General features: G+C 68.0%; 41 protein-coding genes and 2 pseudogenes (2 of these 43 cut by a window edge). 16 read left to right on the top strand and 27 right to left on the bottom strand.

Annotated features, from left to right (window positions below; genetic code table 11):
* The 10 genes and pseudogenes from gyrA to ACORQU_RS16690 form a co-directional block, all read right to left on the bottom strand.
* Positions 1-2,675, bottom strand: partial view of a DNA gyrase subunit A gene (gyrA, locus tag ACORQU_RS16735; RefSeq protein ID WP_491642191.1) — the 5' portion only. Its footprint begins 13 nt before the window's first position; the window shows 2,675 of its 2,688 coding nt (coding positions 1-2,675); the start codon lies at positions 2,673-2,675; its stop codon lies off the left edge, out of view.
* Between the two features lie 269 nt (positions 2,676-2,944).
* The gene (mtnA, locus tag ACORQU_RS16730; RefSeq protein ID WP_491642190.1) at positions 2,945-4,000 is read right to left on the bottom strand and encodes an S-methyl-5-thioribose-1-phosphate isomerase; all 1,056 of its coding nucleotides are present in this window, start codon (positions 3,998-4,000) and stop codon (positions 2,945-2,947) included.
* A 31-nt stretch (positions 4,001-4,031) separates the two neighbouring features.
* Entirely contained in the window at positions 4,032-4,550 is a 519-nt protein-coding gene (locus ACORQU_RS16725) for a DUF3011 domain-containing protein (protein ID WP_271646055.1), read from the bottom strand.
* A 104-nt stretch (positions 4,551-4,654) separates the two neighbouring features.
* Positions 4,655-5,659: an EF-P lysine aminoacylase EpmA gene (gene epmA / locus ACORQU_RS16720; RefSeq protein ID WP_491645158.1), complete on the bottom strand. Its 1,005-nt coding sequence runs from the start codon at positions 5,657-5,659 to the stop codon at positions 4,655-4,657.
* Between the two features lie 141 nt (positions 5,660-5,800).
* Positions 5,801-6,100 (bottom strand): annotated as a pseudogene (locus tag ACORQU_RS16715) (endonuclease domain-containing protein); the annotation flags it as partial.
* Positions 6,101-6,195: 95 nt separating this feature from the next.
* Entirely contained in the window at positions 6,196-8,682 is a 2,487-nt protein-coding gene (ligA, locus tag ACORQU_RS16710) for an NAD-dependent DNA ligase LigA (RefSeq protein WP_491642189.1), read from the bottom strand.
* Positions 8,683-8,732: 50 nt separating this feature from the next.
* Positions 8,733-9,446, bottom strand: coding sequence for a DUF4396 domain-containing protein (locus ACORQU_RS16705; protein ID WP_491642188.1), 714 nt, complete (start codon positions 9,444-9,446; stop codon positions 8,733-8,735).
* Positions 9,447-9,642: 196 nt separating this feature from the next.
* A complete protein-coding gene (zipA, locus tag ACORQU_RS16700) occupies positions 9,643-10,353 on the bottom strand; it encodes a cell division protein ZipA (protein WP_271646058.1) in 711 nt (236 codons plus the stop codon).
* Between the two features lie 40 nt (positions 10,354-10,393).
* The gene (gene smc, locus ACORQU_RS16695; RefSeq protein ID WP_491642187.1) at positions 10,394-13,897 is read right to left on the bottom strand and encodes a chromosome segregation protein SMC; all 3,504 of its coding nucleotides are present in this window, start codon (positions 13,895-13,897) and stop codon (positions 10,394-10,396) included.
* 209 nt (positions 13,898-14,106) lie between these two features.
* Positions 14,107-15,198, bottom strand: a complete 1,092-nt coding sequence (locus ACORQU_RS16690) for an ABC transporter ATP-binding protein (protein WP_491642186.1) — start codon at positions 15,196-15,198, stop codon at positions 14,107-14,109.
* A 308-nt stretch (positions 15,199-15,506) separates the two neighbouring features.
* On the opposite strand from ACORQU_RS16690, the gene glk reads away from it, so the two are divergent.
* The 5 genes from glk (at position 15,507) to ACORQU_RS16665 (ending at position 21,249) form a co-directional block, all read left to right on the top strand.
* Positions 15,507-16,535, top strand: coding sequence for a glucokinase (glk, locus tag ACORQU_RS16685; protein WP_271646061.1), 1,029 nt, complete (start codon positions 15,507-15,509; stop codon positions 16,533-16,535).
* A 166-nt stretch (positions 16,536-16,701) separates the two neighbouring features.
* Positions 16,702-18,615, top strand: a complete 1,914-nt coding sequence (gene edd, locus ACORQU_RS16680) for a phosphogluconate dehydratase (RefSeq protein ID WP_491642185.1) — start codon at positions 16,702-16,704, stop codon at positions 18,613-18,615.
* A 33-nt stretch (positions 18,616-18,648) separates the two neighbouring features.
* Entirely contained in the window at positions 18,649-19,308 is a 660-nt protein-coding gene (gene eda / locus ACORQU_RS16675; RefSeq protein ID WP_491642184.1) for a bifunctional 4-hydroxy-2-oxoglutarate aldolase/2-dehydro-3-deoxy-phosphogluconate aldolase, read from the top strand.
* A gap of 176 nt (positions 19,309-19,484) precedes the next feature.
* Positions 19,485-19,928, top strand: coding sequence for a DUF2231 domain-containing protein (locus ACORQU_RS16670; protein WP_491642183.1), 444 nt, complete (start codon positions 19,485-19,487; stop codon positions 19,926-19,928).
* Positions 19,921-21,249 carry a PQQ-dependent sugar dehydrogenase gene (locus tag ACORQU_RS16665; RefSeq protein WP_491642182.1) on the top strand — a complete coding sequence of 443 codons (1,329 nt, stop codon included), beginning with the start codon at positions 19,921-19,923 and terminating at the stop codon, positions 21,247-21,249. Before ACORQU_RS16670 ends, ACORQU_RS16665 begins: the two co-directional genes overlap by 8 nt.
* A gap of 545 nt (positions 21,250-21,794) precedes the next feature.
* Here ACORQU_RS16665 and ACORQU_RS16660 read toward each other — a convergent pair.
* From ACORQU_RS16660 to ACORQU_RS16620, 9 genes are all read right to left on the bottom strand, one after another.
* A complete protein-coding gene (locus ACORQU_RS16660; RefSeq protein ID WP_491642181.1) occupies positions 21,795-24,971 on the bottom strand; it encodes a discoidin domain-containing protein in 3,177 nt (1,058 codons plus the stop codon).
* A gap of 804 nt (positions 24,972-25,775) precedes the next feature.
* Positions 25,776-26,612, bottom strand: coding sequence for a carbohydrate ABC transporter permease (locus ACORQU_RS16655; RefSeq protein ID WP_491642180.1), 837 nt, complete (start codon positions 26,610-26,612; stop codon positions 25,776-25,778).
* 46 nt (positions 26,613-26,658) lie between these two features.
* Positions 26,659-27,540, bottom strand: a complete 882-nt coding sequence (locus ACORQU_RS16650) for a carbohydrate ABC transporter permease (protein ID WP_491642179.1) — start codon at positions 27,538-27,540, stop codon at positions 26,659-26,661.
* Positions 27,537-28,880 carry a sugar ABC transporter substrate-binding protein gene (locus ACORQU_RS16645; RefSeq protein ID WP_491642178.1) on the bottom strand — a complete coding sequence of 448 codons (1,344 nt, stop codon included), beginning with the start codon at positions 28,878-28,880 and terminating at the stop codon, positions 27,537-27,539. The genes ACORQU_RS16650 and ACORQU_RS16645 overlap by 4 nt, the downstream gene beginning before the upstream one ends.
* 24 nt (positions 28,881-28,904) lie before the next feature.
* Entirely contained in the window at positions 28,905-30,527 is a 1,623-nt protein-coding gene (locus ACORQU_RS16640) for a glucoamylase family protein (RefSeq protein ID WP_491642177.1), read from the bottom strand.
* 108 nt (positions 30,528-30,635) lie between these two features.
* Entirely contained in the window at positions 30,636-33,632 is a 2,997-nt protein-coding gene (locus tag ACORQU_RS16635) for a TonB-dependent receptor (RefSeq protein ID WP_491642176.1), read from the bottom strand.
* Positions 33,633-33,715: 83 nt separating this feature from the next.
* Positions 33,716-34,747, bottom strand: a complete 1,032-nt coding sequence (locus ACORQU_RS16630; protein ID WP_271646071.1) for a LacI family DNA-binding transcriptional regulator — start codon at positions 34,745-34,747, stop codon at positions 33,716-33,718.
* Positions 34,748-34,925: 178 nt separating this feature from the next.
* Positions 34,926-35,204: a BolA family protein gene (locus ACORQU_RS16625; RefSeq protein WP_491642175.1), complete on the bottom strand. Its 279-nt coding sequence runs from the start codon at positions 35,202-35,204 to the stop codon at positions 34,926-34,928.
* On the bottom strand, positions 35,201-35,500 hold the full coding sequence (locus ACORQU_RS16620) for a YciI family protein (RefSeq protein WP_491642174.1): 300 nt from the start codon (positions 35,498-35,500) through the stop codon (positions 35,201-35,203). Before ACORQU_RS16620 ends, ACORQU_RS16625 begins: the two co-directional genes overlap by 4 nt.
* Positions 35,501-35,908: 408 nt before the next feature.
* Between ACORQU_RS16620 and ACORQU_RS16615 the strand changes: the two genes are divergently transcribed.
* The 5 genes and pseudogenes from ACORQU_RS16615 to ACORQU_RS16595 all read left to right on the top strand — a co-directional run bounded on the left by ACORQU_RS16615 (position 35,909) and on the right by ACORQU_RS16595 (position 40,991).
* On the top strand, positions 35,909-36,814 hold the full coding sequence (locus ACORQU_RS16615; RefSeq protein ID WP_271646074.1) for a segregation and condensation protein A: 906 nt from the start codon (positions 35,909-35,911) through the stop codon (positions 36,812-36,814).
* Positions 36,815-36,905: 91 nt separating this feature from the next.
* Positions 36,906-37,715: pseudogene (gene scpB / locus ACORQU_RS16610) on the top strand (SMC-Scp complex subunit ScpB); the annotation flags it as partial.
* Between the two features lie 92 nt (positions 37,716-37,807).
* Positions 37,808-39,259, top strand: a complete 1,452-nt coding sequence (locus ACORQU_RS16605; RefSeq protein WP_491642173.1) for a pseudouridine synthase — start codon at positions 37,808-37,810, stop codon at positions 39,257-39,259.
* Between the two features lie 106 nt (positions 39,260-39,365).
* Positions 39,366-40,145 carry a ferredoxin--NADP reductase gene (locus ACORQU_RS16600; protein WP_491642171.1) on the top strand — a complete coding sequence of 260 codons (780 nt, stop codon included), beginning with the start codon at positions 39,366-39,368 and terminating at the stop codon, positions 40,143-40,145.
* A 99-nt stretch (positions 40,146-40,244) separates the two neighbouring features.
* The gene (locus ACORQU_RS16595) at positions 40,245-40,991 is read left to right on the top strand and encodes an EAL domain-containing protein (RefSeq protein ID WP_271646078.1); all 747 of its coding nucleotides are present in this window, start codon (positions 40,245-40,247) and stop codon (positions 40,989-40,991) included.
* 158 nt (positions 40,992-41,149) lie between these two features.
* Here ACORQU_RS16595 and ACORQU_RS16590 read toward each other — a convergent pair whose 3' ends face one another.
* Complete coding sequence (locus ACORQU_RS16590; protein ID WP_271646079.1) at positions 41,150-41,632, bottom strand: glutathione peroxidase; 483 nt, start codon at positions 41,630-41,632, stop codon at positions 41,150-41,152.
* Positions 41,633-41,797: 165 nt separating this feature from the next.
* Between ACORQU_RS16590 and ACORQU_RS16585 the strand changes: the two genes are divergently transcribed.
* Entirely contained in the window at positions 41,798-43,954 is a 2,157-nt protein-coding gene (locus ACORQU_RS16585; protein ID WP_491642170.1) for a M3 family metallopeptidase, read from the top strand.
* A 76-nt stretch (positions 43,955-44,030) separates the two neighbouring features.
* Here ACORQU_RS16585 and ACORQU_RS16580 read toward each other — a convergent pair whose 3' ends face one another.
* From ACORQU_RS16580 to ACORQU_RS16570, 3 genes are all read right to left on the bottom strand, one after another.
* Positions 44,031-44,483: a hypothetical protein gene (locus tag ACORQU_RS16580; RefSeq protein ID WP_491642169.1), complete on the bottom strand. Its 453-nt coding sequence runs from the start codon at positions 44,481-44,483 to the stop codon at positions 44,031-44,033.
* A gap of 90 nt (positions 44,484-44,573) precedes the next feature.
* Entirely contained in the window at positions 44,574-45,704 is a 1,131-nt protein-coding gene (locus ACORQU_RS16575; RefSeq protein WP_491642168.1) for a fatty acid desaturase family protein, read from the bottom strand.
* On the bottom strand, positions 45,704-46,795 hold the full coding sequence (locus tag ACORQU_RS16570) for a ferredoxin reductase (protein ID WP_491642167.1): 1,092 nt from the start codon (positions 46,793-46,795) through the stop codon (positions 45,704-45,706). The genes ACORQU_RS16575 and ACORQU_RS16570 overlap by 1 nt, the downstream gene beginning before the upstream one ends.
* A 100-nt stretch (positions 46,796-46,895) precedes the next feature.
* Here ACORQU_RS16570 and fabR point away from each other — a divergent pair, with 100 nt between their 5' ends.
* Positions 46,896-47,564: an HTH-type transcriptional repressor FabR gene (gene fabR / locus ACORQU_RS16565; protein WP_491642166.1), complete on the top strand. Its 669-nt coding sequence runs from the start codon at positions 46,896-46,898 to the stop codon at positions 47,562-47,564.
* Between the two features lie 7 nt (positions 47,565-47,571).
* Here the strand turns inward: fabR and ACORQU_RS16560 are convergent, their stop codons facing one another.
* Both ACORQU_RS16560 and ACORQU_RS16555 read right to left on the bottom strand, forming a co-directional pair.
* Positions 47,572-49,209: an acyl-CoA dehydrogenase family protein gene (locus ACORQU_RS16560; RefSeq protein ID WP_491642165.1), complete on the bottom strand. Its 1,638-nt coding sequence runs from the start codon at positions 49,207-49,209 to the stop codon at positions 47,572-47,574.
* 47 nt (positions 49,210-49,256) lie between these two features.
* The gene (locus ACORQU_RS16555) at positions 49,257-49,805 is read right to left on the bottom strand and encodes a hypothetical protein (protein ID WP_491642164.1); all 549 of its coding nucleotides are present in this window, start codon (positions 49,803-49,805) and stop codon (positions 49,257-49,259) included.
* A gap of 184 nt (positions 49,806-49,989) precedes the next feature.
* On the opposite strand from ACORQU_RS16555, the gene ACORQU_RS16550 reads away from it, so the two are divergent.
* The 4 genes from ACORQU_RS16550 (at position 49,990) to pdeM (ending at position 55,769) form a co-directional block, all read left to right on the top strand.
* Positions 49,990-50,991 carry a ligase-associated DNA damage response exonuclease gene (locus tag ACORQU_RS16550; RefSeq protein WP_491642163.1) on the top strand — a complete coding sequence of 334 codons (1,002 nt, stop codon included), beginning with the start codon at positions 49,990-49,992 and terminating at the stop codon, positions 50,989-50,991.
* Positions 50,988-52,592, top strand: a complete 1,605-nt coding sequence (locus tag ACORQU_RS16545; protein ID WP_491642162.1) for an ATP-dependent DNA ligase — start codon at positions 50,988-50,990, stop codon at positions 52,590-52,592. The genes ACORQU_RS16550 and ACORQU_RS16545 overlap by 4 nt, the downstream gene beginning before the upstream one ends.
* An 83-nt stretch (positions 52,593-52,675) precedes the next feature.
* Positions 52,676-55,135, top strand: a complete 2,460-nt coding sequence (locus tag ACORQU_RS16540) for a ligase-associated DNA damage response DEXH box helicase (RefSeq protein ID WP_491645157.1) — start codon at positions 52,676-52,678, stop codon at positions 55,133-55,135.
* Entirely contained in the window at positions 55,125-55,769 is a 645-nt protein-coding gene (pdeM, locus tag ACORQU_RS16535; protein WP_491642161.1) for a ligase-associated DNA damage response endonuclease PdeM, read from the top strand. Before ACORQU_RS16540 ends, pdeM begins: the two co-directional genes overlap by 11 nt.
* Before the next feature lie 10 nt (positions 55,770-55,779).
* On the opposite strand, the gene ACORQU_RS16530 is transcribed toward pdeM, so the two are convergent.
* Both ACORQU_RS16530 and ACORQU_RS16525 read right to left on the bottom strand, forming a co-directional pair.
* Positions 55,780-57,060 (bottom strand): FAD-dependent oxidoreductase, encoded by a 1,281-nt coding sequence (locus tag ACORQU_RS16530; protein WP_491642160.1) that lies wholly within the window; start codon positions 57,058-57,060, stop codon positions 55,780-55,782.
* 133 nt (positions 57,061-57,193) lie between these two features.
* Positions 57,194-57,671 carry the 3' portion of an NAD-dependent succinate-semialdehyde dehydrogenase gene (locus ACORQU_RS16525; RefSeq protein WP_491642159.1) on the bottom strand. The gene runs 884 nt beyond the window's last position, so only the last 478 of its 1,362 coding nucleotides appear in the window; the start codon falls outside the window, past its right edge; its stop codon occupies positions 57,194-57,196.

Here is a 57,671-nt window from a genome sequence, read left to right as displayed (position 1 = left end):
TGGACGGCCTCGCTGGCGCCAGTGCCCTCTTCGTCGATCGCGTCCAGCACGTCCTCTTCGATCGAGGCATCCAGGCGCTCGATGGCCTGCAGCTTCTCGTTCTTGCCCAGGCGGATGAGAGTGACGCCCTGGGTATTGCGACCCACGCGCGAGATCTCGGTCGAACGGGTCCGCACCAGGGTGCCGCCGTCGGAGATCAGCATCACCTCGTCGCTGTTGCCCAGCAGCAACGCGCCGACCAGCTTGCCGTTGCGGGCATTGGTCTGGATGCCGATCACGCCCTGGGTGCCGCGGCCCTTGCGCGGATACTCGGCCAGCGGGGTGCGCTTGCCGTAGCCGTTCTCGGTGGCGGTGAGGATGTAGCAGCCGGCCTCGTCCTGGGTGGTTTCCAGCACGGTCTCGTCGCTGGCGACCTCTTCAGCGGTGTCATCCTCGGCCTCGTCGGCGCTGGCCGCGCGCTCGGCCACGATCAGGCTGACCACGTCCTCACCCTTGGCCAGCTTGATGCCACGCACGCCGGTGGCGGTGCGGCCCATGGAGCGTACCGTCTCTTCGCCGAAGCGTACGGTCTTGCCGTTGGAGGCGAACAACATCACATCGCGCTCGCCGTCGGTCAGGGCCACGCCGACCAGCGCGTCGCCCTCGTCCAGGTTAATGGCGATCTTGCCGCGCGCCAGGCGGAAGGCGAACTCGGTCAGCGGGGTCTTCTTGACCGTGCCGTTGCGGGTGGCGAAGAACACGTAATGGCCCTCGCTGTACTCGCGGATCGGCAGCACCGCCTGGACCTGCTCGCCGGCTTCCAGCGGGATCCAGTTGATGATCGGTCGGCCGCGCGCGTTCGGCCCGGCTTCGGGCAGCTGGTGCACGGCCAGCCAGAACACCCGGCCCTTGCTGGTGAAGGTCAGCAAGGTGTCATGGGTGTTGACCAGCCACAGCTGGTCGATGAAATCCTCGTCCTTCATCGAGGCCGCGTTGCGCCCGCGCCCACCGCGCTTCTGCGCGCGGTAGCTGCTGGCCGGCTGGCGCTTGGCGTAACCGGAGTGCGAGAGGGTGACCACCATGTCTTCCGGCGCGATCAGGTCCAGGATGTCCAGGTCCTCTTCGCTCTGGCGGATCTCGCTGCGGCGCGCGTCGCCGAACTCGGCCTTGACGTTGAGCAGTTCCTCGCGGATCACTTCCTTGAGCACGTCCGGGTTTTCCAGGATGCGGATCAGGCCGGTGATGGACTCCAGCAGTTGCTTGTATTCCTCGGTGAGCTTTTCCTGCTCCAGCCCGGTCAGGCGATGCAGGCGCATCTCCAGGATCTGCTGGGCCTGGACCTCGGTCAGCTGGTAGCGGCCATCGATGAAGCCCACGCCCTTGGGCAGGTCCTCAGGGCGCGAGGCCTCGGCACCGGCGGCGCCGAGCAGCGCGCCGACCATGCCCGGTTCCCAGGACTTGGCCAGCATGCGTTCGCGGGCCTCGTTGGGATTGGCCGAGGTCTTGATCAGCTCGATCATCTCGTCGATGTTGGCCAGCGCGACGGTCAGGCCTTCGAGGATGTGGGCGCGGCCACGGGCCTTGCGCAGCTCGAAGATGGTCCGTCGGGTGACCACCTCGCGGCGGTGGCGCACGAAGGCCTCCAGCATCTGCTTGAGGTTGAGCAGCTGCGGGCGGCCGTCGACCAGGGCCACCATGTTGATGCCGAACACCGACTCCATCGGCGTCTGCGAATACAGGTTGTTGAGGACCACCTCGGCCGACTCGCCGCGCTTGACCTCGATGTAGATGCGCATGCCGTCCTTGTCGGACTCGTCGCGCAGCTCGCTGATACCTTCGAGCTTCTTTTCCTTGACCAGCTCGGCGATCTTTTCGATCAGCCGTGCCTTGTTCACCTGGTAGGGAATCTCGGTGACGATGATCGCCTCGCGACCGGTGCGGTCATCGACCTCCACGTCGGCCTTGGCGCGCATGCGCACGCGGCCGCGGCCGGTGCGGTAGCCGGCGATGATGCCGGCGGTGCCGTTGATGATGCCGGCGGTCGGGAAGTCCGGGCCGGGGATGTATTCCATCAGCGCATCGATGTCGATCAGCGGGTTGTCGATCAGCGCGATCAGCCCGTCGATCACCTCGGTGAGGTTGTGCGGCGGGATGTTGGTGGCCATGCCCACCGCGATGCCGGCCGAGCCGTTGACCAGCAGGTTGGGGATGCGCGTGGGCATCACCGACGGCTCGAATTCCTTCTCGTCGTAGTTGGGCACGAAATCGACGGTTTCCTTGTCGATGTCGGCCATGATCTCGTGGCTGAAGCGCGACATGCGCGCCTCGGTGTAGCGCATGGCCGCCGCGCTGTCGCCGTCGACCGAACCGAAGTTGCCCTGCCCGTCGATCTGCAGGTAGCGCAGCGAGAACGGCTGGGCCATGCGCACCAGCGTGTCGTAGACCGCGCTGTCGCCGTGCGGGTGGTACTTACCGATCACGTCACCGACGATACGGGCCGACTTGTAGTACGGCTTGTTGGCGTGCGCGCCAAGTTCGTTCATCGCGTACAACACGCGGCGATGCACCGGCTTGAGGCCGTCCCGGACGTCCGGGAGGGCGCGGCCCACGATCACGCTCATGGCGTAATCGAGGTAGCTCCTGCGCATCTCGTCTTCGAGGTTGACGGGGATGATTTCCTTGGCGAGATCAGCCATTCGAGGTCCGTGCTTGTGTTCGGTACGTCGGGCCAAAACCCGGGCCGCCACGGAGCCCGCGGCAGATGGATTTTGGAGGGGTTTTCAACCTCGGAATTGTAGCACGCGGCCGCCTCCCGATGCCGGGTCGGAAGCTGTCTGAATCAAGCACTTGCGCGTGGAACACCACAGCGCGCGCCCACTTTCGACGAAGGTTCCACCCTGCTGCGGGCGCGCTTGGCGCATGCGGTGTTGTCAAGGCGCTGCGCAGCAGCGTTGAAAGCCCGCCGTCAGCCGAAAGCCGCGCGCATCTTCTCGGTCGTGGGCTGCTCGACCACGCCCTTCTCGGTCACGATCGCGTCGATCAGGCTGCCCGGGGTGACATCGAAGACCGGGTTCCAGGCCTTGATGCCCTCGGCCACCGTGCGCACGCCACCGATGCCGTGCAGTTCGCCCGGGTCGCGCTCCTCGATCTCGATCGCCTCGCCACTCGCGGTGTCCATGTCCACGGTCGAGGACGGCGCCACGACCATGAACTTCAGCCCGTGGTGGCGCGCGGCGATGGCCAGCTGGTAGGTGCCGATCTTGTTGGCGGTGTCGCCATTGGCGCAGATGCGGTCGGCGCCGACGATGACCCATTGCACCGCGCCGGTCTTCATCAGGTGCGAGGCCGCCGAATCGGCAATCAGGGTGGCGTCGATGCCGTCCTGCTGCAGCTCCCAGACCGTCAGGCGCGCGCCCTGCTGCCACGGGCGGGTCTCATCGGCGAACACCTGGGTCACGCGCCCCTGGGCCACGCCGGCGCGGATCACGCCCAGCGCGGTGCCGAAGCCGGCGGTGGCCAGCGAACCGGTGTTGCAGTGGGTCAGCACGCCGCTGCCTTCGGCGATCAGCGCCGCGCCCAATTCGCCCATGTGGCGGTTGGCGGCCAGGTCCTCGGTGGCGATGGCCTCGGCCTCACGTTCGAGCACCGCCTGCCAGTCGGCGCCGGCGGCCTGCAGCACACGGCGCATGCGCGCCAGCGCCCAGGCCAGGTTGACCGCGGTGGGCCGGGCGGCGTTGAGGCGCTGCAGGGCCGGCTCGAGCTTCTGCGCGGCCTGCGCGCCGTCGGCGGCCTCAATGTCCCGGCCAGCCAGGACCGTGCCCCATGCCGCGGCAATGCCGATGGCCGGCGCGCCGCGCACGGCCAGGGCATGGATCGCCGCGGCGACCTCGTCGCTGGTGGCGCACACCACGTGTTCGACCTGGAAAGGCAGCTTGCGCTGGTCGAGCAGTTGCAGGGCATCGCCCGTCCACAGCAGGGGACGGATGCGGTCGTAGCGGGCGTAGTCGAAGGTCTCGTTCATCGGCGCATTTTACCTGCGCCGGCCCGGCAACTCAGCGGACCCGGAACAGCCCTCGGCAGCCGCCATCCACCCACACGCCCTGCGCGTCCCAGCCCCAGGTGCTGCCCTCGACGCACTTGGTGTCCGAGATCTGGCGCAGCAGCGTGGCCGGCGGGCTGCTGACCTCGATCGGGCAACGTCGCCGCGCCTGGTCTTCCGACTCGCAGCGCACGACCTTGTGCCGTGTATCGAACATCCCCCCATCGTCGTCGCCGGCGCCGCTGATGAACTCGCCGCGGCATCCATGGTCCACCCACACCCCGAAGCGCCCGTAATCCCAGGTGCGCCCCTTGATGCAGGGCATGTTGGACAACTGCTTGGTCAGCCGGACACCGGCCGACGCATCCACGTCGCAGTACTTGAGATCCTGGCTCTTGGACTCGCACTTGAAGTGCACCACCGGCACATCGTCCAGCGTGCGCTCGTGGCCGCCAAGCAGGTTTCCGACCGTCGCACATCCAGACAGGACCATCAGCAAGCCGCCCAGCGCGCCCCACCCCAGCTGTCGCATCGGTCCTTTCACATTCCCCTGCACGATACGCAAACTCGAAACTCCGGGCCGGACAGCATGCCAACACAATCAGGTGTTTACGGTCCGTGTATTCCCGGCGTGTGTCAGGCCCGCGCGAAGTCGAACGCCAACACCTCGGCGATGCTGGAAGTTTCCAGCATCGCCATCAGCAGCCGATCCATCCCGACCGCTACGCCCGCGCAGTGTGGCATGCCCGGCAGGGCGTCGAGCAAGTGCCGGTCCTGCGGTGGCTGAACGAGCCCACGGGCCGCGCGGCGCGCGTTGTCGTGGGCAAAGCGTGTGCCCTGTTCCACCGCGTCTTGCAGCTCGTGATAGCCATTGGCGAGCTCCACCTGGCCCAGATACAGCTCGAAGCGCTCGGCCACCGGCGGGTCGTCCGCGCGGATGCGCGCCAGCGCCGCTTGCGACGCGGGCCAGTCATGGACGATGGTCAGCGTGTCGGCGGCAAAGGCCGGCTGCAGGTGGTGGGTGATCAGCAGGTCCAGCCAATCGTCGCGGCCCAGGCCATCGGGATCGATCCGACTGGCGGCCAAGGGCGCCTGCAGTTGCTCCAGCGTGGCGCTGAACGGGTCCAGCCCCAGCCCGCGCAGGAACAGTTCACGATAGCTCAGCGTTTCCACGCCAGCGCTGCGCCCCACCAGGGCCAGCGCCTGCTGCACCAGTTCCACGGTCTCCTCAGCCAGGCGCAGGTGATCCCACTCGACGCGATACCACTCGAGCATGGTGAACTCGGGATTGTGACGCCCGCCGGCCTCGCCATTGCGGAACACGCGGCCCAGTTCATAGCAGTCGCCAAGACCGGCGGCCAGCAGCCGCTTGAGCGGATACTCCGGCGAGGTCCGCAGCCAGCGCGTAAGCGCCCCGGCGCTGACGTGGCCCGTGAATTCGGTCGTGAAGCTCTCGATGTTCGGCTCGGTGTTGCCGGCCTGCGAGAGCACCGGCGTTTCGACCTCCAGCACCTCGCGCCGGGCGAAGAAGTCGCGCACCAGCGCGTTGAGCCGCGCGCGCAGGCGCAGCACCTCCAGGGTCGCGCTGGGCTGCCAGTCGGCAAGCGACCAGGCCGGTTCAGGAGCGACGACATCCGATATTCCTTCCACCACGACAAGACCGCCTGAATCGTTGTTGTTGTTGCTATTGTTGCTGTCGCCCCCTCTGCCCCGCCTGCGGGGGAGAGGGCTGGGGTGAGGGGGCTGCTTCTCCGGCCGCTGCTCCATATTCACGGCATGCCAAATCGCCTCAAGCACCGCCTCGGTCCGGCCCAGCACGTCGTCATTCCAGAACCGCAGCACCCTGAAGCCGCGTGCCTCCATCGCAGCCGTGCGCTGTGCGTCCGGTGCAGTCTGTTCAAGATGCTGGCTGCCATCCAGCTCCACGACCAGACCAACCTCGATACAGGCGAAATCCGCGATATAAGCGCCGATGCGATGCTGGCGACGGAACTTCACGCCCAACTGGTGGTTGCGCAGGCGCTGCCAGAGCCGGTGCTCGGCTTCGGTCTGCGCGCGACGCAGGCGCTTGCTGTGATCCATGCAAGCCCCCCCTCACCCCAACCCTCTCCCCCGCATGCGGGGGAGAGGGGGCGGAAACAGCCGGACCCGAAAAGCCCGAGGCGCCAGCGACACGCTCATGCGTGCTGGTCCAGAAACGCCAGCAGCGCCGCCTCGTCCCAGATCTCGATGCCCAGGTCCTGTGCCTTGGTGAGCTTGGAGCCGGCCTCGCTGCCGGCCACGACCAGGGAGGTCTTCTTGGACACGCTGCCGGTGACCTTGGCCCCCAGCGCTTCGAGCCTGGCCCCGGCCTCGTCGCGGGTCATGGCTTCCAGGCTTCCGGTCAGCACCACGGTCCTGCCGGTCAGCGGGCCGGTCTGCTCGACCGCCTGTTGCGGGGTGATGGCGTCGAGCCGCTGCAGCGCAGCGCCCGTCTCCAGCAGCAGTTGGGCGTGGTCGTCCGCCTCCAGCCAGGCGACCAGGGCCGCGGCAGTCTCCTTGGGCAGGCCGGCGGTGACCAGGGCCTCGGGTGCGGCGTCAACGATGTCGGCCACTGCGGGCATGGCCGTGGCCAGGGCGTCGGCGCGCAGCTTGGTCAGCTTGGGAATTTCCAGATCGGCCAGCAGCGTGGCCAGGGTCAGGCCCTCGCGCAGCAGGCCGCTGGGCGGATGCACGTCGGTGATCTCCACGCCGCGCGAAAGCAGGTCATCGATGGCCTGCTGGTTACCGGCCTGCTGGAAGAACTTGCCCAGCGAGCGCGCCACCCCGCCGCCGATGTCCGGCACGCGCTTGAACACGGGCCACGGCAGGCGGCGCACGATCTCCAGATCGCCAAACCACGCGGCCAGCGCCTTGGCCGTGCTTTCGCCCACATGCTCGATGCCCAACGCGAACAGGAAGCGCTCCAGCGTGGTGTGCTTGCTCTTTTCCAGCGCGGCGATCAGGTTCTCGGCCCACTTGGTCGCGATCTTCTTGCGGTTCCAGTCGAAGTCCGGCAACCCGGTACGCAGCAGGTCGGCCTGCCAACCCGCTGGCGCCTGTTCGGCTTCGCCCCGCACGGTGGCCAAGGTCGCTTCGAGCCTGGCGTAGGCGCCGCTGGCCAGATGCTCGCGCGCGTCACGGAGGAAACCTTCCGGCGTCTCGGCGCCGGTGACCACACGTAGCTGCAGCAGCAGGTCCAGATCGAGCGAATACAGATCGGCCACGCCCTGCACCACGCCGGCGTCGACCAGCAGCTCGATGAACTTGTCCCCCAAGCCATCCACGTCCATCGCCCTGCGCGAGACGAAGTGCGCGATGGCCTCCTTGCGCTGGGCCGGGCAGCTCAGTTCGCCCGAGCAGCGCCACACCGCCGCGCCTTCCTCGCGCACGATCTCCGAACCGCAGACGGGGCACTGGGTCGGCATCTGCCAGGCCTGGGTGCCCTCGGGCCGGCGTTCGACGATGACGCTGACCACTTCTGGAATCACGTCGCCGGCGCGTCGCACGATGACCGCGTCGCCCACGCGCACATCCAGCCGCGCGATCTGGTCGGCGTTGTGCAGCGTGGCGTTGGTGACCGTCACCCCGGCCACCTGCACCGGCGCCAGGCGTGCCACCGGCGTGGCCGCGCCGGTGCGGCCGATCTGGATCTCGATCGCCTCCACCGTGGTGGACTGCTCCTGCGCGGCGTATTTGCGCGCGATCGCCCAGCGCGGCGCGCGCGAGACGAAGCCCATTTCGCGCTGGCCTTCGGCATCGTCGAGCTTGTAGACCACGCCGTCGATGTCGAACGGCAGCCCGTCGCGCCGTTCCCCGATCTCGCGCGCATAGGCCAGCAGGCCGTCCACGCCCTCGACGAGCCGGGTCAGGTCGCTGACTGGAAAGCCCCACTCCCGCAACTGCTTCAGCACGCCCGAATGGCTGTCCGGCAGCGCCCCGCCTTCGACCGCGCCAGTGCCATAGGCGAAGAACGCCAGCGGACGCTGGGCGGTTATGCGCGCGTCCAGCTGGCGCAGCGAACCGGCCGCGCCGTTGCGCGGGTTCGCCAGGACCTTGCCGCCATGCAGGCGCGCCTGTTCGTTGTAAGCCTCGAAAGCCGCGCGCGGCATGTAGACCTCGCCGCGCACTTCCAGCACCTGCGGCCAGCCGCTGCCGCGCAGCTTGAGCGGGATCGCCTTGACCGTGCGCAGGTTGGCGGTGACATCCTCGCCCGTCGCCCCGTCGCCGCGCGTGGCGCCCTGCACGAACACCCCACCCTCGTAGCGCAGGCTGATAGCCAGGCCATCGAGCTTGGGCTCGGCGGAAAACACCAGCGTGTCGCGGCCCAGGCGATCGGAGATGCGGCGCACGAACTCGCGCACCTCGTCCTCGTCGAAGGCATTGCCCAGCGACAGCATCGGCATCGCGTGGCGGACCTCGGCGAATCGGCCCGAAGCCACCGCGCCCACGCGCTGGGTCGGCGAATCGGGCGTCACCAGCTCGGGATGCGCGGCCTCCAGTTCGTCGAGCTCGCGCAGCAGGCGGTCGTACTCCGCATCGGGAATGTTGGGCTCGTCCAGCACGTGATAGCGGTAGCTGGCGTCGTCGAGCTGCTGGCGCAGCGCGGCCGCGCGGGCGGCGGGGTCTTGGGCGGCGTGGGTCATCGGCCGATTTTACGCAAGCTACCCGGCTGTCGCCCGGTGCCTTAAAGAGGTCACATCGCCTCCTTGATGCCGGCGCGGATCAGCCAGGCGTTGACCGGGTAGGCCACCATGAAGCCCGCGCACATGGCGAACTGCATCATCCACCAGAACACCGCGCCGTCCTTGGGCAGCGCCTCGGGCGACCACCAGACGAACAAGGCCAGGGCCATGAAGCCGTACATGCCGACCTGCCAGGCCAGCAGCGAGGCGGTATCGGCCTTGATCGCGGCCACCAGTCCGCCCTTGAGGCCGAGCCCGCGCATCGGCGCGATGGCGAAGTACTGGAAGACGATGCCGATGACGTAGGCCAGCAGCAGCGCCACCAGCCAGCCGCCGAAGACCTCGTTGCCCCACAGCACCAGCGGCCAGCGCGCGGTGGCGCTTTCGGCAATCACATCGGCGAGCACGCAGCCGGCGCCACAGTGGCTGGCGCCCAGCGCGATCGACTGCCAGCGCGGTCGCTGGGGGTGATGCATGGGCGAGTGTCCCCCTGCTTGCCCGTCATCGTGCGGCTTGGCCCCGCGCTTCATCCCCCGCCCGAAGGCGAAATACGCTAGCAGGCCCACCGGACCGGCCCACAGCATGGTCAGCGGCCAGACCGCCTCCATGATCGCCATGTGCTGTCGATAGCCCGCCACGAAGATGTCCACGACCACCACGAGCACGCACGCGGCGGCCAGCAGCAACGAGGCTAGGCCCCAGGGCGAAAGTGCTTGGACAGACACGGCAGGCTCCCAGACAAACAAGCCCCATGCTGGGGCCCGCCACGCCAACGCAGTGTCGATGTCCTCAGTTGCGGCTCACACCGCACGGACGGCGAACTTCGGAACGCAGCGCAAGCCATGTCTGGTGCGACGTCAAAACGATCCGACACCCCGGCACGCGCAAGCCTGCCAGCCCGCGCGCCCTCCCTGCGCCCGCTTACCAGCGCGGCGCCTTGCTCAGCGGTGGCGCCTCGTGCTGCCGATCGTAGCCGCGCAGTTCCTCGCGGATGTGCTGGATGCGCTGCCGGCCCAGCGCATTGCGGCTGTCGTCCAGGACCACGCCATCGAGCAGCTCGGCCATGCGCTGCACATTGGGCAGCATCATTTCCCAGGCCTCCAGCGCGGTCATCGGCGCCGGCAGGGTCAGGAAGAAGGCGATCGCCGGGGTCTCCAGCTCACGGATCGCGCCCATGTCGAAGCTGCCCGGCTGCATGATGTTGGCCATGCTGAACACCGGCCCGCGCTCGGGATGATGTTCGATCAGCCGGTGGAAGACGTTCATGTGGCCGAAGGTCAGGCCGGTCTTCTCGGCGGCCACGACGATGTCTTCGCCACGCAGCATCTGTCCGGCCTTGGCCGCGACGTAGAGCGAGATGATCTTGTCGAAGTCCTGGCCCGGCCGGCGACCGAGATCTTCACCGGCGGCGGGATCGCGCAGGCCCAGGTCCTGCTGCACGCCCGTTTCGCCAACGGCCTCCGCGGCGGCCTCGTCCCCGAGGCTGGGTTCGACCCGGGGCTGCTCGCGATCGCCTCGCTCCAGGCGCCGTCCCTGCGAGGGCTTCTTGGGCTTGCCGAACAGCAGCATCGCGCCGATCAGCAAGGCACCGACGACGGCAATGCCGATCCGCAGCATCCAGACATCGGACATCAGGCGCTCCTTCCTTCAAACAGGCGCGATGGTGACATGCTCAGGCGGCGCCGGCCAGACGCGAGGCTTCGGCCAGGTCCACCGAGACCAGGCGCGAGACGCCCGGCTCGCGCATGGTCACGCCAGAGAGCTGATTGGCCGCCTCCATCGTCGCCTTGTTGTGGCTAACAAACAGGAACTGCACCTTCTCGCTCATCTCCTTGACCATCGCGGCCAGGCGGCCGACGTTGGCTTCGTCCAGCGGCGCGTCCACCTCGTCGAGCAGGCAGAACGGCGCGGGGTTGAGCTGGAAGATCGCAAACACCAGCGCCACCGCGGTCATCGCCTTCTCGCCACCGGACAGCAGGGTGATGCTGGACACGCGCTTGCCGGGCGGGCGGGCCATGATGGCCACGCCGGTGTCGAGCAGATCCTCGCCGGTCAGTTCCAGATAGGCATGGCCGCCGCCGAACAGACGCGGGTACAGCGCCTGCACGCCGGAATTGACCCGGTCGAAGGTCTCCTTGAAGCGGCCACGGGTCTCGCGGTCGATCTTGCGAATGGCTTCTTCCAGCGTCTCCAGTGCCGCGGTCAGGTCGGCGTTCTGCGACTCCAGGTATTCGCTGCGGGTACTGGCCTCGCCGTACTCGTGGATGGCGGCCAGGTTGACCGGCTCCAGCCGACGCATGCGGGTGTCGATCTGGGCCACGGCCGCTTCCCACTCGGCCGGATCGGCCACCTCGGGCAGGGTCTCGATCACCGCCTGGAGGACGAAGCCGGCCTGCTCCACCGCGGTGGACAGCTGCTCGGCCTTGAGGACCAGTGCCTGCTGGTCCAGGCGCCGCTGGGCGATGGCCTCGCGCTGGGCCAGGGCCTGCTCGTCGCGCTGCTGGCGGGTCTGCTCGTATTGGCGCAAGCCGTTGTCGATGCCATCCAGCGCGGTGCGCGCCTCGGTCAGCACGCGCTCGGTACGCACGCGCTCGGCCAGCGCGTTCTCGCGCTCGGCCTCCAGCGAGACGATCGGATCGTCGTCGCCGCTGAGCTGGGCGGTGATCTCGCCCAGGCGCGAATCCAGCTGCCCGCGCTGCCCGCCCATGCGATCCAGGCTCTGGGTCAGCGAAGCGATCTGGGTGCGCTGGGATTCCAGGGTCAGGGCCAAGGCGTGGGTGGCCTCACGCGTGGTCCGCGCCGCCTCGCGCGCGCTGTCGCGAGCACTGGTCAGCGCCTGGCGCTCGGCATCGAGCTGGCGGCGTGCGTCCTCCTGGTCGGCCATGCGGGTGACCGCGTCCTCCAGGCGCAGGCGCGCCTCGGCGGCCTGGTCGCGGGCTTCCTCCAGCGCACCCGACAGCTGCGCCAGTTCGCCGTCGATACGATCGATGCGGTTGCGCGCGGCATCCACCTTGCCCTGCTGGCCCTGCAGCTGGCCGGCCAGCTCGGACACGGCGCGATGCGCCTGGTAGAGCACACGCTGGGCTTCCTCGCGCGCCTGTTCGGCGGCCAGTGCGGCTTCGCGCAGGCTGCCCACCTCATCCTCGGCCTGCGCCTCGCGGGCCTGCAGATCATCGATCTCCGCACGCAGGGACTGGATCTCGCGTTCGCGCAACAGCGCGCCCTGGCGGGACGCACCGGAGCGCTGGACATGCACCCAGCCTTCGCCCAGGCGCTCGCCGGCGCGGGTGATGACCGCATCGCCCGCCGGCAGCGAAGCCAGCAGCGCGCGCGCGGCGGCCAGGTCCTCGGCCGCGTGCAGGCGCGACAGCAGCCGGCGCACGGCCAACGGCCCCTGCACCTTGGCCGCCAACGAAGTCGGCGCGAAGGTCTCGCTTCCCTGTTCCGGCGAGACCAGGGCAATGCGGCCCTCGCCCAGGTCGGCCAGGGCTTCGACAAGCGACTCCGGCGATTCGACCAGCACGCCCTCGATCAGTCGGCCCAGGGCGCCTTCCACGGCGTTTTCCCAGCCGGCCTCGACAGTCAGCGACTCGCCGACGCGGCTGGCCGAATCCAGCCCACGCGCCTTCAGCCACGCCACCGCCGCACCCTGCTCCTGGCCGAGGGCGGCTTGTTGCAAGGCCTCCAGCGAGGACAGTCGGCCGCGCGCGCCCTGGGCCTGCTTGCGCACCTCGGCCAGTTCGGCCTGCAGCGCGCGCTGGCGTTCGCTCACCCCATCGACGGTCTGCTTGCGCTGGTCCACCGCCTCGGTGAGTTCGTCCAGCGACGCCTTCTTGACCTCGTGCTGCTCGTACAGCGCCTCGTAGGCCTCGGCCAGGGATTCCAGGTCCAGCCCGGCGCGCTCGGCGGTCAGCGATTCGCGGCGACGGTCGGCTTCCAACGACTGGCGGTCCAGGTAATCCACGCGGGTGCGCTCGACCTCGCCAGCGCGCGAGGATTCGGCGGTGGCGCGGTTGTGCGCCTCCCAGCGCTGCTGCCAGTCGGCCAGCTTCGCTTCGGCCTCGCGCAGCGCGTCCTGGCGCATGACATCGTCCTCGCGCAGCTGTTCGAGCTGCGGCTCGGCTTCCTCCACCGACGCGCGCAGCACGGCCAGGCGGGCGCTGTCGCTGTCCATGTGCGTGCCCAGCTCGGCCAGCTGCGCCTGGGCCTCGGCCTGGGCCTTGACTAGGCGGCTGGAGAGGTCGCGCTGGTGCTGGATCTGCTGTTCGATGCGGGCCAGGTTGCTGGCGACCTGGTAGACGTCGGCCTGCGCCTTGTTGAGGACCTCCACGGCTTCCTCGCGGCGCACGCGGTCGCCTTCGATCTGGGCCTCGGCCTCGCGCTGCTCGGCGATCAGTTGCTGCAGGCGGGTCTCCTCCACCGACAGGCCTTCGCGCAGCCCGGACAGTTCGCCGTCGAGGCCGCGGTATTCCAGCGCCTTCCACTGCGCATCCTTGACCCGGCGTTCTTCCTGATAGGTCTGGTACTGCTCGGCCTGGCGCGCCTGGCGCTTGAGATGCTCGAGCTGCTTGTCCACTTCCTCGCGCAGGTCGGTCAGGCGCTCGAGGTTCTCGCGGGTGTGGCGGATGCGGGTCTCGGTCTCCTTGCGGCGCTCCTTGTACTTGGAGATGCCGGCGGCTTCTTCCAGGTACACGCGCAGGTCCTCGGGACGAGCCTCGATGATCTGGCTGATCATGCCCTGCTCGATGATCGAGTAGCTGCGCGGCCCCAGGCCGGTGCCCAGGAACAGGTCGGTGATGTCGCGCCGACGACACTTGGTGCCGTTGAGGTAGTAGTTGCTCTGGCCGTCGCGACTGACCGTGCGCTTGACCGAGATCTCGTTGAAGGCGGCGAATTCGCCGGAGATCGTGTGGTCGGAATTGTCGAAGATCAGCTCGACGGTGGCCTGGGACACCGGCTTGCGTGCCGAGGAGCCGGAGAAGATCACGTCGGTCAGCGAGTCACCGCGCAGCCGGCTGGCCGAGCTTTCGCCCATCACCCAGCGCACCGCATCGATGATGTTGGACTTGCCGCACCCGTTGGGACCGACCACGCCGGTCATGTTGGTGGGCAGGTGCAGCGTGGTGGGATCGACGAAGGACTTGAAGCCGGCGAGCTTGATCGTGGACAGGCGCATGCGACGTTGGATTCCGGGGGCAGCGGCGACGCACTCCATCGCGCGCGGCCTGAGTGAGGATCAGGATGACATCTGGCGCGCAACCCGTTGAATAATTTTACGAATATGGCACGCGCGCCAGTCGCCAGCGACCAGTATAACGGGCGCCACGGACGTGGGCCGACCCGATGTCGGGCCTCCTCCGCCGCGCTCGTCGGCGCGCGGCCAGATCAGCGCACGGCCAGGCTCAGCCCGGTCTCGGGATCGAAGGCGTGGAGGCGATCCATCGGCAGTGCCAGGGCCACCCGCTCCCCCACTTCCGGGGTGCCCTGCGGCGGGACGCGCGAGATCAGCAGATCCTCGCCGAAGCGCAGATGCAGGAACGCCTCGTTGCCCACGAACTCGATGCTTTCCACATCGGCCTGGAACGCGGTCTCCCCGTCGCGCGCCGGTTGCAGGTCCTCCGGGCGCACGCCCAGCACCAGATCGCGCCCGGCATAGCCGGCCAGCGCCGGCGTCAGCGCGCCCAACTGGACCTGGCGCCCGTCGGCCTGGACGAGCTGCGGCGCTTGTCCCACCTCGAGACGGCCATGCAGGAAGTTCATCGCCGGGCTGCCCAGGAAGCCGGCGACGAACAGGTTCGCCGGCCGGTCGTACAGCGCCTTGGGCGTGTCGATCTGCTGGATCTGTCCATCCTTGAGCACCACGATGCGCTGGCCCAGGGTCATGGCTTCGACCTGGTCGTGGGTGACGTAGATCATGGTGGTGCACAGCTGCCGGTGCAGCTTGGAAATCTCGGTGCGTACCGAGTTGCGCAGCTTGGCGTCCAGGTTGGACAGCGGCTCGTCCAGCAGAAACACCGCCGGCTCGCGCACCAGGGCCCGGCCCAGGGCCACGCGCTGGCGCTGGCCACCGGACATGGCCTTGGGCAGCTTGTCCAGCATCGAGGTCAGGCCCAGGGTCTCGGCCGCGGCCTTGATGCGTGTGTCGATGGTGGCCTTGTCGTGCTTGCGCAGCTTCAGGCCGAAGGCCAGGTTCTCGGCCACGGTCATGTGCGGGTACAGGGCGTAGGACTGGAACACCATGGCGATGTCACGGTCCTTGGGCGCCACGTCGTTGACCACCCGGTCGCCGATCTTCAGCGTGCCGCCACTGATCTCTTCCAGCCCGGCGATCATCCGCAACAGCGTGGACTTGCCGCAGCCGGAGGGTCCGACCAGCACCATCAACTCGCCGTCGGCAACCTCGAAGCTGGCCCCGTGCACGGCCACCTGGCCGTTGTCGTAGACCTTGCGGACCTGATCCAGCTGCACACTCGACATCGTTGCTCCCGTGGCGTCAAAAGATTGCTGCATTGCGACATCGGCAAGGCCGCCCCAGCCTGGCTTTGCAAGGCTACGCTGGCCCCCGTGACGGCAGCCGGCGAGCCGCGCTATTCTGCCATGTAAGCGTTTTCAACACGCAACCTGACACCATCGACACGCCGGAGGGGGCCATGTCGCAAGAGGGTCCGCATTCGTATGCGGGACATCGCCTGAACGGGGCACGCGCTAACATCCGGCGCGCCTTGCAGCCGGCCCGTGCTTCCGCGCGTGGCGGCCTTTCCCATTCAAGAACCCAGGATTCCCGCATGACCTCACCCGACCCCGCGCAGTGCGTCTTGCTGGCCGACATCGGCGGCACCAACGCGCGCTTCGCGCTGGCCGACACCGGCAACGATGTCCCGCTGATCAAGGACAGCTACCGCGACTACACCGTGGCCGAGTTTCCGTCACTGGCCGATGCGGCGCGGCATTACCTGGACGAAACCGGCGCCAAGGCCAGCAATGGCGTGTTCGCGGTCGCCGGCCGGGTCGACGGCGACGAGGCCCGCATCACCAACCACCCCTGGGTGATCAAGGTGCCGCGCCTGCGCAGCATGCTGGGTTTCGAGGGGGTCAAGCTGATCAATGATTTCGCGGCCCAGGCCATGGCGGTCTCGCTGCTGGGACCCGAGGACGTGGCCCAGGTCGGTGGACCGCGCTGGACTCCTGCACCGATCACCAAGCAGCGCACCTACGCGGTGATCGGCCCGGGCACCGGCCTGGGTGCCGGCGGCCTGCTGATCCGCGACGGGCGCCGCTTCGCGCTGGAGGCCGAGGGCGGGCACGTGAGTTTTCCGCCGGGCACGCCGGAGGAGATCGAGATCCTGCAGCGTCTGTCGCGTCAGTTCGGCCGGGTCTCCAACGAGCGCCTGATCTGCGGCCCGGGCCTGGTCAATATCCACCGCGCCCTGAGCGAGATGGCCGGCGAGGATCCCGGTCCGATGAAGCCGGCAGACGTGACCGCGCGCGCGGCCGAGGGCGATGCGCGCTGCCTGCATACGCTGGATGTGTTCTTCGCGGTGTTCGGCGCGATCGCCGGTGACCTGGTGCTGACCCTGGGAGCCTGGGACGGGGTGTTCCTGTGCGGTGGACTGGTCCCGCGCCTGCTCAACCAGCTGCAGCGGTCGGGCTTTCGGCAGCGCTTCGAACACAAGGGCCGCTTCTCGCCGGCGATGGGCAATATCCCGGTGTTGGCGAACCTGCACCCGCAACCGGGCCTGCTGGGCGCGGCGGCCACCGCAGTGGAAGTGTTCGGCGGGACGCGTGACACGACCACGGCAGTCGCCAAGGCCTGACTGGCATCTTATTGGTCCCATCGATTTCCAGCGCGACCTGACGGGATCGCGCTAGAATCGGGACAGATGCGTCGCCTGACGATCAGGGCCGAGAAACTGGTATTACCAGTGGTCTTCTCCAGGCAGGTGCCGCGCCGCCCTTTGCCTCCGTCAGAGCCCAACGCCCATGACCCTGCATCCGCGCATCGAAGCCGTCACCGACCGCATCCGCCGCCGTAGCGCGCGGCCCCGCCAGGCCTACTTGGACGGGATCGACGCCGTCCTCAAGGAAGGCCCGCTGCGCACCCGCCTGAGCTGCGGCAACCTGGCCCACGGCTTCGCGGCCTGCGGTCCCACCGACAAGGGCCGGCTGCGCGCCGATGTGACCGCCAACCTGGCCATCGTCACCGCCTACAACGACATGCTCTCGGCGCACCAGCCTTTCGAGCGCTACCCCGAGCTGGTGCGTCAGGCGGCCCGCGAGATGGGCGCCACCGCCCAGGTCGCCGGCGGCGTGCCGGCCATGTGCGATGGCGTCACCCAGGGTCGCCCGGGCATGGAGCTGTCGCTGTTCTCGCGCGATGTGATCGCCCAGTCCACGGCCATTTCGCTCAGTCACGACATGTTCGATGCGGCGCTGTATCTGGGCGTGTGCGACAAGATCGTGCCGGGCCTGTTGATCGGTGCGCTGGCCTTCGGGCATCTGCCCGCGGTGTTCGTACCCGCCGGGCCGATGACCCCGGGCATTCCGAACAAGGAAAAGGCCGCGGTCCGCGAGCGCTACGCGGCCGGTGAAGCCACCCGCGAGGAACTGCTGGAAGCCGAAGCGGCCAGCTACCACGGCGTGGGCACCTGCACCTTCTACGGCACCGCCAACTCCAACCAGACCCTGTTGGAGGCCATGGGCCTGCAGCTGCCGGGCACCTCGTTCGTCAACCCGGACACGCCGCTGCGTGACGCACTGACCCGCGCCTCGACCGAACGCGCCCTTCAGATGAGCGCGCTGGGCGACGACTACCGCCCGATCGGTCACCTCATCGACGAACGTGCCATCGTCAACGCGATCGCCGCGCTGATGGCCACCGGCGGCTCGACCAACCACACCATCCATTGGGTCGCCGTCGCCCGCGCAGCCGGCATCCTGCTGACCTGGGACGACATCGACGAGATCTCCCAGACCGTCCCGCTGCTGGCCCACGTCTATCCCAATGGCGAAGCGGACGTGAACCGTTTCGCCGCGGCCGGCGGCACCCAGTTCGTGTTCCGCGAACTGCTCGACGCCGGCCTGATGCACGACATCCCGACCATCGCCGAAGGCGGCATGCGCGCCTATTGCCAGGAGCCGCGCCTGATCGACGGGCAGCTGTCCTATGCGCCCGGTACGGCGACCAGTGGCGATGACAAGGTCGTGCGCCCGGTCGCGGCGCCGTTCGAAGCCCAGGGCGGCCTGCGCCTGCTGCGCGGCAACCTGGGGCGTGCGCTGATCAAGACCTCCGCGGTCAAGCCCGAATACCGTCGCATCCACGCGCCGGCCGTGGTGGTCGACGACCCGCGCAGCCTCAACAAGCTGCACGCAGCCGGCGTGCTGCCGCAGGACTTCGTGGCCGTGGTCCGCTACCAGGGCCCCAAGGCCAACGGCATGCCCGAGCTGCACTCGCTCGCCCCGCTGCTGGGTCTGTTGCAGAACCAGGGACGGCGCGTGGCGCTGGTCACCGATGGCCGCCTGTCCGGGGCCTCGGGCAAGATCCCCGCCGCCATCCACATCACCCCCGAAGCCGCCGCCGGTGGCCCGCTGGCGCGCCTGCGCGAGGGCGACATGATCCTGCTCGACGCCGAGGCCGGCATTCTGGAGGCGCAGGTCGATGCCGAGGAATGGAAGCTGCGCACCATCGCACCGGACACCGCCCGGCCTTCGCACGATCTGGGTCGCAACCTGTTCGCGCTGAACCGCCAGCAGGTCAGCCCCGCCGACCAGGGCGCGCTGTCGATCTCCTGCGGCCCGCCCTCGCCCGAGCACGGCTGGGAGGAAGAAGATGCGGAGTACGAACTCGGCCACGTCCCCGCCGCCGCCCAGGCCCCCCACGAAGCCAAGGACGCCTGACCGGCGCCCCTTCTCCCAACACAGGATTCCGACATGATCGCTTCCAAACGCCAGCAGCAGACCGAAGCCCTGCTGTCCTCCGCCGGCATCCTGCCGGTCGTTGCCGTGGACACCCTGGACCAGGCCCGCGGCGTTGCCAACGCGCTGCTCGAAGGCGGCCTGCCGGTGGTCGAGCTGACCCTGCGCACGCCGGTGGCGATGGAGGCCCTGGCCACACTGAAGAAGGAACTGCCCGGCTTCGCCATCGGCGCCGGCACGGTGCTGACCATCGACCAGATCGGCCAGTGCGTCGGCGCGGGCGCCGACTTCCTGGTGACCCCGGGCACGCCGGCGCATATGGCCGAGGCGCTGGTGGCCGCCCCGATCCCGGTGGTGCCCGGCGCCGCTTCGCCGACCGAACTGCTAACCCTGCTCAACCTGGGGTTTCATGTCTGCAAGCTGTTCCCGGCCAACGCGGTGGGCGGCCTGCAGATGATCAAGGGCCTCCACGGCCCGGTCCCGCAGCTGAAGCTCTGCCCGACCGGTGGCATCACCGAAGCCACCGCGGCCGAGTACCTGGCCCAGCCCAACGTGGTGTGCATCGGGGGGTCGTGGATGGTGCCCAAGCAGTGGATCACCGCCGGCGACTGGACCTCGATTCGCGACACGGCTGCGCGCGCGGCGCAGATCGTCAAGGACGTGCGCGCCGCCTGACCCGCGGTGCCAGCCCTGCTTCGCCGTGTGCCCACGGCGTGGCAGGTACAGGTCGCCATGACAACGGCGACACCTTGTGCACACGCCTGCGCGGAGACTGCGAAGCCTCGCGGGCACCCGTCGGTACGGCAAGGCCGGATCATCGGCACCTGCGCGTTCTTTCGCAGGAGACTTCCATGTCCGTCCACGCCGTCCCCCGCCGCTCCGCCGCGGCCAATGCCCTCTACGGGCTGCTCAACCCGATTCCATTCGGGTTTTTCGTCGCAGCACTGATCTTCGACATCGTCTACTTCCGCACTGCGGAAATGCTGTGGATGAAGGGCGCGGCCTGGCTCATCGCCATCGGCCTGCTATTCGCGATCATTCCGCGTGTGGTCAACCTGGTCCAGGTGTGGATCACCTCGCGCCGGATCGCCACCGGGACCGACAGGCTCGACTTCTGGCTCAACCTGGCGGCCATCGTGGCGGCGACCTTCAACGCCTTCGTGCATAGCCGTGATGCCTATGCGGTGATGCCCGCGGGGATGTGGCTGTCGCTGCTGACCGTGCTCCTGCTAGCGATCGGCCATGTGCTGATCGCGGTGCAGGCCAGCCGCAATGGAGGGCTTGTCCATGAATAAGTCTCCACTGCTGCGCACGGGCCTGGCCATGGCCGCCGCGATCGCCCTGCTGGGCGGCTGCGCCGACAAGGCCAAGCTGAAACCCACCGAACAGGCCGGCGCCACGCCGCCACTGCCCGAAGCCCAGCACTATCTGGTTCCGCCGATGCAGGTCCCCGACGGGGTCGGCTGGAAGGAAGGCCAGGCACCGAAAGTGGCCGCAGGCCTGAAGATCGAAAAGATCGCCAGTGGCCTGATGCATCCGCGCCAGTTGCTGGTGCTGCCCAATGGCGACGTGCTGGTGGCCGAGGCCAACAGCCCCGGCACCGAAGCGGTGACCACACCCAAGCAGTTAATCGCCAACAAGATCAAGGGCCTGTCGGGCAAGGGTGGGAAGGGCGGCAACCGCATCACCCTGCTGCGTCACGGCAATGCGGCCGGCGGCGAGTGGGAACAGCATGTGCTGGTGGATCACCTCAATTCGCCGTTCGGCATGCAGTTGATCGGCGACACGCTCTACGTGGCCGACACCGACGCGATCATGGCCTTCCCCTACACCGTGGGGCAGACCCGGATCACCGTGGCCGGGCGTGAATTCGCCGACCTGCCCGACACCATCAACCACCACTGGACCAAGGCGCTGCTGGCCAGTCCGGATGGCAGCAAGCTGTATGTCGGCGTGGGCTCCAACAGCAATATCGGCGAGAACGGCCTGGAAGTGGAATACCGCCGCGCCGCGGTCCTGCAGGTGGACGTGGCCTCGGCCAGCAGCCGCATCTACGCCTCGGGTATCCGCAACCCCACCGGGCTGCAATGGGAGCCGCAGAGCGGGCAACTGTGGGCCATCGCCAACGAGCGTGACGAGATCGGCGCCGACCTGGTCCCGGACTACCTCACCTCGGTCCAGGAAGGCGGCTTCTACGGCTGGCCCTACAGCTACTACGGCCAGCACGTGGACACCCGGGTCAAGCACCAGCGCCCGGACCTGGTGGCCAAGGCCCTCAAGCCCGATTACGCGCTGGGATCGCACGTGGCCGCGCTGGGACTGTGGTTCTCGCAGGGCGACGGATTGCCGGCCCAATACCGGAATGGCGCCTTCGTGGCCGAACACGGCAGCTGGGACCGCTCTCCGCTCAGCGGCTATCAGGTCGTGTTCGTCCCGTTCCAGAACGGCAAGCCGACGGGCAAGCCGCAGCCGGTGGTCACGGGGTTCCATTCGGACGACGAAGAGTCGCTCTACGGGGCGCCGGTGGGACTGGCCCAGGACGCCGACGGCGCGCTGCTGGTCGCCGACGACGTGGGCAACACGATCTGGCGGGTCAGCCCGGCCAGCACGCCTTAGGCGTTCGGCACATCTTCCTCACCCACACAACGCCGCCCGCTTGGGCGGCGTTGTGCTTGGGCGCTGGACAATAAACGTTTTGTGGATGCCGGCGGCGCCAGGCTGGACCCGACGCCACCGCCATCACCTTCGCACGCGCAGGGACCGACGTGGCGATCGGCGACCTTGCCCTTGTAGAGCGGAGCTAGCTCCGCTGAAGCTTTCTCGCAATCCGCGAGAAGCGCAGCCGAGCAAGCTCGGCGCTACAAAGCGCAAGCGGCGTCGCATCCGGCTAAGCCGCGCGCCCCCTGTAGAGCGGAGCTTGCTCCGCTGGGGGCTTTCCTCGCGATCCGCGAGAAGAGCAGCCGAGCGAGCTCGGCTCTACAAAGCACAACCGGCGATGCATACGGCCAGACCGCACGCTCCTTGTAGAGCGGAGCTAGCTCCGCTGAGGCTTTCCTCGCGATCCGCGAGAAGCGCAGCCGAGCGAGCTCGGCTCTACAAAAAGCGGTTCGACGCGAGACGCAAATTGCGTCTTCATGCATTGCCGAACGCGCGGCCGATCCTCAGGGCACCACGACCTTCACCTTGGCGGGCAATGCGTTGAGACGCAATTCGTTGCCGTCCCATTTGGCCGCCTTGCCGTTCACCAGTGTCTTGCCCGGCACGCTGGGATATGGCCACTGCAGCACCAGCCCGCCCTTGGGCAGCGTCATCCCGGCCGGGACATCGAGCTGCAGCTGTCCGTCCACGCGCTTGAGCGCATAGGACAACTGGCCCTGTGGGGTGCGCAGCCCCTCGATGGCGATGCCCTGCCCGTCCAGCCACGCCGCCGGGATGCCCGCGGCCAGGACGAAGCTCTGGTCCTGCTCGCGGCTGTAGGCAAACATGTCCAGCGCGGTGCGCACGAAGTCCGAGCCCACCCAGGCATGCGGCAGATCGCCCAGGAAGAACGGCTTGCGCGGGGTATGGGAGACCACCTCGGCCCACTGGTTCCACGCCTGCGGGGTGCGATGGCCGAAGAAGAACTTCACCGCCGCGTCGGCCCGCGCGCGCCAGCCCAGTCGCACGAAGGCCGACACATTGCGCCACTCGTAGGGCGTGTAGTCCTTCCAATCCCGGGTGCCGTTGGCGCGCGCTTCGAATTCGCGCCAGTAACGCTGGAAGGTATTGTCCAGCTGCGGCTGCGGCAGGTTGGCCTGCTCCCCGGCTGGCGCCAGGGCGATGGTGGTCGAGGTGGAATCGAAGTCGCCCAGCTCCACAGATCCCGGAATGTAGTCGATCTTACGCTCGCGCATGGTCGCCTGCAGCGAGGCCATCAGATCGCCATGAAACTGGTCGCGCGAGGCGGCCATGCGTTTGGCGTCCTCCGTCTTGCCCAGCGCGGTGGCGATCTGCACCGCGTCCTTGTAGCCACGCAGCGCCCAGAAATCATCCCAGTACGAGTGCACCGGCTTGGCCGAATAGCCCTCGTGGCTGATCGACACCGGCATCATCCCGTAGAAGCCTGGGTCCCTGGCCTTGTTGGCCTCGGTGCGCTCGGACAGGCGCAGTTTCTCCATGTAGCGGTAGGCGCCTTCCACATGCGGCCACATGCGGCGCAGGAACGCGGTGTCCCCGGTGTAACGCCAGTAGTCGGCGATGGCGAAGATCAGCTCGCCATGGCTGTCGTTCTCGGGCACCGGATCGCTGCCGCGACGGTCCACGCAGCACGGCACCATGCCGTCCTTGAACTGGTAGGGCGCATACCAATCGACGAACTGGCGCGCGACTTCCGGGCGCCCCATGCGCAGCAGCCCCTCGGAGATCATCGCCCCGTCGCGGATCCAGCTGCGCCCGTAGGAACGCGTCCCCGGCTGCAGGCGCGGGCCCACGCGCGAGATCAACATGTGCGCGGTCGCGGTGCGCAAGGTATTCACCAGCGCCTGGCCTGCCGCCGGCACGGTGAACCGCACTTGGTCAAGCTTGCCGCGCCATGCCGCAGCCACCGCGTCCTGACGGGCCTGCGCGCCACATGCCGGGTCCGAAGAGGCCTGCGCACAGGCCGGCAGACCGGTCAGCGGGATGCGCAGGTCGAACTCGCGCGCCTCGCCCGGCGCCAGATGCACCTCGTAGACAAAGGCGCCGGACGCCAGCCCGGTCTCGTCCACCACCTCGGTGCGGTCCGGCAGCGCGCCACGGGCCAGGTGCTCGGCAGCCATGCCACCGTCAAAGGTGCTGGCGAAAACAGCCGAGGGCACCTGCGAGGCGAACACGCGGGGACTGCCGTTCACCTCGGCGGTCCGCCCGGTGATGGACAACGTGTCGATACGGCTGATGCCGCCCTGGGTATTGAGGAACTGCGAAGGCGGATTGACCTGGAACGGACGCACCGCCAAGGCCAGCCGATAGTCGTGCGCCGTCTTGCCGGGGTTGTGTAGCCGATAGCGCACCACCAGCTGCGAGTCGGCCGGCGTTCCGTCCGCGAAGGCCGTCGTCTCCAGCCCCAGTTCCGGCGTGGTCCACTGCACGCTGGGGATGGGCAGGTCTCCATCCTGCAGCGACTGCGCCTCCTGCACGTCGGCCCAGGTCTTCATGCGCCCGTCCACCGAGACGAACGGCTCCACGCTGAAACCGCCACGCGCGACCTCCACGGCACCGTCCTCGCTGATCAGCCCCTGCTCGGTCCCGCCGTCCAGGCCGACGATCGTCCAGTACGGCTGTTCGTTGCGGAACCCGCGCGGAAACCAGCCCCGCGGTGCCGCGGCGGCGACTGCCTTGACCACATCGTTGGGCGTGGCCGAAAACGCCAGTGGCAGGACCTGGAGCTGGGCCAAGCCAAACGAGTCGGCCGGGCCCTGCGCGGGCATCAGCCGCACGTAGCGCGCCTCGGACTCCGGCAGGGCGACCCAGTCGGTTCCGCCATCCCCTCCCACGACCGCACGCGCATCGCGCCAGTGCAGACCATCGTCAGACAGCTGGATCAGGTAGTCGGAGGCGTACTCGTCCGGTTTCCACACCAGCTTGAGCCCGCCGAATTCCCGCGGCTTGTGCAGGTCCAGGGTCAGCTGGGGGGCGGTGGCCGCGTCGAAGTCCGCATACCACGCCGTGTCGGAATTGCCATCGATCGCCATGGGCGCGCCGCTGCCCGCGTTGGACACCGAGGCGCTGGCCGAACCGGTCAGCGGCGAGGTGTCTTCTGGCGGCAGCTGGGTGAAGGTCAGCGCATCGAAACACACCGAGCCCTTGCCACCGGCATTGTTGTAGACCGTGAATTCCAGCCTGGCGCTGTGCCGCAGCACCGGGTCCTTGCCCGGCCCCCAGGCCTTGTCGATGTGACGCTTGCGGTAGGTCACCTCGGTCCAGGTCTTCGGAAACTCGTAGCGCGTGCGGTTGACCCACCACACGTTGTCGCCAGAAGCGTCGGTCAACTTGAACTGCAGGTCGTTGGCCGGCGAGTCGCCACGCAGTTTGAAATCGAAACGGTAGTTCTGCGGATAGTCCAGCTCCAGCGTGCGCTGCAGTCCGGCGTACCCGGACACGCCGTTGTAGTCGTAATCCAGGCACAGCGCCTTGCCGCCATCCGGACCCGTCACCGTGCGCAGCGAGGCGCTCACCTGGTTGGAGGTCACCACCTTCCAAGCCGACGGATCGTCGAAGCCGTCCAGCACCCGCGTCTGCGCCAACGCCGGGATCGCCGCCCCTGTCAGCAGGCCGAGTGCGAGAACGGAGCAAGACACGGAAATGGAACGTTTGTCAGTCATGGAAACTCGCCGGATAACGTCGGGAATGCGGAACTAGGCTGGTACAGGTGATGCGGTCACGACGTGACAGTGTGGTCACGCGGCAGCGCGCAAGCGGTTGGCTTCGGTCGCGTCACGCCGCCTTCCATGGCGCGACGCATCGGCCTCGGAGCGTCCGGCCCGGCCATCCATGGCCGGGCGTTCGGGCGTCCGCGCGCCAGTGCCGCGCAAGCGGCTGGCTTCGGTCGCACCACACTGTCCTCCATGGCGCGACGCATCGGCTTCGGAACGTCCGGCCCGGCCATCCATGGCCGGGCGTTCGGGCGTCCGCGCGGCAGTGCCGCGCAAGCGGTTGGCTTCGGTCGCACCACGCTGCCCTCCATGGCGCGACGCACCAGCTTCGGAACGTCCGGCCCGGCCATCCATGGCCGGGCGTTCGGGCGTCCGCGCGCCAGTGGCGCGCAAGCGGCTGGCTTTGATCGCACCACACTGCCTTCCATGGCGCGACATACCGGCTCCGGAACGTCCGGCCCGGCCATCCATGGCCGGGCGTTCGGGCGTCCGCGCGGCAGTGCCGCGCAAGCGGCTGGCTTCGATCGCACCACACTGCCTTCCATGGCGCGACGCATCGGCTTCGGAACGTCCGGCCCGGCCATCCATGGCCGGGCGTTCGGGCAGCGCGCGCCAGTGGCGCGCAAGCGGCTGGCTTCGGTCGCACCACGCTGCCCTCCATGTCGCGACGCACCGGCTTCGGAACGTCCGGCCCGGCCATCCATGGCCGGGCGTTCGCGGCAGCGCGCGCCAGTGGCGCGCAAGCGCTGCCGCTCACCCCTTCACGCTGCCGAGCAGGAGGCCTTGGATGTAGTAGCGCTGCAGCAGCAGAAACAGCGCCAGCACCGGGACCACGGTGACCACCGCGCCGGCCATCATCATCTCCACGTCCATGATGTGTTCGCGCGAGAGCGAGGCCAGGGCCACCGGCAAGGTGTAGTGACTCTGGTCGGTCAGCACGATCAGCGGCCACATGAAGTCGTTCCACGCCGCCATGAAGGTGAAGATCGACAGCGTCACCAACACCGGCTTGAGCATCGGCAGCACGATCTGGAAGAAGATGCGCATCTCCCCTGCCCCGTCGATGCGCGCGGCTTCGAGCAGCTCGTCGGGGATGCTGCGCGCGTACTGGCGCACCAGGAAGATGCCGAACACCGTCGCCAGCGCCGGCACGATCACCCCGCCATAGCTGTTGACCAAGTGCAGCTGCTTCATCAGCAAGAACAGCGGCAGCATGGTCACCTGCGCGGGAATCACCAACGCGGCCAGCAGGATCTGGAAGATCCGCTCACGCCCGACGAAGCGCAGCTTGGCGAACGCGTAGCCGGCCATGGTGTTGAACAGCAGCGAGCCCAGGGTGATGGCGATCGAGACGATCAGGCTGTTGACGAAGTTGCGCGCCATGCCGGTGCGCTCGAACAGCGCATGGTAGTTGGCCAGCGTCGAGGCGCTGGGCAGCAGCGGTGGCGGAAACCGACTGGCCTCGCCGGCCGGCATGAACGAGACCGACACCATCCACGCCAGTGGCGCCAGCGCGATCAACGCGATCAGCAGCAGCGCACCGTTGACCAGCAGCGCGTTCCAGCGGCTGCCTCCGACTTCGTGGCTCATGGCGCCTCCTCGGCGGACATCCACACGCGCGGTAACGCTCGTGGGCTCATACCAGGTCCTTCCTGCGCCCCAGGCGCAACATCACGGTGGTCACGGCCAGAATGATCAGGAACAGCAGGAACGCCACCGCCGAGGCCAGGCCCAGGTTCCACCACTTGAAGCCTTGTTCGAACATGAAGTACAGGACGCTGACCGTGCTCTGCAGCGGGTCGCCGCGGGTCATGATGTAGGGCTCGGCGAACAGCTGGAAATACCCGGAGATGGTGATCACCCCGACCACCAGCAGCACCGGTCCCAGCATCGGCAGGGTGATGTGCCAGAACTGCCGCCAGCGGTTGGCCCCGTCGATGCGCGCGGCCTCGTAGAGGTCCTGCGGGATGGCCTGCAGGCCGGCCAGGAAGATCACCATGTTGTAGCCGAAGTTCTTCCACACCGCGAACAGCATGATCATCGGCATCGCCCAGTGGGGATCGCCCAGCCAGTCGATCGGCGAGATGCCCAGATGCGCCAGGACGTAGTTGACCAGCCCGTACTGGGTGTTGAACAGATAGCGCCAGATCACCGCCACAGCCACCAGCGTGGTCACCACCGGGGCGAACAACGCTGTGCGGAACAGCGCCTTGAAGCGCGCGGCCGGCGCATTGAGCAGCAGCGCCGCGCCCAGCGAGGCGGCAATGGACAGCGGCACACCGACGATCACGAAGTACGTCGTGTTCCACAGCGCCTTCCAGAACATCGGCGTGCGCAGCAGGTCGATGTAGTTGCCCAGCCCGACGAAGCGCAGGTTATGCACGTCGGCCAGTGCGTAGAGGTCGAAATCGGTGACGCTCAGCAGCAGCGCCGAGATCACCGGCAGCCCGAAGAACAGGCCCAGGACGATCAGCGAAGGCCCAGCGAAGATCCAGCCGGCCAGCGAGGGACGCTTCATGGCTGGGCCTCCGTGTTGCCGTTGGCGCGATCGGCCTTGTGGTCGCGCTCGTACATCCAGCGGCGCTTGGCCAGGATGTCATCGACCTGCTGGTCCAGTTCAACCACCGCATCGTCCTGGGACAGGCCGCCGCGCACCACCCGCTCGGTCACCAGGCGCATGTTCTGCACGATGCGCTCCCATTCGAGCACCTTGGGCGTGGGCCTGACCCGCTCGAGCTGGTCGCGGAACGCCGCGGCCAACGGGTCGCCCTCCAGCTGCGGGGCATGCCAGGTGGAGCGACGCGGCGGCAGGTCGCCGATCAGCGCATGAAAGCGCTGCTGCACCGACGGCTGGGAGAGGAACTCGACCAGCTTCCACGCCGCTTCTTTATTTTTCGACTGCTGGAAGATCACCAGGCTGGTGCCGCCGGCGATCCCGGCACCCGGGCCGTCGGGGCCCGGCAGCGGCATGGTGCCCCATTGATCCTTGAGCGCCTCGGGCGCCAACCGACGGAACTCGCGGATATTCCACGGACCGGACAGGTAAAAGGCGTAAAACCCGTTGAAGAACTCTTCCCAGACGTTGGAGATCTGGGTTTCGGACATCTTCGGCGCCCAGTTCTGCTCGAACATCTGCGCATAGAACCCCAGTGCCTTGCGGAAGCCCGGGCTTTCGAAGTTGCCGCGATTGTCATGGTCCCTGAGCAGCGGATCGTCGGTCTGCAGCGCCAGCGACAGCTGCTGCTCGAACTCGTTGAGCGGCATGAGGATGGCGTAGCGGTCCGGCCCGACATGCGCCTTGACCTTGGCCATGGCGTCCTTCCACTGCGCCCAGGTCACGATCGGCAGCTCGACCCCGGAAGCGCGCAGGATGTCCTTGCGGTAGAACAGCAGGCGCGTGTCGACATACCACGGCACACCCACAAGCTTGCCGTCGATGATGTTGGTGTCCCAGATGCCGGGGAAGTAGTCGTCCTGCTCCACCACTGGCGAATGATCCACGTAGGCCTGCAGTGGGGTCAGCGTGCCCAGGTCGGCGAATTCGGGGATCCAGGTATTGCCCAACTGGCAGATGTCCGGGAGGCTGTCGGCGGCGAAGGCGGTCAGCAGCTTCTCGTGCGCGGCCGTCCAGGGGATCTGCTGGATATCGACGTGGATGTCCGGATGGGCCTTTTCGAAATCCGGGATCAGCGTCCCGACCACCTCGGCCTCGCGCCCCATCGCCCAGAAGGTCACAGTGGTGCGGCCATCGTCCTGGTCCGCGCAGCCCGCCAGGCCGGCCAGCGCCAGCCCGGCCATGAGCAGCCACGCGCCCCAGCGCGGCAGGCGCCTGCCTGGCCTGAGAGATCGAACACGCATGGCGAGGCGCCTCACGAAACGACCTTACTGCGGCTGCTGGGGCTTGGCATCGGACGGGGTCGTCGTGTTGGCCGGCACGCGCGACTCGGCCAAGCCCAACGCGCGCGCGTTGGCCTTCTCCGGATCCCCCTTTTCGGCCGGCGCGGGCTTTTCCCCGTCCTTGGCCGCCAGCCAGCCACCCTTGAATCCAGCCCGTTCCAGCCCCTGGCGGATGTGCGGGTTCTTCTTCATCACGTTCCAGACGAAGTCGTCGCGGTAATTGGCGATCATCGCCAGGATCGGGCCCTGGTCGATACCGATGTAGTCGCTGCCCACCCAACCGTTATCCGGCACGATGCGGCCGGTCTTGATCGGGATGTCATAGGTGAAGCTGCGGTTGAACGCGTCCAGGAACCCGTAGCTGGAATACAGATAGTCGCCGAAGCGCTTGTGCATCTCCTCGGTGGCCGGGATCACGATCTCCGGGGCGAACGGCAGCGAGGCGATGGCCGCGGTCGGCGCGATGGTGCCGTCGTCGAAGGCATCGCGCAGCCCCGCCCCACGGGCCGAGTAATGGCGGAACTCGCGCTGCTCGCCGCGGTATTCCTGCTGAGTCTGCTGCGGACCGTCCGACGCGGTCAGGCCCCAGACGTTCTCGCCGTAATCCTTCCACTTCATCGGATTGGAGATGGCGTACTGGCGCTGGGCGTAGGCGGCGCGGCGGCTGTTCTCGAAGTAATCCATGCCGTGTTCGCGCATGAAGTCGTCCTGGATGCCGCGGAAGTCCACCCAGACATGCGTGTACTGGTGGCCGAACATCGGGCCGAAGGACAGGTACTCCTGCCCCTGATAGACGCCCCACACTTCGTTGTAGCTGCGGCTCCACACCTGCCAGGCATCCGGTTCCACGGCATGGGTGGGCGAACCCAGGGCCAGGATGTAGACCATCATGCCCTCGTTGTAGCCCATCCAGTCGTGGTTGATGAACTGGCTCTCGGGGAACCAGCCCATCGAGATCAGCGGCGAGCGCGGTTGCATCCAGGTCCAGTCCACGCGCCGGTAGAGCTTCTCGGCCAGATCGCGGATCTCCTTTTCGCGTGGGTCGTCTTTGTCGTAGTAGGACTGGGCGAACAGCACGCCCATCATCAGCAGCGTGGTGTCCACACTGGACAGCTCGACCCAGCTGTCAAAGCGCTCGCCCTTCTGCATGTCCAGGAAGTGGTAGAAGAATCCCTTGTAACCGGCCGTGCCCTCGGATTCCTTGCCCTGCTTGAGGCCGTAGAGGAACTTCAGCGTGGTCAGCGTGCGGTCAACGGCCTGGTTACGGCTGACCCAGCCGTTCTCGATGCCGATGGGGTACGCGGTCAGGGCAAAGCCGACCGAGGCCACCGAGGCAAACGGACGCGAGGGATACCGGTCCGGGGTCAGGCCATTGGTTTCGTTGGTGGTGTCCCAGAAGAACTGGAAGGTGCGCCGCTCGATGTCGCGGAAGAGCGGTGAGAGTTCTGGCTTCTTGTCTTCCACGGGCAACTCCACCGGTGGTCTGCCGGTGACCCTGACCGGCTTGACCGGGGTCGGTTCGGGCGTTTTGTTGCAGGCCGCGAGGAGCACGATCAGGGCCCCGGCGGTGAGCCTGGCCAGAGAAGGAACGATTCGGCGCGTTTTCAAGGTCGAGATCCGTGTAAACGTTTACATCTGCAAACAGACTGGGGCGCAGATCAAGGGTGTACGGGAAACCTCCCCGGCCGGCAAACGGCCAGCCGGGGAGGATCAAGATTACCAGTCCAGCCCGAGCGATAGCTTGAAGGTGCGGGTGACATATTGGTTCACACCACTCGCCGTGCCCGCGTCGAAGTCGACGTTGTAGCTGTCGTAGTTTTCCCAGTCAAAGACGTTGAGGATGTCGGCGCGCATGCGCAGCTTCACGTCGGTGCCGGTATCCCAGATCTTTTGCAGGGCAAGGTCGAGCTGCTTGTAGCCAAGCGTGCTGTCGGACTTGTATTGGCGCGTCACGCACTGGGTGACGATGTCGTTGCCGTCAGGCCCATTCGGGCAGTAGCGCACATAGACCGGCTCGGGCGTGGCCAGCACCAGCTTGCCCGATACCTGCGTGTCCCAGGGGCCGTCGACCATGCCGCTCAGCACCAGGCGGTGCTTGGCCACACCACCGGAAGAGAACCAGCCGTAGCCGGCCAGGGTTGGGTAATCCAGCGCGTAATGCTCGCCGAACTGACGGTTCTCCTCGGCATCACTGAAGGTATAGGCGACGTTGAAGTTCCACGGGGAGGACTCCGAATACGGCTTGTCCAGCCCGACCAGCAGCGAGTTGTTGCGACTTTCGATGCCGTTGGTGCCCAGCAGCAGCGAGCCGTAGCCCGGCACACCGTAAGAGAACGGCGACTCGGAGATCGCGCCCGGCTCAAAGAAGCTGCCATCCGGCCGGCGGTTGCCCAGCAGGAAGGCGAAGCCGTCCTTGGACACGATGCGCTGGACGGCCACCGAGCTGTTCCACTGGTGCCCCATCAGCTCGAAGCTGTCGCGGATGCCGATGCTGAACTGATCCGAGTACGGCACCTTCAGGTTGTTTGCGAGCAGATCGACTTCGCGCCCAAGGCCTGGCGCGCCAGCCACCAACGCATTCAGCGTGGCCTGGTCGCGCAGCGATTCATCCCAGTCCAGGCAGGTGCCCACGCCCGGCGTACAGGCATGGCCCGGCGTATTGATGCTGTAGGTATAGCTGGGGAAGGTGGCCTTGGTCTGCTCAAGCGCCAGGTAATCGAAGATGTTGCGGTCGTAGGAACGACCCGCACCGCCGAACAGCACATGGCTTTCGTCGCCACTCAGGTCATAGGAAAAGCCAAGACGCGGCTGCCAGGCATCCTTGAACGCCTTTCGGTTGTTGCCCGTGCTGATGTAGTGGGAGATATCCACACCGCCCAGCGCGAGCGTGTCGGCGTAGCTCTGCCCGACCGGCGCTTGGGGGTCCTGGCCGTAGATCGCCGCCACCACACCCGGATCGGTCACCGCATCCAGATAGCTCGGCGTCTTCTCGTAATCCCAGCGCAGGCCGAGGTTGAGCTCCAGGCGATCGGTCACGCGCCAGTCGTCCTGGAAATAGATGCCGAACTGCTTGTTGTCCGATTCCACCGAACCGCCGTTCGTGCCGGCCAGCGGCGAGGTGAAGCTGATGGTGTAAGGGATGTCGGTGTTGCGGTTGATGTCGTAGTAGTACTGCGGGTTGTACGGCTGCTGCTCGGTGGTCCGCAGTTTGATCTGCTTGTACTTCACGCCCATCTTGAAGGTGTGGTCCTCAAGACCGGAGTAGGTCAGATCGTCCTGGAACGAGTAACCGTCCTGGCCCTTGTCCTGAAAGCCACCGGCGCCGGCGCCGGCGCGGAAGATGACGTTACCGGTGACGCCCGCGCCATCGGTCAGCACGTATCCGTTGCCGAAGTTCTGCGGAGCCAGCTCGAAGGTCGCCTTTTCGTAGGTCAGATGCGCATCGTTGAGCCAGTCGCCGGCCGTGAGCTGCCAGCGCAAGTCCACCCGGGTTTCCTTGACGTTCTGGTCGGTGCCCGCGCTGGCGGCGGTCTGGTCGCCCACATTGGCCACGCCGGTCTCGTCGCGCACCTTGGTGGTCAACTCCAGCAGGTTGTTCTCGTTGACCGACCAGTCCAGCTTGCCGAAGTACAGGTCTTCATGGAACGGCACATTGCTGCTTCCCACCTGGTCCTGCAGGTTGGCAGGTAGGTCGGACACGTCGTAGCCACTGCCCGGGAAAATGTCCTTGGGCGAGATGTAGTCCTTGCCTTCGTAGACGAAGAAGAAGTGCGCCTTGTCCTTCACGATCGGGCCGCCGAAGGAGACCCCGTACTGCTCGTCGCGCGAGTAGACCTTCTCCGCGTCCGGGCCCTTCTCGATCTCCTTCTTCTCACGCCAGTCCGCGTTGGTGTAGTCCCAGAAGAAGTTGCCGTGGAACTCGTTGCCGCCCGACTTGGTCACCGCGGTCACCGCGGCGCTGGAGAGCTGGTCGTACTCGGCCTTGTAGTTGGAGGTGATGACCTTGTACTCGCCGATGGCCGCCTGCGGGAATGGATTGCCGCGACTGGAGTCCTGACCGGTGATGCCGCCCTGCAGGACATAGTTCTTCTGACCCACGCCATCGACAAACACATTGATGTTGTTGGCGCTCTGGGCGCCGGACTGCAGTTTGGTCGAGCCATCGCTAGGATTGGTCTCGAACTTCATGCCCGGCACGGTGTCTGCGAAAGCCAGGAAGTTGCGCGAGGTCTGGGGCAGCGATTCGATCTGGCGCTGGGTGACATAGGTGGCCACCTCGGAGGTCTTGGACTCGATCAGCGCCGGCGCGGTCACCTGCACGGCGTCCAGGTTGGTCGCATCGCCGCCGGGCGTCACCGCCGTGCTGGCCCCGCCGTCCATGTTCAACGTGGCCGTCTGTCCGACCTGCAGAGTCACGTTCTGCGAGGACGCCGCGCCATTGGCCACCACATCGACCTTGTAGGTGCCCGGCGGCAGGCCGGCCACCGAGTAGTTGCCGTCGGCGCTCACCGACACGCTACGGCTGAAGCCGGTGGCCGTGTTGGTGGCGGTCACCGTGGTGCCTTCGGCCGCGCCGCTGATCTGGCCGCGCAGCGTGGCGGCGGTCGACTGAGCGTTGGCAAGCTGGGCGCCTCCCAGCAACAGGCAGCTGGCCAGGGCGCAGGTCAACAGCCTGCGGGCGGGTCGGGTGGAATTGCGTCGTGGTTGCGTCATGCGTCTGCCCTCCCAGGGCTTGCCCAAACGTCATTGGGGGTGGTCAAGAACAGCGAAGTGCTGCGAAGGAAAATTCCGCGCGCTCAGGCGCGGACGGCCCCTTCCCTGGTGGGTGCCGAATTGCGCACCACCAGCTCGGGGGTCAGGGGGTCTGGTTCAGGCCACGGCTGGCCGCCGGCCTGGATGTCGTGCAGCAGCCGCTGCATGGCGTTGGCGCCCAGCTCGGCAATGCTGATGCGCATGGTGGTGAGGGTGGGATGAACGAAGCGCGCCAGCGGCACGTCGTCGAAGCCCGCCAGTGCGATGTCGCGTGGCACCTGCAACCCGGCCTCGTTGAAGGCGAACAGACAACCCAGGGCCATTACGTCGTTGGCTGCGAAGACCGCATCCGGCCGCGCCTCGGCCTTCAGCAGGGCGGTTCCGGCCTCCATGCCCGAGGCCTCGTCGAAGTTGCCCGGCACGATCCACGCACGGGTGCCAGGCAACAGCTCGGCCAGCGCGTCGCGGTAACCGCGTTCGCGCTCGGCGGCGTCGAAATTGCCCTGCGGCCCCCCGATGAAGGCGATGCGTCGGTGCCCGGCGCCGATCAGGTGGCGCATCATCGCCAACGCGCCACCGTGATTGTCGACATTGAGGACCGGATAGACGTCATTGGGCAGCCGCGTGTTGATCATCACCACCGGCAGTCCCACCGGCAGGTTGTCGGTGAGGAAGCCCGGCTGGTCGGCATAAGGCGAGAGCACCAGCAGCCCGTCGACGCGGCCGCGCATCGCACGCAGGGCGGCTCCCTGCCCTTCCTGGGCACCGTGATAGCTGGAGACCAGCAGATGCCGACCCTGGCCACGGGCGACGCCGTCGATGCCCCGGATCAGCTCGGAGAAGAACTCGCCATACAGGTCCGGCAGCACCACGCCAATGGTCTGGGTGCTACGGCTGGAGAGGCTGCGGGCCGCGGCATGCGGCTGGTAGCGCAGGCGCTTGGCGGTCTCCAGCACCATGCGGCGCACGTCCTCGGCCACGTTCTCATGGCCGTTCAGTGCGCGCGAGACGGTGGCCACCGAGACCGCTGCCTCGCGTGCCACGTCCTTGATGGTGATGGTGCCACCTCGACCCACGTCCGCCCTCCACGGTCATGCCTGTGTTCGATTGGGCGCGGAATGTAATCGTTTCCACGCAATCGAGTAAACCCTACGTTTGGCGAATGTTAAACACGCGCCAGATCAAGGGCTTGCGAAGATGAGAGCGTTTTCAGAATTGCTGCACTGCCACATCCGTGGCCGGCAGCAAGCCCGTTCAGGGGGGCGATGCTTCGCCCGGGGCCCTCGCGTCGATCGACAATGCATGGATGTCGGTCTGCATCATTTCACCCAGTGCCGCGTACACGGCCCGGTGCCGTGCCAGCGGCGCCTTGCCGGCAAAGACCTCGCTGACCACGACCACCCGGTAGTGGCCGCGCCCGTCGCGCGCGCCCGCATGGCCGGCATGCAGGTGGCTCTGGTCTTCCAGCTCCAGCTGCCGAGGCGAAAGTCCCGCTTCCAGCGCCCGGCGCATGCGCTCCATCCGCTCGCTCATGGCAAGACCTTCAGGAACGGCCGGACGTCGACGCGGGCATAGGCACCGACTTCCATGTAGGGGTCGGCCTGCGCCCAGGCCTGGGCCTGCTCGAGCGATTCGAACTCGGCAATGACAATGCTGCCACTGAAGCCGGCCGGCCCCGGGTCCGGCGCATCGATCGCGGGGCACGGCCCGGCGACCAACAGGCGCCCGGCGTCGAGCAGCGCCTGCAATCGGGCCAGGTGGGCTGGACGCACCGACTGGCGCAGTGGCAGGGAACCGGGGGCATCGTGGCCTTCGATGGCGTACCACATGGCGGTCAGGCTTCTTCTCGTGAGCGGGCTTGGATTGTAGAACGCCTGCCCATGCTGGACAGGCGCGCCCCAGGCCCGTACTCTTTGAACTTGATTGGCACGTGACGACCCGCAGCGGCCGTCTCCCGGATCCGACTTAGGTGCCCGGGATGACCACCCCCGCGCTGCCTGACGCGTCCCGCAGCCAGACCACCTTCTTTCCCGAGTTGCCCGCCGCTCCCGCATGGGCGTGTGCCTGCTTGGGCCTACGTGCGAAGTCCCTTCGCCACGCAAGGTTGCATGACCCGCCGTAACCGTGCCGGTTCCGCAAGATCCGAGCGCACCCTTTCGCAATCGCGACCTCCCTGGCGCTTGGCACGTCACGGTTGGCCCCGAACGCAGCGTTGACGCGACACAGCCCGTGACCCGATGACATCGCCCTCCGCGCCTGGCGCGACCGTTTCCACCGAGAGCCCGCAGGCACCGCAGCAGCAGGAAATGCCGCTGGCGGTAGTGCATGGCCAACCGGTGCTGCAGATTCCGCAGGACCTGTATATCCCGCCGGACGCGCTGGAGGTCATCCTCGATGCGTTCGAAGGCCCGCTGGACCTGCTGCTGTACCTAATCCGCCGCCAGAACCTGGACATCCTGGATATCCCGGTGCTGGAGATCACCCGTCAGTACGTGGCCTACATCAATGTGATGCAGGAGCTGCGCTTCGAACTGGCGGCCGAATACCTGGTCATGGCCGCGATCCTGGCCGAGATCAAGTCGCGCATGCTGCTGCCGCGTCCCCCCGTGGAGGAAGGCGAGGAAGGCGATCCGCGCGCCGACCTGGTTCGCCGACTGCAGGAGTACGAGCGCTTCAAGCAGGCGGCCGAAGACATCGATGCCCTGCCCCGCCAGGACCGCGACACCGCCGTGGCCCACGCCCATGTGCCGGACCGCGCGGCGATCAAGGTGCCGCCGGAGGTGGAGCTGAAGGAGATGCTCCTGGCGCTGCACGACGTGCTCAAGCGCGCCGAGCTGTTCACCGGCCACGCCATCAAGCGTGAGGCGCTGAGCGTGCGCCAGCGCATGGGCGAGGTGCTCTCCAAGCTGGAGGACGGCAAGTTCCACCGCTTCGAGTCGATGTTCACCGCCGCCGAAGGGCGCCTGGGCGTGCTGGTCACCTTCCTGGCCATGCTGGAACTGGCCAAGGAGCAACTGCTGGACATCGTGCAAGAGGCGCCGCTGGCGACGATCTACGTCAAGTCGCTGGCGCTGGGCAACACCAACGAACCGCTGCAGTTCTCCAGCGAGTTCGACGATTCGGACGCGGCCAACGACGCATGACGCGCGCGGCGACCGGACACCTGCAACGCCCGGGCAACCGCCCGGCCTGACATCAAACTGCATGCAAGACGAAGCCTTCGATCAAGAATCCATGCCTGCCGCACCGGTCGCCGTCGACCAGGCGCTGGTCAACCGCATCGTGGAAGCCGCGCTGCTGGCGGCCAACCTGCCGATGACCGTGGCCCAGCTCGAGGAACTGTTTCCCGAGCAGCGTCCGGCGCCGAAAGGGGCCATCCCCGCCGCGCTGGAGCAACTGGGCGCGGCCTGCGCCGACCGCGGCGTGGAACTGGTCGAAGTGGCCAGCGGCTGGCGCTACCAGGTCAAGGGCGAGGTCCACGGCTGGGTCAGCCGCATGTGGACCGAGCGCAAGACCCGCTACACCCGCGCCACGCTTGAGACGCTGGCCCTGATCGCCTATCGCCAGCCCATCACCCGCGGCGAGATCGAACAGGTCCGCGGCGTGGCGGTCAGCAGCAACATCATCCAGGCCCTGGAAGAGCGCGAATGGATCCGCGTGGTCGGTCATCGCGACGTTCCCGGGCGGCCGGCGCTGTTCGGCACCACCCGCGGGTTCCTGGACTACTTCGGCCTCAAGCGCCTGGACGAACTGCCGCCGCTGTCCGAGCTGAAGGACATCGGCGAGCTGGACCCGCAGCTGCCCTTCGCCCCGGCCACCGCCAAGGTTGCCGCCGAGGGCCAGCCGGAGGACGCCCAGGCCACGCCGGCTGAGGATGCAGGACAGGCCGACCACGCCAGCACCGCGCAGGCGTCGGCAGCCGAGGCACAGGACGTGCAAGCACAGGCGGACACCCTGGAGACGGACCTCCCCCCTGATGAGACGGCGACTGCCGACGCCCCCACCGCGTCGGAAGCGTCCGCAGACGACACCCCCGCCGACATCGCGCAGGACGCAGGCGATGCAGACGACACCCAAGATTCTTCCCAACAACCCCAAGAAGACGACGCCGCACCGGTCTCGTCGGAGCAGAAACCATGAGTGACACCCCCCGCAGCAAGCTGTCGCTGAAGCGCGATCCCGCCGCCGCCCCTGAAACCCGCCTGGAGGAGCGCCTGCACAAGGTGCTGGCCCAGGCCGGCCTGGGCTCGCGCCGCGCGCTCGAGCAGCGCATCGCCGACGGCCTGGTGAAGGTCAACAACCAGACCGCGCAGATCGGCATGTCCATCGGCAGCGGCGACCGCGTCGAGCTGGACGGCCGCAGCTTCGTGGCCAGCGCGCTGACCGAACCGCCGCGCGTGCTGATCTACAACAAGCCCGAGGGCGAGGTCACCACACGTGAAGATCCCGAGGGCCGGCCGACCGTGTTCGAGTCGCTGCCCGCGATCAAGGGCGCACGCTGGATCGCCATCGGCCGCCTGGACATCAACACCACCGGCCTGCTGCTGCTGACCACCGACGGCGAGCTGGCCAACGCGATGATGCATCCCTCCTTCGAGGTCAGCCGCGAATACGTCGTGCGCGTGCGCGCCCCGGAAGGCCAGGACACCGTGTCCGACGCGCTGGTCGAGCGCCTGCGCAAGGGCGTGGAACTGGAAGACGGCCCGGCCCGCTTCGACGAGATCGAACGCATCGGCGGCACCGATTCGCACGACTGGTTCCGGGTGATGCTCAAGGAGGGCCGCAACCGTGAGGTGCGCCGTCTGTGGGAATCCCAGGGCTGCCAGGTCAGCCGCCTCAAGCGCACCCGCTACGGCAGCGTCGAGCTGCCCCAGCCGCTGCTGCGCGGCCAGTCCCAGGAGCTGCCCGACGCGCAGGTTCAGGCCCTGCGCAAGTCGCTCAAGCTGGAGGACGGCACGCCCGCCGCGCTGACCCTGCAGCCGGTGATCGGCCAGCGCAAGGCAGCCCGCGCCACCGTGCAGGTCAATGCCCATGCTGCTGGCAATGCCTACGTCAACGGCCACAACACGATCGCCGACGAAGGCCGCGAGCTGCGCCGCTTCGACAACGTGCGCGAGGATCGTGGCCGTGGGCGCGGCAAGGGTGGCTTCAAGGGCGGCCTGACCGTCAGCGGCGAAGCCGCGGCCAAACAGTCGCAGAAGCCGTTCAAGCAGCGCACCCCCAAGGGCCCCAAGCCGCTGCCGGACGGCAACCCGGCCGCGTTCCGCAGCTGGTACGTGCCCGATGGCGTGGACACCGGCCCGACCGGGCACCGCAACGCCGGGCCCGGTGGCGCCAGGAAGCCCTACGGCGGCAAGCCAGGCGGTGCGCGTGGCGGCGCCGCGGGTCAGCCGCGCAAGGCCAAGCCCTACGGCCATCCCGGCAACGCGCCGGTGTTCCCGTCCGACCACGCGACCCCCGGCGGCAACAGCCCCTACGGTCAGCGCCCGGCCCGTCCCAATGGCAACCGCGCCGGCAACAAGGGCCCGCGCCCGGGTGGTGGTGGCAACCGCGGCCGTGGCGGCCCGCGTGGAGGCGGCAACGGCTGACCTCGCCGGTCTGCGATGCGTACTCGCAGGTCGAAAGATGAGAACCACTCTCATCGGGGCGTTATACTGCGCCCCGTACGCCCCCCATTGCTGACACGATTCGCCCATGTCTTCCGCTTATGGCACCGAAACGGTGCTCGACGTCCGTCACTGGACCGACGACTACTTCAGCTTCACCACCACCCGCAATGAAGGCTTCCGCTTCGACAACGGCCAGTTCGTGATGATCGGGCTGGAAGGCGAGACCCGCCCGTTGCTGCGCGCCTATTCCATCGCCAGCGCTAACTGGGAAGAGCAGCTCGAGTTCTTCAGCATCAAGGTGCCCAACGGCCCGCTGACCTCGCGCCTGGCCCACATCAAGCCTGGCGACAGCGTCCTGGTCGGCAAGAAGCCCACCGGCACCTTGCTGATCTCAGACCTGCACCCGGGCAAGCATCTCTACCTGCTGGGCACCGGGACCGGCATGGCGCCCTGGCTGAGCATCATCAAGGACCCGGAAACCTACGAGCGCTTCGACAAGGTGATCCTCACCCATGGCGTGCGCTTCGAGAAGGACCTGGCCTATCGCGACTATTTCGAGCACGAGCTGCCGCAGCACGAGTTCCTGGGCGAGATCATCCGCGAGAAGCTGTTGTACTACCCGGCGGTGACCCGCGAACCGTTCCGCAATCAGGGCCGGCTGACCGAACTGCTGGGCAACGGCCAGATGGCGCAGACGCTGGGCCTGGAGCCGATCGACCCTTCGCGCGACCGGTTCATGATCTGCGGCAGCCCGCAGATGCTCGCCGACCTGCGCACCCTGCTGGATAGTCGTGGCTTCGAGGCCTCGCATCGCATCGGCAATGCAGGCCACTACGTGTTCGAGCGCGCCTTCGTCGAAAAGTGAACCACGCTTCCGGCGGCGCTTCGCGGTGACGGATCTGCGCTGAAGATCTAGCCCGGCAGGCCGATACCGACCTCAGACCCCTCCCTGGTGTGGCCTGAGATGTCAGCACTTCCCACCTGCTCGGCCTGTCGCGACGGGACGGCGCTGCCTGTCGCGGTGTCGATGGCGTTCCAACCTATCGTCCAGGTCAGTCGCAGGACCATCTATGCGCACGAGGCGCTGGTCCGCGGTACCGAAGGCCAGTCGGCGGCCAGCGTGCTGGCCACCGTCACCGATAGCAACCGCTACGCCTTCGACCAGGTCTGCCGGACCGAGGCCATCGCCACGGCCGCACGGATCGGGCTGGACACCCGGCTATCGATCAACTTCATGCCCAACGCGGTCTACAAGCCCGCGCATTGCCTGCGCGCCACCGTCGCGGCCTGCCAGCAGCACGGCCGAGGGCTGGATACGCTGATCTTCGAAGTCAGCGAGCAGGAAGCCATGTTGGATCCGGCCCATTTGCTGGACATCCTGCAGACCTACCGCGAACTCGGGCCGAAGACGGCGATCGACGACTTCGGCGCGGGACACTCCGGTCTCAACCTGCTGGCCGATTTCACACCGGACCTGGTCAAGCTCGACATGCACCTGATCCGCGACATCCACACCGACCGCAAGCGCCAGGCCATCGCGCGGCACCTGACCGCGCTCTGCGCCGAGCTGGGGATCGAGGTGGTCGCCGAGGGCATCGAATGCGAGGATGAGTCCAAGGCGCTCAGCGCGTTGGGCATCGACCTGCAGCAGGGCTACCTGTTCGCGCGCCCCTTGTTGCGCGGCATTCCTCCGGTGCACTGGCCCCACTGAGGCACCCACTTGCTACCGAACGCGACACACCCGTTGTCGCCGGCAAGACATTCGTCCTCTGGAACGGCAGCGCCTTGGATGCGAAGCGCAGCCGACAACGGCTTCCGGTACACCGACGTGCCTCTGCGGTAGCGGCAAGGGCCGGCCCCGCCTGCACGTCACCCCAAGGCGCGCTCGATGTCACCAGCGAGCGAAGATGGCGTATGACGCGGGCCATAGCGCTTGACCACCTGGCCATTGCGCCCGATCAGGAACTTGGTGAAGTTCCACTTGATCCGCTCGGAGCCGAACAGCCCTGGCTTGTCGTGCTGCAGGCGCTTCCACAACGGATGCGCATCGGCGCCATTGACCTGGACCTTGGAGAACATCGGGAAGGTCACCGCATAATTGAGCCCGCAGAATTCGTGGATCTGCGCCTCGTCCCCGGGCTCCTGCTGACCAAACTGGTTGCACGGAAACCCCATCACCACCAGGCCGCGGTCGCGGTACTGCTGCCACAGCAGTTCCAGACCACCGTATTGGGGCGTGAATCCACAGCGCGACGCCACATTCACGATCAACAGCACCGAGCCAGCCCACTCGGCGAGCGGCTGCTCGCGCCCGTGGATGTCGGTCGCCGAATACTCGAATACTCCTCGCATGCGTCGCAACTCCTCCCAAGGCGCGGATCATAGGCGTTGACGCCCACGACCACCACCTGGGCGAATGACAGGATCGACATCGCCTGCATGACCATGGTCATTTGCAGGCACGCACCGCAACTGGGTTAGCCTGCCCTACTGCCTGTCACATGGAAGCCACACCGCATGACCACCCGTCTCGCCCTGGCGCTTGCCCTCGCCCTTGGAACCACCATGCCCGCCTACGCCCAGACCACGCCGACGGCTGCCAGCCCGGCCGCCAATCCCTTTGCCAGCGAGAGCCCGCTGCCGCTGCACTACCCGCAGTTCGACAAGATCAAGGACAGCGACTTCGCCCCGGCCTTCGATGCGGGCATGGCCCAGCAGCTCAAGGAGGTCCAGGCGATCGCCGACAACCCGGCCAAGCCGACCTTCGACAACACCATCATCGCCATGGAGAAGAGCGGCCAGGAACTGGACCGCGCCACCACGGTGTTCTTCAACCTGGTCGGTGCCGACACCAATCCGGCGCGCGAGAAGCTGCGCAGCGAGTACTCGGGCAAATTCGCCGCCCATCGCGATGCGATCACCTTGAACGGCAAGCTCTTCGCGCGCCTCCAGGCGCTCTACGACAGCCGTGACACGCTGGGCCTGGACCCGCAGGCGGTGCGCCTGGTCGAGAAGTACCACACCGACTTCGTGCGCGCCGGCGCCAAGCTCTCCGATGCCGACAAGGTCCGTCTGAAGGACATGAACAGCCAGCTGGCCGCCCTCGGGACGCAGTTCAGTCAGAACGTCCTGAAGGAGGTCAACGATTCGGCGGTCGTGGTCGATGACGTCAAGCAGCTCGACGGCTTCACCCGCGAGCAGATCGACGGGGCCGCCGCCGAGGCTGCCAAGCGCGGTCTGAAGGGCAAGTACGTCATCACCCTGCTCAACACCACCGGCCAGCCTCCGGAATCGCAGCTCACCGACCGCGCCACGCGTCAACGACTGTTTGAGGCCTCTGTCGCGCGCGGCAGCCGCGGCAATGCCTTCGACAACACGGGCATTGTCTCCAAGATCATGAAGCTGCGGGCCGACAAGGCCGTACTGCTGGGCTATCCCACCTGGGCCGCCTACGTGCTGGAGGACGAGACCGCCAAGACGCCGGCCGCGGTCAACGACATGCTCGGCAAGTTGGCGCCGGCCGCGGTGGCCAATGCCAAGAAGGAAGGCGCCGACCTGCAGGCGATGATCGATAGCGAGCAGAAAGCGGCCGGCAAGCCGAGCTTCCAGCTGCAGCCCTGGGACTGGGCCTACTACACCGAGAAGGTGCGCAAGGCCAAGTACGACTTCGACGAGTCCCAGCTCAAGCCGTACTTCGAGCTGGACAGCGTGCAGCAGAACGGCGTCTTCTACGCCGCGCACGAGATGTACGGGATCAGCTTCAAGGAGCGTCACGACCTGCCGGTCTACGAGCCGTCGGTGCGCGTGTTCGACGTGACCGACGCCGATGGCAAGCCGCTGGCGATCTTCATCTCGGACATGTATGCGCGCGAATCCAAGCGCGGCGGCGCCTGGATGAATGCCTACGTCTCCCAGTCCGGCCTGACCGGCAACCTGCCGGTGATCGCCAACCACCTCAACATCCCCAAGCCGCCGGAAGGCAAGCCGACGCTGCTGACCTGGGACGAGGTCACCACCATGTTCCACGAGTTCGGCCATGCGCTGCACGGCATGTTCTCCAACGTGGAATACCCCTATTTCTCCGGGACCAGCGTGCCGCGCGACTTCGTCGAGTATCCCTCGCAGGTCAACGAGATGTGGGCGGATTATCCGGCCGTGCTCAAGCACTACGCCAAGCATTACCAGACCGGCGAGGCGATGCCGCAGGCGTTGCTGGACAAGGTGATCGCCGCGTCCAAGTTCAACCAGGGCTTCGCCACCACCGAGTACCTGGGCGCGGCGATGCTCGACCAGAGCTGGCACCAGATCACCGCCGAGCAGGTGCCGCCGGCCGCCGGCGTGATGGCCTTCGAGGCCGACGCGCTGAAAGCCAACGGGACTGATTACGCGCCGGTGCCGCCGCGCTACCGCACGCCGTACTTCAGCCACATCATGGGCGGCTACTCGGCCGGCTACTATGCCTACATCTGGTCCGAGGTCCTGGCTGCCAACAGCGAGCAGTGGTTCCGCCAGCATGGCGGATTGAGCCGCGCCAACGGCGATCACTTCCGCAAGACGCTGTTGTCCCAGGGCGGCAGCCAGGACGCGCTGAAACTGTTCCAGGACTTCGCCGGGCACGGACCGGAAATCCAGCCCCTGCTGGAAAAACGCGGGCTGGACGCCAAGGCCGACTGAGTCACGGCTTGCGTCCACATCTACGAAAAAGCCCGGCAACGCCGGGCTTTTTCTTTTCTGCTTCGCGATCAACCACTCACGGCTTGGTCGGTTGGATGATGCGCTGCCCGTCGCCGTCCGGAACGGTGGAATAGACCCGGCCGGTCCTGGGATCCATCACCCGGTTTTCACCCACCATCACCGCGCCGCCCACCACGCGCCCCTGCGCATCAGTGACCCGCAGTGGCTTGACCGGCGCCTTGGGCGTGATGCTGGAAGGCTGGCCAGGCCGCGCGGCATCGTTGGCCGGCCCCTTCGCGCTCATCGGCGCGGGGGTGGCCCGATCGCTGGCGCTCGCCCGCACTCCGGACTTCACCCGCTGCTGCGGCGCGGGCAGCACATGGGAGGAAGGGCTGGTCGACTCAGCGCTGCTGGCCGGCTTGAACGGCTCCACTTGCCTGGGCTGGTTGAGCTGCTGCGCAGCGGCCAGGCCGAAGACGCCGTAAGCCACCGCGCCGACGATGGCGATCAGGTAGGTCCTGTTGCGCATGAAGGAACTCCCCGTATGGAATGGCACCCACGCTAGCGCACCCCGACTGGCTGCGCCATGAAGCCCCACCACCCTGCCAGGGCGGTTCGTTCAGCCGACCGCTGGCGCCTGGACCAGCGCGCGCGTACGACGCGGCTTGCTGGGCAGGGAATGACGCAGGATGCGCCAGGCCACCTGACCGAACTGTTTGAACAACGAGCCGGTGTTGTAGTGCTGGCCGTACCGGGCGCAGATCTCGCGCACCTCCACGGCCATGTCGCTGTAGCGGTTGGCCGGGATGTCGGGGAAGAAGTGATGCTCGATTTGGTGGCTCAGGTCACCAGTCAGCACGTCCACGACCTTGCCGCCGCTGATATTGGACGAGCCACGCAGCTGGCGCAGGTACCAGTGGCCACGGCTTTCATTACGCACGCAATCCTTTGGAAAAGTTTCGGCTTCGGCGGTGAAGTGACCGCAGAAGATCACCACGTAGGTCCAGATGCTGCGCAGCACGTTGGCCACCAGGTTGCCCAGCAGCACCGGCAGGAAGAACGGGCCGGCCAGCGCGGGGAAGATCAGGTAGTCCTTGATCATCTGCCGACGCATCTTGCGCCCTACCGGCCGGAACTGCGCGCGCAGCTGCTTGAAGGTCATCTTGCCGGCGAACACGCGGCCCAGGCGCAGGTCCTGAATCGCCACGCCCCACTCGAACAGCAGGCAGAAGATCACCGCGATCGGCGGCTGCAGCAGGTTGAACGGCTTCCAGCGCTGCTCGGGGAAGATGCGCAGCAGGCCGTAGCCGATGTCATCGTCCAAGCCGCGCACATTGGTGTAGGTGTGGTGGCGGAAATTATGGGTTTTGCGCCAGTTCTCGCTGGTGGCGACGATGTCCCACTCGTAGGTGCGGCTGTGCAGCTGCGGATCGCCCATCCAGTCGTACTGACCATGGATCACGTTGTGGCCGACGGTCATGTTCTCCAGGATCTTGGACAGCGCCAGCAGCAGCGTGCCGGCGATGCAGGCCGGCCACAGCAGCAGCGGCAGGAAGGCGCCACCCACCGCGCCGGCGAACAGCGCCAGACGGCCCAGCGCACCGGTCCAGCGCACGGCGGCCACGGCGCGGCGGATGTAGCGGGCGTCGGGAGACCCCAGCTTGGCCACGGTGCGCGCACGCAGCGCGTCCAGTTCGTCGCCGAAGCGCTGCAGTTCGTCCTGGGACAGAGGGCGGTTCTTGTGGGCCATTACAGATCCAAGGTCAGGTCGGTGGACGCGGCGCTGATGCACAAGCGCACGGTGGCGTCGGGCTCACCCGAACGCGCGTTGGACTGGGTATCGCGGGTGATGCCTGCGCGCTTGGTGCAGGCGCAGGTGTTGCAGATGCCCATGCGACAGCCGGACGCCGGACGCAGGCCCTGGGCTTCCAGCGCCTCCAGCAGCGAGGTGTCGCGGGCCACGGTCAGGGTGCGCCCGCTGCGTGACAGGGTGACGTCCACCGTGCCGGTTTCGCCCGGGAGCGCCTGCGGCGGCGTGAACGCCTCGGCCTCGAACCGGGTGACGCGGCCCTCCAACTGCGCGCGCGCGGCCTGCACGAAGCCATGCGGGCCGCAGGCGAACACCTGGCGGCGCGGAAGTTCGGCCACCAGCGCGGCCAGGTCTGTCTGGTCGATGCGCGGCGCCGCCTGAGCTTGCGTCTCGCGGGTCAGGCGCAGGTGCACCTTCAGGCCACGATGGCGTGCGGCCATGGCCTGCAGATCTTCGGCGAAACAGACCTCGGCGCGGGTCCGCGCCCAGTACACCAGGTCCAATTCGACCGGCATGCCGGAGGCGTCCAGGTCGCGCAGCATCGCCATCAGCGGGGTGATGCCGCTGCCCGCGGCCAGGAACAGCCAGGCGCCGTGGACCGCGGCCGGCAGCGTCATCGCGCCGAAGGCCGCGCCCAGTTCGAACACTTCACCGATGCGCGCCTGCTGGCACAGGTACTGACTCACCCGGCCGCCCTCGACCGCGCGCACGGTGATTTCGATGCGGCGACCGTCCACCCTGCTGGGGCTGTAGCTGCGGGTGACGCGCGCGCCGTCGATCTCCACGCCCAGGTTGATGTGCTGGCCCGCGCGCAGCCCAGCGAAATGCCGATTGGCCTGCAGGACCAGCGTCACCGCGCCTTCGGCCGCCTGGTGACGCGCCTTCAGACGCGCCAGCGGGCGCTCCCATGTCCACAGCGGATGCAGCCGGGACGCCCAGAAATCGAACACCGCCGGCTCCACCAGCCCGCGTGCAAGACGCAGGGGCTGGCGGGGGGCGGGACGGGAACGGCGGGCGGTGATGGCACTCATGGCATGCACTATACAGACGTGAGAACGTATGTCTATACACTTGTATATTCGCGATGAGGCTATGATTCATCGGCCTGCCCCACCAGGCCGAGGAACTGCAATGCCCGTCACGGAGCCCGCCGCTATCGACCCGACCGCCGAAGACACCTCGCCGGTCCGCAGAGCCGCGATCTCGCGGCAGGATCTGCTGGCGGCGGCCCTGCGCCTGGTGGGCCCGCATCGCAGCCTGGCCTCACTGAGCCTGCGCGAGGTCACCCGCGAGGCCGGGATCGCGCCAAACAGCTTCTATCGGCAGTTCCGCGACATGGACGAACTGGCCGTGGCCCTGATCGACCTGGCCGGCAGCTCGCTGCGCCAGATCATCGGCCAGGCCCGGCGCCGCGCGCTGCGGGCGGACCGCAGCGTGATCGGCCTGTCGGTGGAGACCTTCATGGAACAGCTGCGCGCCGACGACAAGCTGCTGCATGTGCTGCTGCGTGAAGGCATGGTCGGCTCGGACGCGTTCAAGGCCGCCGTCGAACGCGAGCTGACCTATTTCGAGGACGAACTGAAGGTCGATCTGGTGCGCCTGGCCGCCGCCGACGGCGCGACCCTGCACGAGCCGGCCCTGGTGTCCAAGGCGATCACCCGCCTGGTCTTCGCCGCCGGCGCCAATGCGATGGATCTGCCGCCCGAACGCGACCCGGAGCTGATCGAACAGCTCTCGACCATGCTGCGGATGATCCTGACCGGGTCGCGGGCGATGGCCAAGGGTGTCGGCACTCGCTGACGTTGCATCAGGGCAACGCGCGCTCGATCAGCGGACCGAAATCCGCGCTGTCCGGCAAGGTTCCCATCGCCAACCCATGCGCGCGGCCCAGGCGTGAGCGGCAGAACAGCGGTGCGGCGGGGCTCTGGTCGCGCAGCAAGACGCTGGCCTGCAGCAACAGCGCCAGTTGCTCCACCAGCAGGCGCGCACCCGCTTCGGCCGGCGCTCCGTTGGCGAGTTGCGAGGCCAGCACCTCCAGCTGCTGGTCGTAATCGCGGTCCAGGCCGCGGGCGGCGTCAAGTTCCGCCCTCAGGGCCTGCATGCACGCCGGTTCCTTCGCCAGCGCGCGCAGCACGTCCAGGCACTGGATGTTGCCGCTGCCTTCCCAGATGCCGTTGAGCGGCGACTGCCGGAACAGACGCGGCAGGATCGATTCCTCCACATAGCCGGCCCCGCCCAGGCACTCCTGGGCCTCGTTGACGAAGGCCGGCGCACGCCGGCAGATCCAGTACTTGCCAATGGCGGTGACCACACGCGCCAGCGCGGCCTTGTGCGGATCGGTCGGTGCGCGATCCACCGCGCCTGCCACGCGCAGGCAGAGCGCCAGGGCGGCTTCCCATTCCAGCGACAGGTCGGCCAGCACGTTGCGCATCAGCGCGTGCTCGACCAGCGCCTTGCCGAAGGTGCGGCGATGACGGGCATGGTGCACCGCGTGCGCCAGCGCCATGCGCATCTCGGCGGTGGCGCCCAGCATGCAGTCCAGTCGGGTGAGCATGACCATCTGGATGATGGTCGCCACCCCGCGCCCCTCCGCACCGATGCGATGGGCCATCGCGCCGGTGAACTCCACCTCGCTGGAGGCATTGGACCAGTCGCCCAGCTTGTCCTTGAGCCGCATCAGGCGCAGCGCGTTGAGGCTGCCATCGGGCAGACGTCGCGGCAGCAGGAAGCAGCTCAGCCCGCCCGGCGCCTGCGCCAGCACCAGCCAGCCATCGGACATGGGCGCCGAAAAAAACCACTTGTGCCCGACCAGCGTGTATTCGTCTTCCCCGCCACTGGGCGTGGCGACCGTGGCATTGCTGCGCACGTCCGACCCGCCCTGCTTCTCGGTCATGCCCATGCCCAGGGTGATCCCGGCCTTGCCGGCGATGGGAATATCGCGCGGGTCGTAGTGCGGGGCGGCGGCCTTGTCCGCCCACGCCCGCAGCGCCGGCGCCTGGCGCAGCACCGGCACGGCCGCGTGGGTCATGGTCAGCGGGCAACTGGTGCCGGCATCGGCCTGGTGATGCAGATAACTCAGCGCGGCGCGGGCCACGTGCGCGCCGGGGGCCTGCGCCGTCCACGACAGGCCGGCCACGCCCCCCGCCTTGGCCGCGTCCATCAAGCGGTGATACGCGGGGTGGAACTCGACCACCTCGATGCGCTGGCCGAAGCGGTCATGCGTTCTCAGCCGCGGCCGGTCGCGGTTGGCGTCGAAACCCAATGCGTAGAGCTCGCCACCGGCCAGCGTGCCGTAGTCGACCAGGGCCGACACGAAGGCGGCCGCGCCCTGTCGCGCGACGCCCTCGCGCAGGACCTGGTCATCGGCCAACAGATCACGGGGACTGAACTCAGGCGGCTGGTTGCTGACCTGATGCGTTTCGAAGGGTGCGGGTTCGTCCTGCATGGCGTGCTCCTCCCTGCCCACCATTGTGCCGCAGCGCGCCGGACGGCTCAGCCTCCGGGCTGGAGCGCGGTCACCTTGACGTCCACGTCCACACAGGCCGGATCGCGGCAGACGCCGTTGATCCAGACCTGGCCGGCGCCGAGCATCACCCCATTCTGGCTGACGAACAGCTCGCCATAGCGCGCATCGGCGATGGCCTGAACGATGGAAGGCCGCATGATGTCCTCATAGCGCGCCACGAAGGCCTGCGCGTTGTCCACCTGCTCGATGCCGGCCTCGGTATGGATCTTCAGCGGATAGCGGACCATCGCCGCCACGCCCATCGGATCATGGCTGGCCACGGCTTCCTGCAGGCGTTCGAACACCGAGCGATAGGCCGCATGCGGGCCCAGCACGCGATCGATGCGCGCATCCATCGCCGCCGAGTCGCCCGCAGGGGGGGCGTCGGCCTTCTGCTTGGCCGGCGTCTGCGGCGCAGGCCGGGACTGTGCCGGGGCCGTCTCCGGAGACGTCTGGGCGGTGGTTTCAGGCGCTGGCGCCTGCGCGCTACAGGCGGACAGCAGCAACAGGAGTGCCGGGGGACACCACGTTTTCATCCAGATCCTCCTTCTGGTTTGGCGGACCGGACCGGCCAGCCAGGGGCGCGCAGGATGCGGGGCCGCATGTCAGCGTCGCGCGAGGGTGCCGCGCCCGTGGCCAAACCTTCTGGTCTCAGCTGCTGAGACGCAGAACCCCAACGTTGGCGGCCTGTGCACATCCCTGCCCGCACCCTGCCCGCCCATGGCCACAGCAACCGAAGACCTGATCGTCCTGCGCCCGGAGGGCCTGTACTGCCCGGCCGGCGACTTTCACATCGACCCGTGGAAGCCGGTGCCGCACGCGGTCATCACCCACGGCCACGGCGATCACGCGCGCACCGGCATGGGCCGCTACTGGGCCACGCGCGAGAGCGTGCCGATCCTGCAATGGCGGCTGGGCGAACAGGACTACGCCATCCACGATTACGGCGACACCTTCCGCCTTGGCGACGCCAGCGTCTCGCTGCATCCCGCCGGACACGTGCTGGGTTCGGCGCAGGTGCGCGTGGAAGCCCACGGGCAGGTCTGGGTCGCCTCGGGCGACTACAAGCGTCAGCCCGACCCGACCTGCGCGCCCTTAGAAGTCGTGCCCTGCGACACCTTCATCACTGAGGCGACCTTCGGCCTGCCGATCTACCGCTGGCCGGACACGCGCGAGGTGGCGCGCGAGATCGTCGCCTGGCGTCGGCACTGTGCCGCACGTGGCGAAGCCGCGATCCTGTACTGTTACGCATTGGGCAAGGCACAGCGGCTGCTGGCCGAACTGCGCGACCTGGACGACCAGCCTGCGTTGCTGCACGGCGCGATCCAGACCGGGGTGGAGGTGTATCGCGGCGCCGGCATCGCCATGCTCGATACGCTGCCCGTGTCCGAAACCGCCAAGGGCAGCGATTACGCCGGGCAGCTGATCCTGGCCCCGCCGTCCGCGGCGGGCAGTCCGTGGATCCGCCGCTTCCGCAAGGCCCAGCAGGGGTTTGCCTCCGGTTGGATGCGGGTGCGCGGCAACCGGCGGCGACGCAACTACGATCGCGGCTTCGTGGTGTCCGACCATGCCGACTGGCCCGACCTGCTGCGGACCGTGCGCGAGACCGGCGCGCGCCGCGTCATCGCCACGCATGGCAATACCGAGGCCATCATCCGCGCGATGAACGAGGCCGGCATCGCCGCCGAAGCCTTCCGCACCGATTACGGCGGTGAGGAATGAAGCGCTTCGCCGAGCTGTACAAGGCGCTCGATGAGAGCACCGCCACGCTGGACAAGCGCGCGGCGCTGGTTGCGTATTTCCGCGATGCGCCGCCGCGCGACGCGGTGTGGGCGCTGTACCTGCTGTGCGGCGGCAAGCTCACCGGCGCGCGGCGCAAGATCGCCGGCACCCAGGAGCTGCGCGCATGGATCGCGCAGGAATCGGCCACGCCGGACTGGCTGGTGGACGACAGCTACGACCACGTGGGCGACCTGGCCGAGACGCTGGCCCTGCTGCTGAACGATCCGGCCGATCCAGCGCCGGACGTGGGGCTGGCTGAGTGGATCGAGCAGCGCCTGCTGCCGGTGGCCAACCAGGACGAAGCCGTGCGCCGCGCGGTCATCGTCGACGCCTGGCACGCCCTGCCCTATGCGCAGCGACTGGTGTTCAACAAGCTGCTGACAGGCGCGCTGCGGGTGGGCGTGTCGCAGCGACTGGTGCAGCAGGCGCTGAGCGAGATGAGCGGCATCGACATCGCTCGCATTGCCCAGCGCATGCTCGGCGAATGGGTCCCGACGCCGCAGTTCCTGCAGGACCTGCTCTCGGACGAGGAACTGCCCAGCGACCGTCAGCAGCCTTACCCGTTTTTCCTCGCCTCGCCGCTGGAAGCCGAGGCCACCACGCTGGGCGAGATCGAAGACTGGCGGCTGGAATGGAAGTGGGACGGCATCCGCCTGCAGCTGATCCGGCGCCAGGGTGAAGTCGCGCTGTGGTCGCGCGGCGAGGAACGCCTGGACGGCCGCTTCCCGGAGATCGAAGCCGCCGCGGCCACGTTGCAACGCGACTGCGTGATCGACGGCGAGCTGCTGGCCTGGCGCGAAGGCGAGCATGCCCCGATGCCGTTCACCGCGCTGCAGACCCGCATCCAGCGCCGCAAGCCCGGGGCCAAGACCCTGGCCGACACCCCCGCACGCGTGCAGGCTTACGACCTGTTGGAACTGGACGGCGAGGACCTGCGCGAGCGTCCGCTGGACCAGCGCCGCGCCCTACTCGAACACCTGCTGCAAGCACATGGCGATCCACGCCTGGTGGTTTCGCCGCAGGTCCAGGCGCAGGACTGGCACACCGCCGCGCGGCTGCGTGAGGACGCGCGCGCGCGCGGCGTGGAAGGCCTGATGCTCAAGCGCGGCAGTTCCACCTACCAGGGCGGGCGCAAGCGCGGGGACTGGTGGAAGTGGAAGATCGATCCGCTGACCATCGATGCGGTGCTGATCTACGCGCAAGCCGGTCATGGCCGGCGCAGCACGCTCTACACCGACTACACCTTCGGGCTGTGGGACGGCGAGGTGCTGGTGCCGGTCGCCAAGGCGTACTCGGGCCTGGACGACAAGGAGATCCTCAAGCTGGATAGCTGGATCCGCGCGCACACCACCGAGCGCTTCGGGCCGGTGCGTGCGGTGACGCCGCACCATGTCTTCGAACTGGGCTTCGAGGCGGTCAACGTCAGCAAGCGACACAAGTCCGGCATCGCCACGCGCTTCCCGCGCATCCTGCGCTGGCGCCACGACAAGCCCATGGCCGAAGCCGACCACCTGGACGATCTGAAGGCCCTGGCGCGGTGACCCAACGCCCCCCACGCCGGCCCGGACCGGTGGCCAGACGCCTGCTGGACGACACCGAGGCCACGGCAGCGGCCACGCCGCCAATGCCGCGCGGCATCGAGGCGCCCCTCCAGGCCTGGCTCGCCACACGCGGATGGAAGCCGCTGGCCTTCCAGCGCGAGGTCTGGCGGCACTACCTGGCTGGCCAGTCCGGCCTGCTGCACACCCCGACCGGCAGCGGCAAGACCCTGGCCGCCTTCGGCGGTCCCTTGCTGGAAGCCGTCCGCGCGCGTGCCGGCGACCCGAGCCAGCACAAGAAGAACCGCGTGCGCCCACTGCAGGTGCTATGGATCACCCCGCTCAAGGCGCTCGCCGCCGACACCACCCGCGCCTTGAACGAAGCCATCGTGGGCGTTGGCCTGGACTGGCAGGTGGGCCAGCGCACGGGAGATGCCTCCTCGCGCGACAAGCGCCTGGCGCGCGCAGGCAAGCTCGACGTGCTGGTCACCACGCCCGAGTCGCTGGCGCTGTTGCTGTCCTATCCCGACACCGCGCCGCAGCTGCAGGACATCCGCGCGGTCATCGTCGACGAATGGCACGAACTGCTGGCCAACAAGCGCGGCGTGCTGCTGCAGCTGTGCCTGGCGCGCCTGCGTGCGCTCTCGCCGGCGATGCGGACCTGGGGCCTGTCGGCCACGCTGGGCAACCTGGACGAAGCACGCGAGGCCCTGCTGCCGCACAGACCGGGCGCACCGATGGTCGCTGGCGTCCGACCGCGTACGCTGACGTTGGAAACCCTGCGCCCCAAGGCGGGCGAACGCTTCCCCTGGTCCGGGCACCTCGGCTTGGCCCAACTGGCACGCGTCCTGGACAAGCTGCTGGCGGTGCCGACCAGCCTGGTGTTCACCAACACCCGCGCACAGGCCGAGCTGTGGCACCAGGCGCTGGCCTCGGTGTGGCCGGAAGACCCGGCCACGCTGGCCCTGCATCACGGCTCGCTCAGCCCCAGGCTGCGCAGCGAGGCCGAGCAAGGCCTGCGCGAGGGCACGCTGCGCTGCGTGGTCGCCACCTCCAGCCTGGACCTGGGCGTGGACTTCCCGGCGGTCGACCAGGTCCTGCAGATCGGCAGCCCCAAGGGCATTGCGCGGCTGCTGCAGCGCGCCGGACGCGCGCGCCATCGGCCGGGCGAGGCCGGGCACGTGGTGTGCGTGCCCACGCACGCGCTGGAACTGGTCGAGTACGCCGCCGCGCGTCAGGCCATCGCCCGCAACGCCATCGAGCCGCGCCACGCGCCGCGCCTGTCGCTGGACGTGCTGGCCCAGCATTGCGTGACGCTAGCCCTGGGCGGCGGCTTCTCGCCCGATGCATTGCTGGCCGAGGTGCGCGGCACCCAGGCCTTCGCCGCGCTGGACGAGGCGACCTGGCGCGGCGTGCTGGACTTCATCACCCGTGGCGGCAGCGCGCTGGAGCGCTACCCCGATTTCCACAAGGTCGTGCGCGACGAGGACGGGGTCTATCGCGTGCACGACCGCAGGGTCGCCCTGCGGCATCGCTTGTCCATCGGCACCATCACCAGCGACGGCAGCGTGCAGGTAAGGTTCCTGCGCGGCGGGCGGCTGGGCTCGGTGGAGGAGCAGTTCGTCGGGCGCCTGCGCCGGGGCGACCGGTTCCAGTTCTCCGGCAAGCTGCTGGAGCTGGTGCGGCTGGAGGACATGACCGCCTATGTGCGCCTGGCGAAGGGCGGCGACGGGACGGTGCCCAAGTGGATGGGCGGACGCATGCCGCTGTCCTCCGAACTCGGCCGCGAGGTGAAAGCCGTGTTCGGCGGCGATCACGCCGCGCCCGAGCTGCGCGCCATCGCGCCCCTGCTCGCGCTGCAGGCCCGCCTGAGCGCCCTGCCCGCACCCAGCACGTTGCTGTGCGAGTGGATCAAGGCGCGCGATGGCCGGCACCTGTTCCTGTACCCGTTCGCTGGCCGCCAGGTGCATGAGGGACTGGCCGCGCTGCTGGCCCTGCGCTGGGGGCGAATGCAGGCCAACACCTTCGCCTTTTCCGCCAACGACTATGGCCTGGTGCTGTCGCCGGCCAACCCTGTCGAACTGGACGCGGACACCTTGCGCGGGTTGCTGTCGCCGGACCAGTTGCTCGAAGACCTCACCGCCAGCCTCAACCTGGGCGAGCTGGCGCGGCGCCAGTTCCGCGAGATCGCGCGCGTGGCCGGCCTGCTGCCGCCCTCTCTGCCAGGCAAGACACCGCGCAGCCTGCGCCAGCTGCAGGCCTCCAGCGGCCTGCTGTTCGACGTGCTCAGCCAGCACGACCCGGACCATCTGTTGCTGCACCAGGCCCGGCGCGAGGTGTTCAGCGGCACCCTGGAGCTGGACCGTCTGGCCGCCACCCTGGCCGACTGCGCGCAGCGGGAGCTGACGGTGCATCGACCGAGCAGCCTGACCCCGCTGTCCTTCCCGCTATGGGCCGAACGCCTGCGCGGACAGCTCAGCACCGAGGACTGGAAGACCCGCGTGCAGCGCGCCGCCGAGCAGTTGGAGCACAAATATGGCCGCTGAGCTGGCGCTGACACTGGCCGGCGAGCCGATGCAGGTGCTGGGTGATCGCGCCCTTTATTGGCCAGCGCGACAGCGCCTGCTGATCGCCGACCTGCACTTGGGCAAGGGTGATGTGTTCCGTCGCGCGGGCATCGCGCTGCCGCGTGGCGGCACCCTGCATGACCTGCAGCGGCTGACCGAGCTGATCGCCCGCACGCAGGCACGCTCACTGTGGATCCTGGGCGATGTGCTGCACGGACCGGCGCCGCACGCGGCCTGGCGCGCGCAGCTGGCGCAGTGGCGTGCCCACCACGCGCTGCTTGAGATCGCCGCGCTGGCCGGCAACCACGACCGCGTGCTGGCCAAGGCCGGACTGGAGATGCAGCTGCTGCCGGACCAAGTGGAAGACGGCCCGTTCCTGTTGCGCCATGAGCCCGCCACCCATCCGGAGTTGCACGTGCTGTGCGGCCATGTGCATCCCCAGTTCAAGCCGCCGGGCACCACGCGACGCTGGCCGGCGTTCTGGCGGCGCGCCGGCCTGACGGTGCTGCCTGCGTTCTCGCAGTTCACCGCAGGGGTGGTGCCGACGCTGCAGCCTGGTGAACAGTTGATTGCCTGCGTGGAAGGCGCGGCCATCGCCCTGCCGCCGGCCTGAGTGCACGTGCCTATTCGGTGACGGCCGGCTCCGGCGCGGCGGGCAGCGTCAGCGGCGGCTTTTCCACCAGCCCTTCCAGGGCCGCCAGGAAGCCCGGCTCCAGCTTCAGCCGGCCGAACACGCCCTGCTGGGTTCCGCTGAGCACGCGCAGCATGTGCCCGCGCCCGCCTGGCATGCGCCCCAGCGGGCGGAACGCGACATCGCGTAGCTTGGCGATCCGATCGCGCTCGGACTGGAACAGCGGCGTCAGCCAGCGGCTCCAGAACTGGTAGATCGCCACGTGCCGCTGGCGGCGATGCTGATAGCGCGCCAGCGCGGCCGGCAGCGCATCGGCATGGCGCAGGGCCTCGCGCAGCGCCGCGGCATCCATCAGCGCCATGTTCACCCCCTGACCCAGCTGCGGGCTCATCGCGTGGGCGGCATCGCCCATCAGCAGCAGGCGATCACGATGCCAGCTGTGCAGCACCGCATCGCGGTAACCCGCGCGTGCCAGCTGCGCGCAGGACTGCACCTGATGCACGCGGGCGGCGGCCTGCGGCCACAGCGTGGCCAGCTCGTCGCGCCAGGCCTCCAGACCGCCGCGTTCCCAGGCGTCGAAGCCGTCGGCCGGCAGACTCCAGAAAAAACTGATGCGCGGCTGTGGATCATCCGGCCGCGTGCCAACCGGCAGCATGCCGACCATCTTGCGCGCGGCCACGTAGCGCTGCCGCAGCTCATGCGGCCAGGCCCAGTCTTCCTGCGGGACCAGGCACCACAACGCGCCCCAGGGATACGGCGTATCCGCCCGGACCCCACCGCTGTGCCGGCGCAGCGCCGAGGCCGCCCCGTCGGCGGCGATCACCAGATCGAACGGCCCATGCCAGCTGCCCTGCGCATCGCGCACGCGGCGGGTGTCTTCGCTGATCTCCACGATCCGCGTGCCGCAATGCACGCCGCCGAAGCCGTCCCAGGCCTGCGCCAGCAGGCCGAACAGCGCGCCGCGCTGCATGCCCAGCCCGAACAGCCGACGGTCCAGTGGCGCGTAGCGCATGTCCATCACCGCGCGGCCGCACGACGTCTCGCCATACAGCCGGTCGATGCGGCGTCCGTGGGCCAGGGCCTGGTCGAGCAGGCCCATCTCCCACAACACCTGCATGCCCGTGGGCTGCAACAGGAAGCCCGCGCCCACCGGTCCCAGGGCTGGCGCCTGCTCGAAGACCTCGACCCGGTGCCCATCGGCGGCCAGCAGGGCGGCCGAGGCCTGTCCCGCGGTGCCGTATCCGACGATGGCGATGTGATGCGACTTCTGCATTCCAATCCCTGGTCTGCCGGTGATCCGTGGGAGCCGCCATGGCGGCGATGCGCCGTTGCCGGTGAAGCCCCATCGCCGCCATGGCGGCTCCTACGACAGCAGCGTTGCATCATCGCACGCCGCGCAGTGCGCTTCAGGCGACGTAGACGGTCTTGATATTGGTGAACTCGTGCATGCCCACGGCCGCCAGCTCGCGGCCGAAGCCCGAGCGCTTGGTCCCGCCAAACGGCAGGCGCACGTCGGACTTGACGATGGAGTTGACGAAGGCCGCGCCGCACTGCAGCTGCTGGGCCACGCGCTCGCCACGCTGGGCATCGCCGGTCCACACGCTGCCGCCCAGCCCGAAGCTGGTGTCGTTGGCCACGCGCACGGCCTCGGCCTCGTCCTTGACTCGCAGGATGCTGGCCACCGGACCGAACAGCTCTTCGTCATAGGCGCGCATGCCCGGTTGCACCTGGTCCAGGATGGTCGCCGGATAGTCGGCGTGGCCCTCGCCCGGGTGGCCGCCCAGCAATACCTTGGCGCCATCGGCCACGCTGCTGGCGACCTGTTGGTGCAGTTCGTCGCGCAGGTCCTGGCGTGCCATCGGCGCCAGCGTGGTGGCCGCGTCG

The organism is Pseudoxanthomonas sp. JC1303 (assembly GCF_058448525.1).
Note: the sequence above shows the minus strand (reverse complement) of the source record. Positions and strands in the feature narration are given on the sequence as shown.

What these genes read in the sequence shown, in the direction of transcription:
- mtnA (WP_491642190.1), bottom strand. Translation starts at nt 4,000, where the DNA reads ATGAACGAGACCTTCGACTACGCCCGCTACGACCGCATCCGTCCCCTG.
- ACORQU_RS16725 (WP_271646055.1), bottom strand. Translation starts at nt 4,550, where the DNA reads ATGCGACAGCTGGGGTGGGGCGCGCTGGGCGGCTTGCTGATGGTCCTG.
- ligA (WP_491642189.1), bottom strand. Translation starts at nt 8,682, where the DNA reads ATGACCCACGCCGCCCAAGACCCCGCCGCCCGCGCGGCCGCGCTGCGC.
- zipA (WP_271646058.1), bottom strand. Translation starts at nt 10,353, where the DNA reads ATGTCCGATGTCTGGATGCTGCGGATCGGCATTGCCGTCGTCGGTGCC.
- smc (WP_491642187.1), bottom strand. Translation starts at nt 13,897, where the DNA reads ATGCGCCTGTCCACGATCAAGCTCGCCGGCTTCAAGTCCTTCGTCGAT.
- ACORQU_RS16690 (WP_491642186.1), bottom strand. Translation starts at nt 15,198, where the DNA reads ATGTCGAGTGTGCAGCTGGATCAGGTCCGCAAGGTCTACGACAACGGC.
- glk (WP_271646061.1), top strand. Translation starts at nt 15,507, where the DNA reads ATGACCTCACCCGACCCCGCGCAGTGCGTCTTGCTGGCCGACATCGGC.
- edd (WP_491642185.1), top strand. Translation starts at nt 16,702, where the DNA reads ATGACCCTGCATCCGCGCATCGAAGCCGTCACCGACCGCATCCGCCGC.
- eda (WP_491642184.1), top strand. Translation starts at nt 18,649, where the DNA reads ATGATCGCTTCCAAACGCCAGCAGCAGACCGAAGCCCTGCTGTCCTCC.
- ACORQU_RS16670 (WP_491642183.1), top strand. Translation starts at nt 19,485, where the DNA reads ATGTCCGTCCACGCCGTCCCCCGCCGCTCCGCCGCGGCCAATGCCCTC.
- ACORQU_RS16665 (WP_491642182.1), top strand. Translation starts at nt 19,921, where the DNA reads ATGAATAAGTCTCCACTGCTGCGCACGGGCCTGGCCATGGCCGCCGCG.
- ACORQU_RS16660 (WP_491642181.1), bottom strand. Translation starts at nt 24,971, where the DNA reads ATGACTGACAAACGTTCCATTTCCGTGTCTTGCTCCGTTCTCGCACTC.
- ACORQU_RS16655 (WP_491642180.1), bottom strand. Translation starts at nt 26,612, where the DNA reads ATGAGCCACGAAGTCGGAGGCAGCCGCTGGAACGCGCTGCTGGTCAAC.
- ACORQU_RS16650 (WP_491642179.1), bottom strand. Translation starts at nt 27,540, where the DNA reads ATGAAGCGTCCCTCGCTGGCCGGCTGGATCTTCGCTGGGCCTTCGCTG.
- ACORQU_RS16645 (WP_491642178.1), bottom strand. Translation starts at nt 28,880, where the DNA reads ATGCGTGTTCGATCTCTCAGGCCAGGCAGGCGCCTGCCGCGCTGGGGC.
- ACORQU_RS16635 (WP_491642176.1), bottom strand. Translation starts at nt 33,632, where the DNA reads ATGACGCAACCACGACGCAATTCCACCCGACCCGCCCGCAGGCTGTTG.
- ACORQU_RS16625 (WP_491642175.1), bottom strand. Translation starts at nt 35,204, where the DNA reads ATGAGCGAGCGGATGGAGCGCATGCGCCGGGCGCTGGAAGCGGGACTT.
- ACORQU_RS16620 (WP_491642174.1), bottom strand. Translation starts at nt 35,500, where the DNA reads ATGTGGTACGCCATCGAAGGCCACGATGCCCCCGGTTCCCTGCCACTG.
- ACORQU_RS16615 (WP_271646074.1), top strand. Translation starts at nt 35,909, where the DNA reads ATGACATCGCCCTCCGCGCCTGGCGCGACCGTTTCCACCGAGAGCCCG.
- ACORQU_RS16605 (WP_491642173.1), top strand. Translation starts at nt 37,808, where the DNA reads ATGAGTGACACCCCCCGCAGCAAGCTGTCGCTGAAGCGCGATCCCGCC.
- ACORQU_RS16600 (WP_491642171.1), top strand. Translation starts at nt 39,366, where the DNA reads ATGTCTTCCGCTTATGGCACCGAAACGGTGCTCGACGTCCGTCACTGG.
- ACORQU_RS16595 (WP_271646078.1), top strand. Translation starts at nt 40,245, where the DNA reads ATGTCAGCACTTCCCACCTGCTCGGCCTGTCGCGACGGGACGGCGCTG.
- ACORQU_RS16590 (WP_271646079.1), bottom strand. Translation starts at nt 41,632, where the DNA reads ATGCGAGGAGTATTCGAGTATTCGGCGACCGACATCCACGGGCGCGAG.
- ACORQU_RS16585 (WP_491642170.1), top strand. Translation starts at nt 41,798, where the DNA reads ATGACCACCCGTCTCGCCCTGGCGCTTGCCCTCGCCCTTGGAACCACC.
- ACORQU_RS16580 (WP_491642169.1), bottom strand. Translation starts at nt 44,483, where the DNA reads ATGCGCAACAGGACCTACCTGATCGCCATCGTCGGCGCGGTGGCTTAC.
- ACORQU_RS16575 (WP_491642168.1), bottom strand. Translation starts at nt 45,704, where the DNA reads ATGGCCCACAAGAACCGCCCTCTGTCCCAGGACGAACTGCAGCGCTTC.
- ACORQU_RS16570 (WP_491642167.1), bottom strand. Translation starts at nt 46,795, where the DNA reads ATGAGTGCCATCACCGCCCGCCGTTCCCGTCCCGCCCCCCGCCAGCCC.
- fabR (WP_491642166.1), top strand. Translation starts at nt 46,896, where the DNA reads ATGCCCGTCACGGAGCCCGCCGCTATCGACCCGACCGCCGAAGACACC.
- ACORQU_RS16560 (WP_491642165.1), bottom strand. Translation starts at nt 49,209, where the DNA reads ATGCAGGACGAACCCGCACCCTTCGAAACGCATCAGGTCAGCAACCAG.
- ACORQU_RS16555 (WP_491642164.1), bottom strand. Translation starts at nt 49,805, where the DNA reads ATGAAAACGTGGTGTCCCCCGGCACTCCTGTTGCTGCTGTCCGCCTGT.
- ACORQU_RS16550 (WP_491642163.1), top strand. Translation starts at nt 49,990, where the DNA reads ATGGCCACAGCAACCGAAGACCTGATCGTCCTGCGCCCGGAGGGCCTG.
- ACORQU_RS16545 (WP_491642162.1), top strand. Translation starts at nt 50,988, where the DNA reads ATGAAGCGCTTCGCCGAGCTGTACAAGGCGCTCGATGAGAGCACCGCC.
- ACORQU_RS16540 (WP_491645157.1), top strand. Translation starts at nt 52,676, where the DNA reads ATGCCGCGCGGCATCGAGGCGCCCCTCCAGGCCTGGCTCGCCACACGC.
- pdeM (WP_491642161.1), top strand. Translation starts at nt 55,125, where the DNA reads ATGGCCGCTGAGCTGGCGCTGACACTGGCCGGCGAGCCGATGCAGGTG.
- ACORQU_RS16530 (WP_491642160.1), bottom strand. Translation starts at nt 57,060, where the DNA reads ATGCAGAAGTCGCATCACATCGCCATCGTCGGATACGGCACCGCGGGA.